Source organism: Caulobacter sp. GW821-FHT11A05 (assembly GCF_058809015.1).
On sequence record NZ_JBXASF010000014.1, the window covers coordinates 56,213 to 112,230 of the forward strand.

At 69.7% G+C, this 56,018-nt stretch carries 51 protein-coding genes and 1 tRNA gene (2 of these 52 running past the window's edge); 33 read left to right on the top strand and 19 right to left on the bottom strand.

What is annotated here, in order from left to right; genetic code table 11:
• Together AC1RSK_RS18490 and AC1RSK_RS18495 are read right to left on the bottom strand one after the other, a co-directional pair.
• A protein-coding gene (locus AC1RSK_RS18490; RefSeq protein WP_492909081.1) for a hypothetical protein crosses the window boundary here: on the bottom strand, positions 1-2,295 show its 5' portion. It extends 186 nt beyond the left edge of the window; 2,295 of the gene's 2,481 nt are visible here — the first part of the coding sequence; it begins with the start codon at positions 2,293-2,295; its stop codon lies off the left edge, out of view.
• A 128-nt stretch (positions 2,296-2,423) separates the two neighbouring features.
• A complete protein-coding gene (locus AC1RSK_RS18495; RefSeq protein ID WP_492909082.1) occupies positions 2,424-4,934 on the bottom strand; it encodes a beta strand repeat-containing protein in 2,511 nt (836 codons plus the stop codon).
• 212 nt (positions 4,935-5,146) lie between these two features.
• On the opposite strand from AC1RSK_RS18495, the gene AC1RSK_RS18500 reads away from it, so the two are divergent.
• The 4 genes from AC1RSK_RS18500 (at position 5,147) to AC1RSK_RS18515 (ending at position 8,637) form a co-directional block, all read left to right on the top strand.
• Positions 5,147-6,226 carry a GNAT family N-acetyltransferase gene (locus tag AC1RSK_RS18500; protein WP_492909083.1) on the top strand — a complete coding sequence of 360 codons (1,080 nt, stop codon included), beginning with the start codon at positions 5,147-5,149 and terminating at the stop codon, positions 6,224-6,226.
• A 92-nt stretch (positions 6,227-6,318) separates the two neighbouring features.
• Positions 6,319-7,521: a threonine ammonia-lyase gene (locus AC1RSK_RS18505; RefSeq protein WP_492909084.1), complete on the top strand. Its 1,203-nt coding sequence runs from the start codon at positions 6,319-6,321 to the stop codon at positions 7,519-7,521.
• 186 nt (positions 7,522-7,707) lie between these two features.
• Positions 7,708-8,202 carry an FKBP-type peptidyl-prolyl cis-trans isomerase gene (locus AC1RSK_RS18510; protein ID WP_492909085.1) on the top strand — a complete coding sequence of 165 codons (495 nt, stop codon included), beginning with the start codon at positions 7,708-7,710 and terminating at the stop codon, positions 8,200-8,202.
• A 6-nt stretch (positions 8,203-8,208) separates the two neighbouring features.
• Complete coding sequence (locus tag AC1RSK_RS18515) at positions 8,209-8,637, top strand: FKBP-type peptidyl-prolyl cis-trans isomerase (protein ID WP_492909086.1); 429 nt, start codon at positions 8,209-8,211, stop codon at positions 8,635-8,637.
• On the opposite strand, the gene purU is transcribed toward AC1RSK_RS18515, so the two are convergent.
• Positions 8,627-9,469: a formyltetrahydrofolate deformylase gene (gene purU, locus AC1RSK_RS18520; protein WP_492909155.1), complete on the bottom strand. Its 843-nt coding sequence runs from the start codon at positions 9,467-9,469 to the stop codon at positions 8,627-8,629. The genes AC1RSK_RS18515 and purU overlap by 11 nt on opposite strands.
• A 108-nt stretch (positions 9,470-9,577) precedes the next feature.
• On the opposite strand from purU, the gene argE reads away from it, so the two are divergent.
• Complete coding sequence (gene argE / locus AC1RSK_RS18525; RefSeq protein WP_492909087.1) at positions 9,578-10,759, top strand: acetylornithine deacetylase; 1,182 nt, start codon at positions 9,578-9,580, stop codon at positions 10,757-10,759.
• A 110-nt stretch (positions 10,760-10,869) separates the two neighbouring features.
• On the opposite strand, the gene AC1RSK_RS18530 is transcribed toward argE, so the two are convergent.
• Entirely contained in the window at positions 10,870-11,673 is an 804-nt protein-coding gene (locus AC1RSK_RS18530) for an undecaprenyl-diphosphate phosphatase (RefSeq protein WP_492909088.1), read from the bottom strand.
• A 259-nt stretch (positions 11,674-11,932) separates the two neighbouring features.
• Between AC1RSK_RS18530 and AC1RSK_RS18535 the strand changes: the two genes are divergently transcribed.
• The 3 genes from AC1RSK_RS18535 to AC1RSK_RS18545 all read left to right on the top strand — a co-directional run bounded on the left by AC1RSK_RS18535 (position 11,933) and on the right by AC1RSK_RS18545 (position 19,238).
• On the top strand, positions 11,933-13,372 hold the full coding sequence (locus tag AC1RSK_RS18535; RefSeq protein ID WP_492909089.1) for an NAD(P)-dependent oxidoreductase: 1,440 nt from the start codon (positions 11,933-11,935) through the stop codon (positions 13,370-13,372).
• 5 nt (positions 13,373-13,377) lie between these two features.
• Entirely contained in the window at positions 13,378-17,916 is a 4,539-nt protein-coding gene (gene gltB / locus AC1RSK_RS18540; RefSeq protein WP_492909090.1) for a glutamate synthase large subunit, read from the top strand.
• A gap of 161 nt (positions 17,917-18,077) precedes the next feature.
• Positions 18,078-19,238 carry an aspartyl/asparaginyl beta-hydroxylase domain-containing protein gene (locus tag AC1RSK_RS18545; protein ID WP_492909091.1) on the top strand — a complete coding sequence of 387 codons (1,161 nt, stop codon included), beginning with the start codon at positions 18,078-18,080 and terminating at the stop codon, positions 19,236-19,238.
• On the opposite strand, the gene AC1RSK_RS18550 is transcribed toward AC1RSK_RS18545, so the two are convergent.
• Positions 19,235-20,383: a citrate synthase gene (locus AC1RSK_RS18550; protein ID WP_492909093.1), complete on the bottom strand. Its 1,149-nt coding sequence runs from the start codon at positions 20,381-20,383 to the stop codon at positions 19,235-19,237. The two genes, AC1RSK_RS18545 and AC1RSK_RS18550, sit on opposite strands and share 4 nt — an antisense overlap.
• 82 nt (positions 20,384-20,465) lie before the next feature.
• Here AC1RSK_RS18550 and AC1RSK_RS18555 point away from each other — a divergent pair, with 82 nt between their 5' ends.
• The 3 genes from AC1RSK_RS18555 to queG all read left to right on the top strand — a co-directional run bounded on the left by AC1RSK_RS18555 (position 20,466) and on the right by queG (position 23,521).
• The gene (locus AC1RSK_RS18555) at positions 20,466-21,551 is read left to right on the top strand and encodes a citrate synthase/methylcitrate synthase (RefSeq protein WP_492909094.1); all 1,086 of its coding nucleotides are present in this window, start codon (positions 20,466-20,468) and stop codon (positions 21,549-21,551) included.
• 128 nt (positions 21,552-21,679) lie between these two features.
• Positions 21,680-22,366, top strand: coding sequence for an FtsZ-binding protein FzlA (gene fzlA / locus AC1RSK_RS18560; protein ID WP_492909095.1), 687 nt, complete (start codon positions 21,680-21,682; stop codon positions 22,364-22,366).
• Positions 22,367-22,396: 30 nt separating this feature from the next.
• Positions 22,397-23,521: a tRNA epoxyqueuosine(34) reductase QueG gene (queG, locus tag AC1RSK_RS18565; protein ID WP_492909096.1), complete on the top strand. Its 1,125-nt coding sequence runs from the start codon at positions 22,397-22,399 to the stop codon at positions 23,519-23,521.
• 139 nt (positions 23,522-23,660) lie between these two features.
• On the opposite strand, the gene AC1RSK_RS18570 is transcribed toward queG, so the two are convergent.
• Positions 23,661-24,620 carry a complex I NDUFA9 subunit family protein gene (locus tag AC1RSK_RS18570; RefSeq protein WP_492909097.1) on the bottom strand — a complete coding sequence of 320 codons (960 nt, stop codon included), beginning with the start codon at positions 24,618-24,620 and terminating at the stop codon, positions 23,661-23,663.
• 133 nt (positions 24,621-24,753) lie between these two features.
• Here AC1RSK_RS18570 and AC1RSK_RS18575 point away from each other — a divergent pair.
• From AC1RSK_RS18575 to lptB, 5 genes are all read left to right on the top strand, one after another.
• Positions 24,754-24,840: transfer RNA gene (locus tag AC1RSK_RS18575), tRNA-Leu, on the top strand.
• Positions 24,841-24,967: 127 nt separating this feature from the next.
• Positions 24,968-25,585, top strand: coding sequence for a ribonuclease D (locus AC1RSK_RS18580; RefSeq protein WP_492909098.1), 618 nt, complete (start codon positions 24,968-24,970; stop codon positions 25,583-25,585).
• 22 nt (positions 25,586-25,607) lie between these two features.
• Positions 25,608-26,216: an LPS export ABC transporter periplasmic protein LptC gene (lptC, locus tag AC1RSK_RS18585; protein WP_492909099.1), complete on the top strand. Its 609-nt coding sequence runs from the start codon at positions 25,608-25,610 to the stop codon at positions 26,214-26,216.
• A gap of 5 nt (positions 26,217-26,221) precedes the next feature.
• A complete protein-coding gene (locus AC1RSK_RS18590) occupies positions 26,222-26,734 on the top strand; it encodes an LptA/OstA family protein (RefSeq protein ID WP_492909100.1) in 513 nt (170 codons plus the stop codon).
• Positions 26,735-26,736: 2 nt separating this feature from the next.
• The gene (gene lptB / locus AC1RSK_RS18595) at positions 26,737-27,507 is read left to right on the top strand and encodes an LPS export ABC transporter ATP-binding protein (RefSeq protein ID WP_492909101.1); all 771 of its coding nucleotides are present in this window, start codon (positions 26,737-26,739) and stop codon (positions 27,505-27,507) included.
• Positions 27,508-27,696: 189 nt separating this feature from the next.
• On the opposite strand, the gene AC1RSK_RS18600 is transcribed toward lptB, so the two are convergent.
• Both AC1RSK_RS18600 and AC1RSK_RS18605 read right to left on the bottom strand, forming a co-directional pair.
• Positions 27,697-28,113, bottom strand: a complete 417-nt coding sequence (locus AC1RSK_RS18600; RefSeq protein WP_492909102.1) for an SWIM zinc finger family protein — start codon at positions 28,111-28,113, stop codon at positions 27,697-27,699.
• A gap of 22 nt (positions 28,114-28,135) precedes the next feature.
• Positions 28,136-28,540 (bottom strand): metallopeptidase family protein, encoded by a 405-nt coding sequence (locus tag AC1RSK_RS18605; protein WP_492909103.1) that lies wholly within the window; start codon positions 28,538-28,540, stop codon positions 28,136-28,138.
• A 159-nt stretch (positions 28,541-28,699) separates the two neighbouring features.
• On the opposite strand from AC1RSK_RS18605, the gene AC1RSK_RS18610 reads away from it, so the two are divergent.
• Positions 28,700-31,018, top strand: a complete 2,319-nt coding sequence (locus AC1RSK_RS18610) for a PAS domain-containing sensor histidine kinase (protein ID WP_492909104.1) — start codon at positions 28,700-28,702, stop codon at positions 31,016-31,018.
• A 199-nt stretch (positions 31,019-31,217) separates the two neighbouring features.
• A complete protein-coding gene (locus AC1RSK_RS18615) occupies positions 31,218-31,661 on the top strand; it encodes an ExbD/TolR family protein (protein ID WP_492909105.1) in 444 nt (147 codons plus the stop codon).
• Positions 31,662-31,828: 167 nt separating this feature from the next.
• Here AC1RSK_RS18615 and AC1RSK_RS18620 read toward each other — a convergent pair whose 3' ends face one another.
• The 3 genes from AC1RSK_RS18620 to AC1RSK_RS18630 all read right to left on the bottom strand — a co-directional run bounded on the left by AC1RSK_RS18620 (position 31,829) and on the right by AC1RSK_RS18630 (position 34,067).
• Entirely contained in the window at positions 31,829-32,149 is a 321-nt protein-coding gene (locus tag AC1RSK_RS18620; protein WP_492909106.1) for a 2Fe-2S iron-sulfur cluster-binding protein, read from the bottom strand.
• A 35-nt stretch (positions 32,150-32,184) separates the two neighbouring features.
• Positions 32,185-33,444, bottom strand: coding sequence for an NAD(P)/FAD-dependent oxidoreductase (locus AC1RSK_RS18625; RefSeq protein ID WP_492909107.1), 1,260 nt, complete (start codon positions 33,442-33,444; stop codon positions 32,185-32,187).
• Between the two features lie 62 nt (positions 33,445-33,506).
• Positions 33,507-34,067 (bottom strand): hypothetical protein, encoded by a 561-nt coding sequence (locus AC1RSK_RS18630; protein ID WP_492909108.1) that lies wholly within the window; start codon positions 34,065-34,067, stop codon positions 33,507-33,509.
• A 205-nt stretch (positions 34,068-34,272) separates the two neighbouring features.
• On the opposite strand from AC1RSK_RS18630, the gene AC1RSK_RS18635 reads away from it, so the two are divergent.
• Positions 34,273-34,554 (top strand): hypothetical protein, encoded by a 282-nt coding sequence (locus tag AC1RSK_RS18635; RefSeq protein WP_492909109.1) that lies wholly within the window; start codon positions 34,273-34,275, stop codon positions 34,552-34,554.
• 8 nt (positions 34,555-34,562) lie between these two features.
• Here AC1RSK_RS18635 and AC1RSK_RS18640 read toward each other — a convergent pair whose 3' ends face one another.
• From AC1RSK_RS18640 to sdhC, 5 genes are read right to left on the bottom strand one after another with little or no spacing between them, the layout of a single operon-like run.
• Entirely contained in the window at positions 34,563-35,345 is a 783-nt protein-coding gene (locus AC1RSK_RS18640) for a succinate dehydrogenase iron-sulfur subunit (protein WP_492909110.1), read from the bottom strand.
• 34 nt (positions 35,346-35,379) lie between these two features.
• Positions 35,380-35,784 (bottom strand): GFA family protein, encoded by a 405-nt coding sequence (locus AC1RSK_RS18645; RefSeq protein ID WP_492909111.1) that lies wholly within the window; start codon positions 35,782-35,784, stop codon positions 35,380-35,382.
• Positions 35,784-37,571 carry a succinate dehydrogenase flavoprotein subunit gene (gene sdhA, locus AC1RSK_RS18650; protein ID WP_492909112.1) on the bottom strand — a complete coding sequence of 596 codons (1,788 nt, stop codon included), beginning with the start codon at positions 37,569-37,571 and terminating at the stop codon, positions 35,784-35,786. Before sdhA ends, AC1RSK_RS18645 begins: the two co-directional genes overlap by 1 nt.
• Positions 37,571-37,963: a succinate dehydrogenase, hydrophobic membrane anchor protein gene (sdhD, locus tag AC1RSK_RS18655; protein ID WP_492909113.1), complete on the bottom strand. Its 393-nt coding sequence runs from the start codon at positions 37,961-37,963 to the stop codon at positions 37,571-37,573. The genes sdhA and sdhD overlap by 1 nt, the downstream gene beginning before the upstream one ends.
• Positions 37,963-38,370 (bottom strand): succinate dehydrogenase, cytochrome b556 subunit, encoded by a 408-nt coding sequence (gene sdhC / locus AC1RSK_RS18660; protein WP_492909114.1) that lies wholly within the window; start codon positions 38,368-38,370, stop codon positions 37,963-37,965. The genes sdhD and sdhC overlap by 1 nt, the downstream gene beginning before the upstream one ends.
• Positions 38,371-38,747: 377 nt before the next feature.
• Here sdhC and AC1RSK_RS18665 point away from each other — a divergent pair, with 377 nt between their 5' ends.
• Positions 38,748-40,811: a calcium-binding protein gene (locus AC1RSK_RS18665; protein ID WP_492909115.1), complete on the top strand. Its 2,064-nt coding sequence runs from the start codon at positions 38,748-38,750 to the stop codon at positions 40,809-40,811.
• A 187-nt stretch (positions 40,812-40,998) separates the two neighbouring features.
• Here AC1RSK_RS18665 and zapE read toward each other — a convergent pair whose 3' ends face one another.
• Together zapE and AC1RSK_RS18675 are read right to left on the bottom strand one after the other, a co-directional pair.
• Entirely contained in the window at positions 40,999-42,117 is a 1,119-nt protein-coding gene (zapE, locus tag AC1RSK_RS18670; RefSeq protein WP_492909116.1) for a cell division protein ZapE, read from the bottom strand.
• A 251-nt stretch (positions 42,118-42,368) separates the two neighbouring features.
• Positions 42,369-43,019 (bottom strand): hypothetical protein, encoded by a 651-nt coding sequence (locus tag AC1RSK_RS18675; protein ID WP_492909117.1) that lies wholly within the window; start codon positions 43,017-43,019, stop codon positions 42,369-42,371.
• A gap of 74 nt (positions 43,020-43,093) precedes the next feature.
• On the opposite strand from AC1RSK_RS18675, the gene rsmI reads away from it, so the two are divergent.
• From rsmI to AC1RSK_RS18710, 7 genes are all read left to right on the top strand, one after another.
• A complete protein-coding gene (gene rsmI / locus AC1RSK_RS18680; protein WP_492909118.1) occupies positions 43,094-43,978 on the top strand; it encodes a 16S rRNA (cytidine(1402)-2'-O)-methyltransferase in 885 nt (294 codons plus the stop codon).
• Positions 43,975-44,352: a YraN family protein gene (locus tag AC1RSK_RS18685; protein WP_492909119.1), complete on the top strand. Its 378-nt coding sequence runs from the start codon at positions 43,975-43,977 to the stop codon at positions 44,350-44,352. The genes rsmI and AC1RSK_RS18685 overlap by 4 nt, the downstream gene beginning before the upstream one ends.
• Before the next feature lie 6 nt (positions 44,353-44,358).
• On the top strand, positions 44,359-45,174 hold the full coding sequence (locus AC1RSK_RS18690) for a SirB1 family protein (RefSeq protein ID WP_492909120.1): 816 nt from the start codon (positions 44,359-44,361) through the stop codon (positions 45,172-45,174).
• Positions 45,175-45,263: 89 nt separating this feature from the next.
• Entirely contained in the window at positions 45,264-46,214 is a 951-nt protein-coding gene (gene gshB, locus AC1RSK_RS18695) for a glutathione synthase (protein ID WP_492909121.1), read from the top strand.
• Positions 46,215-46,305: 91 nt separating this feature from the next.
• Positions 46,306-47,259: a hypothetical protein gene (locus tag AC1RSK_RS18700; RefSeq protein WP_492909122.1), complete on the top strand. Its 954-nt coding sequence runs from the start codon at positions 46,306-46,308 to the stop codon at positions 47,257-47,259.
• Between the two features lie 55 nt (positions 47,260-47,314).
• On the top strand, positions 47,315-47,611 hold the full coding sequence (locus AC1RSK_RS18705) for a hypothetical protein (RefSeq protein WP_492909123.1): 297 nt from the start codon (positions 47,315-47,317) through the stop codon (positions 47,609-47,611).
• Between the two features lie 158 nt (positions 47,612-47,769).
• Complete coding sequence (locus tag AC1RSK_RS18710; protein ID WP_492909124.1) at positions 47,770-49,344, top strand: YifB family Mg chelatase-like AAA ATPase; 1,575 nt, start codon at positions 47,770-47,772, stop codon at positions 49,342-49,344.
• Here the strand turns inward: AC1RSK_RS18710 and AC1RSK_RS18715 are convergent.
• A complete protein-coding gene (locus tag AC1RSK_RS18715) occupies positions 49,341-50,057 on the bottom strand; it encodes an alpha/beta fold hydrolase (protein WP_492909125.1) in 717 nt (238 codons plus the stop codon). The two genes, AC1RSK_RS18710 and AC1RSK_RS18715, sit on opposite strands and share 4 nt — an antisense overlap.
• Positions 50,058-50,481: 424 nt before the next feature.
• Between AC1RSK_RS18715 and AC1RSK_RS18720 the strand changes: the two genes are divergently transcribed.
• The 6 genes from AC1RSK_RS18720 to AC1RSK_RS18745 all read left to right on the top strand — a co-directional run.
• Positions 50,482-51,285 carry an AfsR/SARP family transcriptional regulator gene (locus AC1RSK_RS18720; RefSeq protein ID WP_492909126.1) on the top strand — a complete coding sequence of 268 codons (804 nt, stop codon included), beginning with the start codon at positions 50,482-50,484 and terminating at the stop codon, positions 51,283-51,285.
• A 300-nt stretch (positions 51,286-51,585) separates the two neighbouring features.
• A complete protein-coding gene (locus AC1RSK_RS18725; protein ID WP_492909127.1) occupies positions 51,586-51,843 on the top strand; it encodes a hypothetical protein in 258 nt (85 codons plus the stop codon).
• A 13-nt stretch (positions 51,844-51,856) separates the two neighbouring features.
• Positions 51,857-54,115: a phage tail sheath subtilisin-like domain-containing protein gene (locus AC1RSK_RS18730; RefSeq protein WP_492909128.1), complete on the top strand. Its 2,259-nt coding sequence runs from the start codon at positions 51,857-51,859 to the stop codon at positions 54,113-54,115.
• 30 nt (positions 54,116-54,145) lie between these two features.
• Entirely contained in the window at positions 54,146-54,658 is a 513-nt protein-coding gene (locus AC1RSK_RS18735; protein ID WP_492909129.1) for a phage tail protein, read from the top strand.
• A 19-nt stretch (positions 54,659-54,677) separates the two neighbouring features.
• Positions 54,678-55,466: a hypothetical protein gene (locus AC1RSK_RS18740; protein WP_492909131.1), complete on the top strand. Its 789-nt coding sequence runs from the start codon at positions 54,678-54,680 to the stop codon at positions 55,464-55,466.
• Positions 55,463-56,018: the 5' portion of a hypothetical protein gene (locus tag AC1RSK_RS18745; protein WP_492909132.1), read on the top strand. Its footprint extends 293 nt past the window's final position; only the first 556 of its 849 coding nucleotides appear in the window; it begins with the start codon at positions 55,463-55,465; its stop codon lies beyond the right edge, outside the window. The genes AC1RSK_RS18740 and AC1RSK_RS18745 overlap by 4 nt, the downstream gene beginning before the upstream one ends.

Below are 56,018 nucleotides of genomic sequence, written 5' to 3' on the forward strand. Positions count from 1 at the left end.
GGAGTCGATCGGCGACAGGACGATGTAGTCGCCCTCGGCCGTCGAGAAGTCGTAGACCTGATCGGTTTCCAGCACGGCATTGCCGACGCTTTCCTGGAAGACCACGAAGGCGTCTTCGCCGAGGCCGCCGCGCAGCAGGTCGTTGCCGCGGCCGCCCTGGATGAAATCGTCGCCGTCATTGCCGTTGATGGTGTCGACCCCGGCGGCGCCGAACAGGGTGTTGGAGCCGCTGTTGCCCTGGATGTTGTTGGCCCCGGCGTTGCCGTTGCCATCCAGGTCGCCGCTCCCCTGCAGCTCCAGGCCTTCGACGTTGTCGGCCAGGGTGGTGATGGAGATGAAGGACCGAACGATGTCGAAGCCCTCAAGCGGGTTTTCGTGGACGGCGTCGCCGGTGTTGTCGACGATGTAGACGTCGTTGCCCGTGCCGCCGGTCATGTCGTCGGCGCCCGCCCCGCCGTCGAGGTAGTCGTTGTCGGCCCCGCCGTTGGCCGTGTCGTCGCCGCCGCCGCCATCGAAGCGGTCGAGGCCGACGCCGCCGATCAGGGTGTCGGTCCCGTCGCCGCCGAACAGTTTGTCGGCCCCCGCGCCGCCGGCCATCTCGTCGTCGTCGGCCCCGCCGTCGAGGGTGTCGTTGCCGTTGCCGCCGAAGACGTCGTCGGCCCCGGCCCCGCCCAGCAGGGTGTCGTTGGCGTCGCCGCCGTCGAGGGAGTCGTCGCCGGCCCCGCCATTGAGGATGTCCTTGCCGCCGGCCCCGGTCAGGTCGTCGTCGAAGCCGCCGCCGGTCAGCGTGCCGCCGCCGGGCGCCGCGGTCGCGGTGACCCGGCCGTAGACGACATAGGCCCGGCCGGTGTTGCCGTTGTAGCCGGTGGCGCCGACCAGCAGATCGGCGACGCCGTCGCCATTGAGGTCCCCAAGCGTCACCGCCGCGCCGGCCGCCTCGCCGGCCCCGCCGGTCAGGGTCATGCCGACACCTGCGGTCAGGTCCTCGACGCCCATGGTGGCGGCGAAGCCCGTGCCCCCGAACACCACCCAGGCCGTGCCGGCGTAGTTGGCCCCGCCCGGTCTGGCCCGGAAGCTGCCCAGCACGACGTCGTCGAAGCCGTCGCCGTTGAGATCGCCGCCGCCGCCGACCTCCAGGCCGACCGCGTCGTAGGCCGCCGCGCCGTCGATGCGGAAGCCGTTGTCGCCGTCGAGATCGCCCAGGTCGAAGACCCCGCCGGCGACGCTGGCGGCGCCGAACACCACATAGGCCGCCCCGGTGTAGAAGCCGGCGAACTCGGCCCCCTTGGCCCCGATGACGATGTCGCCGAAACCGTCGCCGTCGACGTCTCCGGCATAGGCCACCGAATAGCCGACCCGGTCATTGGCGGTGTCGGCGTCGATGCGGTAGCCGATGGTCCCGTTGAGGAATCCGACGTTGAGGACGGCCGAGAACGGGTCTTCCGAGCCATAGACGACGTAGGCCGCCCCGCCGTAGGAGAAGGCGCCCGACTGGCTGCTGGCCCCGACGATGACGTCGGCCAGGCCGTCGTCGTTGACGTCGCCGATGGCGACCGAACTGCCCAGCCGGTCGCCGGCGTTGGAGCCGTCGATGCGGAAGCCGTCGCTGCCGTCGAGGTTGGCCAGGTCGATGCCGCCGGGCAGGCCGCCGTCGACACCGAACACCACCCAGGCGCTGCCGGCCTGGGCCGAGTAGGCGTTGCTGAACAGGCTGCCGACCAAGAAGTCGCCGAAGCCGTCGCCGTTGACGTCGCCGCCGGCGGCGACATGGCGGCCCAGCCGGTCGCCCGCCGCCTGGGCATCGATGCCGACACCCTCGGCCGCCGTCATCGCGCCGACGTTGATCACCGCGTTGAAGGCGCTGGTCTTGCCGTAGACGACATAGACGCCGCCGGCGTACGCGCCGGTGTTGGCCAGCCCTGGCGCGCCGATGATCAGATCGTCGATGCCGTCGCCGTTGACATCATCGCCGGCCGCCACGTCGTAGCCGACCAGGACGCCCGCGGAATCACCCTCGATGCGGAAGCCGTTGGTTCCGTCGAGACTGCCAAGCGCGATGTTGGCCGGCAGGCCCTGGGCGTTGCCGAACACGACAAAGACGCCGCCGGTGTTGCCGCCATAGGCCCCGTCGAAGGCCCGGGCCCCGATGATGAAGTCCCCGAAGCCGTCGCCATTGAGGTCGCCGGCCGCGGTCAGCGACCCGCCGGTGAACTCGAAGCTGTATGTGCCGGTGGCGATCGTGCCGAGACCGGCGGGGAAGGCGGCGAGATTTACAGTGGTCGGCAATCCGGGCATGGCGAGGCTCCCCGCGGGCGCGCGGGGCGGTCGATGCAGCCTCGCTGGCGCCCGCGGGGCCGACCGAACAACGTTTTGTTAACCCTGTCGACGACCAGGGCGCTCAAAATGAGTGGGGCCCCGGGCCGCTAGAGCGCCCAGCCGGCGCTGTCGCCGGTGACGTCGCCGTTGATCTTCAACTGGTAGTCGGCCTTGCCGTCGCCGTTCACATCGAGCCGCAGGGTGGTGATCCCGGACGCGAAGCTGAGGGTCATTTCGCCGGCGTTCCTGGTGAAGGTCGCGCCGACGTAGGTGAAGGCGTCATCCGCGCCGCCGGCGATGGCGTCGATGAAGGACAGGTTGATGAGGTCGCCCTCGGCGGTGGAAAAGTCGTAGATCTGGTCGGTCTCGAGCGTCGGGCGGGCGATGCTTTCCTGGAAGATGTAGAAGTCGTCCTGGCCGAGGCCGCCCCGCAGCAGGTCGTTGCCCAGGCCGCCGGCGATGACATCGTCGCCGTCGTTGCCGTTGATGGTGTCGACGCCGGCCTGGCCCTGCAGCAGGTTCTCGCCGCTGTTGCCCTGGATGTTGTTGGCCAGGGCGTTGCCATAGACGCTGTTGTGGCCGCTGCCGGTGAGTTCGGCGCCCTCGATGTTGTCCTGCATGGTCAGTTCGCGGTCGGCGCGGACGATGTCGTAGCCGCCGTCGGCAGCCTCGACGACATCGTCGTAGTCGCTCCAGCCGAGGATGTAGATGTCGTTGCCCAGGCCGCCGGTGAGGGTGTCCTGGCCATCGCCGCCGTCGAGGGTGTCGGCGCCGTCGCCGCCGGTCAGGCTGTCGTTGTCGTCGCCGCCGCTCATGCGGTCGTTACCAAGGCCGCCGACCAGGGTGTCGATGCCGGCCCCGCCGTTCAGCTTGTCGTGGCCCGTACCGCCGTCCAGGGCGTCATCGCCATCGTCGCCGTTCAGCACGTCGCCGCCGTCCCCGCCCAGCAGATCGTCGGCTCCGGCCCCGCCGTTCAGGATGTCGCCCATGGCGCCGCCGTCCAGGACGTCGTCGCCGGCCATGCCGCTGAGCACGTCGTTGCCGTCCAGCCCGACCAGGCTGTCATGCGAGGCCCCGCCGGCCCGGGCCTCGTTCGCCGCCGTGCCGGTGAAGTCGACGCGGCCGTAGACCACATAGCTGGCGCCGGAGTTGATAAGCCCGCCGGCGTCGGCGCTGCCGGCCCCGATGATCAGGTCGTTAACACCGTCGCCATTGACGTCCCCCGCCGAAGCCACCGACCAACCGCTGGAGTCACCCAATGCCACGCCGTTGACCCGGAAGCCGTTGGTTCCGTCCAGGGCGCCCAGGTCCAGGTTGGCCGCGAAGCCGGCGGCGTCGCCGAACACCACATAGCTGGCGCCGGAGCCGGCGCCGTTCGGGTCGGCCTCCGTGGCTCCGATGATCAGGTCGTCGATCCCGTCGCCGTTGACGTCTCCCGCCGAGGCCACCGAGAAGCCGCTCTGGTCGCTCGCCGCCGCGCCGCTGATCCGGAAGCCGTTGGTTCCGTCCAGGGCGCCGAGGTCCAGGCTGGCCGCGAAGCCGGCGGCGCTGCCGAACACCACATAGCTGGCGCCGGTGTTGCCCACCCCGGCGCTCCTGGCCCCGATGATCACGTCGCCCAAGCCATCGCCGTTGACGTCTCCCGCCGAGGCCACCGCGTAGCCGCTGAGGTCGTCTCCCGCCACGCCCTCGATCCGGAAGCCATTGGTCCCGTTCAGGGCGCTGAGGTTGAGATTGGCCGTGAAGGCCCCCACGGTGTCCCGGCCGAACACCACATAGCTGGCGCCGGCGTTGTACATCGCGTTCGGGTCAGCCCCGAAGGCCCCGACGATCAGATCGTCGATGCCGTCGCCGTTGATGTCCCCCGCCGAGCCCACCCAGACGCCACTGCAGTCGTACGCCGCCACGCCGCTGATCCTGAAGCCTGTGGTCCCGTCCAGAGCGCTGAGGTTGAGCTCGCTCGTGAAGCCTGCAGCGTTGCCGAACACGACATAGCTGGCTCCGGCGGTATCCAGCGCGTTCGGGTCGGCGAACCAGGCCCCGATGATCAGGTCGTCGGTCCCGTCTCCGTTGACGTCTCCCGCCGAGGCCATCGACCAGCCGCTGAGGTCGCCTGCCGTCGCGCCGTTGATCCGGAAGCCGTTGGTTCCGTCCAGGGCGCCCAGGTCCAGGTTGGCCGCGAACCCGGCGGCGCTGCCGAACACCACATAGCTGGCGCCGGCGTCGGACTCTGCGTTCGGATCGGCGGACGGGGCCCCGATGATCAGGTCGTCGATGCCATCGCCGTTGATGTCCCCCGCCGAGGCCACCGACAAGCCGCTCTGGTCGCCCGCCGCCGCGCCGCTGATCTGGAAACCGTTGGTTCCGTCCAGGGCGCTCAGGTCGATGTTGGCCGCAAAGCCGGCGGCGCTGCCGAACACCACATAGCTCGCCCCAGAATAGATGCCGTTCGGGTCGGCGAGCGCGGCGCCGATGATCAGGTCGTCGATGCCGTCGCCGTTGACGTCGCCCGCCGAAGCCACCGACCGGCCGCTGTAGTCGCCCGCCGCCTCGCCGCTGATCTTGAAGCCGGTGATCCCGTCGAGGGTGCTGAGATTGATCGAGGCGGCGAAGACCATGGGGACACTCCTGTCGGACGCAGCCCCCTCGGCCCCCCGATTTGAGCCCCCTCAGAACACGGATACGCCGGCTCCGGCAGTGGAATAAATTTGAACGATTTTCCCCGCCTGGGCGAGGCCGAGAGCCGGATTCTCCTGCCGGGCTCTAAACCAAGGCGAAACGGTTGGCGCCTAAGCTTGCAGCCTCAAGCAGTCATCCGAGACCCCGTTCCGTGCAGATCGACGTCGTCCGTCCCGAGGAGCTGACCGCCGCCCAGGTGGAGCGTTGGGCGTCGCTGCAGGCGGCGCAGCCCCACTGGCACAGCCCCTTCCTGTCGCCCTGGTGGGCGCAGGGCGTGGCGCGGGCCCAGGGCGACAAGGCCAACGTCAAGGTCGCCGTGCTGAGCGAGGCCGGCGAGGCCGCCGGCTTCATGGCCGCCAAGGTCGGGGCCATGACCGCCATGCCGGTCGGGGCGCCGATGTGCGACTACCAGGGCATGGTCACGGCGCCGGGCGTGCGCTTCGATCCGGTCCGGCTGGTCGAGGCCTTCGGGGTCGGGCGGCTGGACTTCTCCCATATGCTGGGCTGCCAGGCCGATTTCGCCGGGACCTTCAAGGGCACGCAGCCGAGCTTCGCCATCGACATGCCGGATGGCTATGAGCCCTATGCCCAGGCCCGCCGCGAGGCCGGGGTCGGCATCCTCAAGGACTGCGACAAGAAACGCCGCAAGCTGGAGCGTGAGGCCGGGGCCCCGGTGTTCACCGCCTTCTCGCGGTCGAAGGCCGACTTCGACCAGCTGATGGCCTGGAAGAGCCAGCAGTGGAAGGCGACCGGCCAGACCGACGTGCTGGGAACCGGCTGGACCAGCCGCCTGGTGCGCGACCTTTTCCAGAGCCGCGATCCGGAATACGGCGGCATCCTCTTCACCCTGCATGTCGGCGACAAACTGGCGGCGGCGCAGTTCAACCTGCGGGCCCACGGGACGATCAACAGCTGGCTGATCGGCCACGATCCGGCCTTCGAGCGCTGGAGCCCCGGCATGATCCTGTTCCAGGACATTCTGCGCTGGATGGATGGCACGCCCTACCGGCGGCTGGACCTGGGGGCCGGCGACTACCGCTTCAAGCGGGAGTTCTCGAACGTCATCACCCCGGTCAGCCACGGCTTCGTCGGGGCCGCCTCGCCGGTCGCCCTGGTGCGCCAGGCGGCCTACGCCCTGCGCAGCGCGGCCGAGGCCCTGCCGCTCGGGCCGGTGTCGGAACTGCCGGGCAAGGCCATGCGGCGGCTTGACCTGATCCGCGGTTTGCGGTGAAGCCTCCGGCTTAATCTTTCACTTGGTCGCGTGACAGCCGCCGGAACCGGTATCCACTTCCGGCTGTCACGCTCCCGCACGAAGCCCTGTAAATGACCCTCCACATCGACGACATCCGCGCCGCGGCCGCCCGGCTGGCCGGCCATATCGAGCGCACGCCCTGCCGCTATTCGAAGACCCTGTCGGAGATTACCGGGGCGCAGGTGTGGGTAAAGTTCGAGAACCTGCAGTTCACCGCCGCCTACAAGGAGCGCGGGGCGCTCAACAAGCTGCTGCTGATGAGCGAGGCCGACAAGGCCAAGGGTGTCATCGCCGCCAGCGCCGGCAACCATGCCCAGGGGCTGGCCTATCACGCCACGCGCCTCGGCGTGCCCTCGACCATCGTCATGCCCAAGGGCACGCCCTTCGTGAAGGTCGAGCATACCCGCGCCCACGGGGCCAATGTGGTCATCGAGGGCGAGACCTACGACGACGCCTATGCCCACGCCATGCTGCTGAAGGCCGAGCGCGGCCTGACCTTCGTGCATCCCTTCGACGATTTCGAGGTCATGGCCGGCCAGGGGACCATCGCCCTGGAGATGCTGGAGGACGTGCCGGACCTGGAGGTCCTGCCCGTGCCGATCGGCGGCGGCGGGCTGATCAGCGGCGTCGGGGTGGCGGCCAAGGCGCTGAACCCGGACATCCGCATCATTGGCTGCGAGCCGGCCATGTATCCCAGCTTCACCGCCAAGATGCGCGGCATGAACGGCCAGGCCGGCGGCCAGACCATCGCCGAGGGCATCGCCGTCAAGCAGGTCGGCGAGCTGACCTATTCGGTGACCCGGCCGATGGTCGAGGACGTGCTCTTGCTGGAAGAGCCGTTCATGGAACGGGCCGTGGCCCTCTACTGCAATGTCGAGAAGACGGTGGTCGAGGGGGCCGGAGCGGCGTCGCTGGCGGCGCTGCTGGCCTATCCGGAGCGGTTCCGGGGCAAGAAGTGCGGCCTGATCATCACCGGCGGCAACATCGACACCCGGCTCCTGGCGTCGGTGCTGACCCGCGAGCTGGTGCGGGCCCAGCGGATCATCTCCCTGCGCATCGTCGGCGACGACCGGCCGGGGCTGCTGGCCACCGTGTCCCGCGTGATCGGCGAGATGGGCGGCAACATCATCGAGGTGGCCCACAACCGCCTGGCCCTCGACGTGCCGGCCAAGGGCGCCGAGTTCGACGTCATGATCGAGACCCGCGACGCCCAGCACACCCAGGAGATCATGGACGCCCTGCGCGAGTGTGGGTATCCGCCGCGGGTGGTCTAGGGGCCCACAATCGCTGTCATCCTCCGGCCGTGCGCAGCACGGACCGGGGGACCCAAGGCGGCTCTTGAAAGACTCCCGAGAGTCATAACGCGGACAGTTGGGTCCCCCGGTTCCCGCTTCGCGGGCCCGGAGGATGACAGAGTTTATGAAACCCGCTACTCGCCGCTGACCACAGTGAGACCGCCCATGCGCCTGATCCCCGTCATCCTCGCCGCTGTCGCCGCCCTGTCCCTGGCCGGCTGCGACAACGAGCGGCTGGCCCGCAAGAACGCCGAGGAGGGCGAGACCTTCCTCAAGGAGAACGCCACCAAGCCGGGCGTGCAGGTGCTGGAGGACGGCATCCAGTACATCGTCGTCAGCTCGGGCCCGGTCAGCGGCCTGAAGCCGAAGAAGGGCGACGAGCTGAAGGTCCATTACGAGGGCAAGCTGCTCAACGGCAACGTCTTCGATTCCAGCTTCGAGCGCGGGGCGCCGGCCATCATGCCGCTGCAGAACCTCATCCCGGCCTGGATGGAGGTGATCCCCAAGATGCGGCCGGGCGACGAATGGATCATCTACGTGCCGGCCGAAGAGGGCTACGGCAAGGAAGGCTCGGGCAACATCCCGCCCAACGCCGTGCTGGTCTTCCGCATCAGGCTGCTCGGCGTACTGCCGTCGCGCGGCAACTCGGTGATGGGCTGAGCGGCCATGATCGGTCTCGTCGCCGCCGCCCTTCTGGCCGCCGCCCCGGCGGACGGCTTTCTGGAACGCAACGCCGGCCGCCCGGGCGTGCGGGTGCTGCCCGGCGGCATCCAGTATCGGGTCATCGAGGCGGGCCCCAAGGGGGCGGTCAGGCCGCGTCCGCAGGACAAGGTCACCGTCCACTACGAGGGACGCTTCCTCTCCGGCGGCGTGTTCGACAGCAGTTTCCCGGACGGCAAGCCGGTCACCTTCCCGCTGCGGGGCCTGATCCCCTGCTGGGTCGAGGTGTTGCCGAAGATGCGGGTCGGCGACGAGTGGATGATCTTCTGCCCGTCGGACACGGCCTACGGCCCGGCCGGCGCGGGCGGCGTCATCCCGCCGAACACCACCCTGGCGTTTCGCATCCGTCTGCTGGGCGTGACGCCTAGTCCGTAAACACCACCGTCTTGCGGCCGTTCAGCAGCACCCGGTCCTCCAGGCGCCAGCGCAGGGCCCTGGCCAGGACCCGGCGCTCGATGTCGCGGCCCTTGCGGACCAGGTCCTCGGGGGTGTCGCGGTGGCTGATGCGTTCGACGTCCTGCTCGATGATCGGGCCCTCGTCGAGGTCGCCGGTGACGTAGTGGGCCGAGGCCCCGATCACCTTCACCCCGCGCGCATGGGCCTGGTGATAGGGCTTGGCCCCTTTGAAGCCCGGCAGGAAGCTGTGGTGGATGTTGATGCAGCGGCCCTCCAGCTTGGCGGCCAGGCCATCCGACAGGATCTGCATGTAGCGGGCGAGGACGACGATGTCGGTCCGGGTCTCGCGGATCAGGGCCCAGAGCTGGCTCTCCTGCTCCAGCTTGGTGTCCTTGGTGACCGGCAGGTGGTGGAAGGGCAGGCCCTTCAGGTCGACGTGCGGGAAGGTCTGCGCCGAGTGGTTGGAGACCACCGCCGAGATGTCCATCGGCAGCTCCTCGATGCGCCAGCGGTAGAGGAGGTCGGCCAGGCAGTGGTCGGTCTTCGAGGCCAGGATCATCACCCGGTAGCGCTGGGCCGGGTCGCGCAGGGTCCAGCGCATGGAAAACTCGGCGCCGATGGCGGTGAAGGTGTCGCGCAGATCGTCGGCCGAGGCGCCGTCGGGGTCGAACACCACCCGCATGAAGAAGGCGCCGGTCTCGGCGTCGTCGTACTGCTGGGCGTCGAGGATGTTGCAGTCGCGGCCCGCCAGGAAGGTCGAGACGGCGGCGACGATGCCCCGGCGGTCGGGACAGGCGAGGGTGAGGATCAGGGCGGTCATGTCGGCATGGCGCGTAACGGCCCGGCATAGGCGGCGCAACCCAGTTCCCCTAAAGGCGGCCCGTTCTTCCTTGAGCAAAGGCGCCCTATGTAGGGATCGATGACCGTTTCCCCCGACGTCCTGCACGCCCGCGCCCTCGACATCCTGGCCACCCTGGTCGGTTTCGACACCACCTCGCGCCACTCCAACCTGGCCCTGATCGAATGGGTCGAGGGCTATCTGGCCGATATCGGCGTCGCGTCGCGGCGGGTGAGCAACGCCGACGGCAGCAAGGCCAACCTGATGGCGCGGATCGGGCCGGCGGCGGCCGGCGGGGTGATCCTGTCGGGCCATACCGACGTGGTGCCGGTCGACGGCCAGCCCTGGTCGACCGATCCCTGGGTGCTGACGGAGAAGGACGGCAAGCTCTACGGCCGGGGCAGCGCCGACATGAAGGGGTTCATTGCCCTGGCTCTGGCGGCGGCGCCGGAACTGGCCAAGGCGGACCTGAAGCGGCCGGCCTGGCTGGCCCTGTCCTATGACGAGGAGATCGGCTGTCTCGGCGCCCCGGCGATGATCGAGGCGCTGGCCGCCGAGGAGCCGCCGCCGGCCCTGGCCGTGGTCGGCGAGCCGACCGGTATGGAGGTGGTCGGGGCCCACAAGGGCATCCTCTCGGCCAAGGTCACGGTGACCGGCAAAGAGGCGCATTCCAGCCAGACGCATCTGGGTGTCTCGGCCAACATGGCGGCGCTGAAGCTGATGGGCGAGCTGACGACCCTGGCCGATCGGCTGATCGCGCAGGCGGACCCGGCCTCGCCGTTCGAGCCCAGGCACGCGACCCTGACCATCGGCCTGATCCATGGCGGCACGGCGGTGAACATCCTGGCGCGCAAATGCAGCTTCAGCTTCGACCTGCGCAGCCCGCCGGACCAGGACCCGACGGTGCTGCTCAGCGACTTCTGGGAAAAATGCGCGGCGATGGACGCCGAGCTGAAGGCGCGGTCGGAGGACTGCGGCGTCGAGTGGCAGCTCTACAGCAACGTCCCGCCGCTGGCCTTAGAGCCCGGCGGTCCGGCCGAGGCCCTGGCCCGGCGGCTGGCCGGCGACAACGGACCGCTGCGGGCGGTGTCCTACGCGGCCGAGGCCGGCCAGTTCCAGCGCGGCGGCTTCCCGGTGGTGCTGTGCGGCCCGGGCTGGATCGACCAGGCCCACCAGCCGGACGAATGGATCGAGGTCGCGCAGATGCGGCGCGGGGCGGGGTTCATGGTGCGGTTGGTGGAGGCGTTGTCGGCGGACGAGTGAAACCGCATCCGCCGGCGGAGCATAATCCGGGGACACTATATAGATTTTCGCTGCGCAAGTGGCCGGCGCCAGGTCGAAAATCTATATAGTGTCCCCGGATTATGCGGTGCTCAGGTCAGCGCCAGCAGGCCCAGCCCGACGACCCCCGCCACGATGCGCCACCAGCCGAAGGGGCTGAGGCCGTGTTTGTCGATGAAGCCGAGCATCCATTTGATGACCCCGGCCCCGGAGACGAACGACACCACAAAGCCGATGGCGATCAGCATCAACCCGTCGGGCCGGGCGAAGATCGCTTCTCGGCCGTCCAGGAAGTCGAGGGTGAAGGCGCCGACCATGGTCGGGATGGCCAGGAAGAAGCTGAACTCGGCCGCCGCCCGGCGATCCATGCCCATCAGCACGCCGCCGACGATGGTGGCGCCCGACCGCGAGACGCCCGGGATCATCGACAGGCATTGCAGCAGGCCGACGCCCAAAGCGGTGCGGAAAGGCGTGGCCATGGCGTCGGTGACCTTGGGCGCCGGCCGCCAGCGGTCGAGCAGGATCAGCACCACCCCGCCGACGATCAGCGACCAGCAGACAATCCAGGGGTTGAACAGCACCGCCTTGATGAAGTCGTGCAGCAGCAGGCCCAGGACCACGGCCGGGATGAAGGCGATCAGCACGCTGAGGGCGAAGCGGCGGGCCTCCGGTTTGGTCGGGAGGCCGATGAGCACCGTCCACAGCCGTTGGAAATAGAGGGCGATGACGGCCAGGATGGCGCCCAGCTGGATCATCACCACGAAGGTGTCCCAGAAGCCGGGCTCCAGGCCCAGGGCTCGGCTGGTCAGCAGCAGATGGCCCGTCGAAGAGACCGGAATGAACTCGGTCAGGCCCTCGACGAGGCCGAGAATGATGGCGGACAACCAGTCGGGCATTCAGACGGGCCTCATGACGCGGAAAAGCCTTGTCCCGGCTGGCGTGGATGAAGGCAAGGGGCGGCGCCGAAAATCCTCGGTTCCTGCTTATGGTCTAATTTTAAGACCAATTGTGCCGATTTGGACAGCGTGCGGCGCCGCGTCGCGCGGCATCACCGGATTTTCAGTCCAATAAATAGACCGTCGCATTCTTGTTGCCCAAACGAGTCCCTATGAGCCGTTTCACGCAATTTTCGACCCCGATCGGGGTGGGGACCCTATGGCCGAACGTATGCTGAAGTTCACCGTGATCGACCGCCGCACGCCGGAAAAGCGTGAGGCGTCGGCGCGCGACCGCGATTTCCAGGAAATCTACGCCGACTTCGTCGACGCCAAGGCCAGTGAACAGGCATCGCGCTGCTCGCAATGCGGCGTGCCCTTCTGTCAGACCCACTGCCCGCTGCACAACAACATCCCCGACTGGCTGCGGATGACCGCCGCCGGCCGGCTGCAGGAAGCCTATGAGCTGTCGCAGGCGACCAACGCCATGCCCGAGATCTGCGGCCGCATCTGCCCGCAGGACCGGCTGTGCGAGGGCAATTGCGTGATCGAGCAGTCGGGCCATGGCACCGTCACCATCGGCGCGGTCGAGCGCTATCTGTCCGACAAGGCCTGGGAAGAGGGCTGGGTGCCGCCGCTGGTGGCGGGCCCCGATCGCGGCCAGTCGGTCGGCATCGTCGGGGCCGGCCCGGCCGGGCTGGCGGCGGCCGAGCGGCTGCGCGAGCAGGGCTACCAGGTCACCGTCTATGACCGCTACGACCGTCCCGGCGGCCTGCTGGTCTACGGCATCCCCGGCTTCAAGCTGGAGAAGGATGTCGTCCAGCGCCGCACCGATCGCCTGGCCGACGGTGGCATCGTCTTCAAGCTGAACTTCGAGGTCGGCAGGGACGCCACCCTCGAGGACCTGCGCCGGATGCATGACGCCGTGCTGCTGGCCACCGGCGTCTATGCCGCCAAGGACCTGCCGGTGCCTGGCGCCGGTTCGGCCGGCGTGGTCGCCGCCCTCGACTATCTGACCGCCTCCAACCGCAAGGGCTACGGCGACGCCGTGCCGGCCTTCGACAGCGGCGAACTCGATGCTCAGGGCAAGAGCGTTGTCGTGGTCGGCGGCGGCGACACCGCCATGGACTGCGTGCGCACCGCCATCCGCCAGGGCGCCGAAAGCGTCACCTGCCTCTACCGCCGCGACCGCGAGAATATGCCGGGCTCCCTGCGCGAGGTGGCCAACGCCGAGGAAGAGGGCGTGGTCTTCGAATGGTTGGCCGGCCCTCGCGCCGTCACTGGCGACGCCGGCCAGGCGGTGGGCGTCCGCGCCGCCCGCATGCGGCTGGGCCCCGCCGACGCCTCGGGCCGCCAGTCGCCTGAGCCCATCGAGAACGGCGATTTCGAGATCAAGGCCGACCTGGTGATCAAGGCCCTGGGCTTTGATCCGGAAGACCTGCCGACGACCCTTGGCTCTCCGGACCTGGAGGTCAGCCGGGCCGGAACGGTGAAGATCCATCGCCGGTCCAAGGCGACCAACTTGCCGGGCGTCTATGCCGCCGGCGACATCGCCCGCGGCGCCAGCCTCGTCGTCTGGGCCATCCGCGACGGCTTCGACGCCGCCGCATCGATCCACAAGCAGCTGTCGGCGACGCCGGCGCTGGTCGCCGCGGAGTAGAGACCATGTCCGACGTCCTCGACCTCTACTATCGCAACCGCCAGCTGCTCATCGACGGCCACGCCTACGATCCGTCGATGGAGCGCGACAGCTGCGGCGTCGGCCTGGTCTGCGCCATCGACGGCAAGCCGCGCCGCGAGATCGTCGACCTGGCCATCAAGGCCCTGAAAGCCGTCTGGCACCGGGGCGCCGTCGACGCCGACGGCAAGACCGGCGACGGGGCCGGCATCCTGCTGTCCGTGCCGCAGGCCTTCTTCGAGGAGCAGGTGGCCGGCACCGGCCATGCCCTGCGCCCCGGCCCCATCGCCGTCGGCCAGGTCTTCCTGCCGCGCGTCGACCTCGGCGCCCAGGAGGCGGCCCGGACCATCGTCGAGAGCGAGGCCCTGCGCTTCGGCTTCTACATCTACGGCTGGCGCCAGGTGCCGGTCGACACCTCGGTGATCGGCGAGAAGGCCAACGCCACCCGGCCCGAGATCGAGCAGATCATGCTGTCGCCGCCCCCCGGCCTGGAGGGCGAGGCGCTGGAGCGGGCCCTGTTCCTGGCCCGCAAGCGGATCGAAAAGCGCGTCGCCCAGGCGGCCATCCAGGACTTCTACCTCTGCAGCCTGTCGGCCCGCTCCCTGATCTACAAGGGCATGTTCCTGGCCGAGAGCATCGACGCCTTCTACCCCGACCTGCGCGACGAGCGGTTCGAGGCGGCGGTGGCCATCTTCCACCAGCGCTACTCGACCAACACCTTCCCGCAGTGGCGCCTCGCCCAGCCGTTCCGCATGCTGGCCCACAATGGTGAGATCAACACCATCAAGGGCAACATCAACTGGATGAAGAGTCACGAGATCCGCATGGCCGCCCAGGCCTTCGGAGACTTCGGCGACGACATCAAGCCGGTGGTGCAGCCGGGCGGATCGGACAGCGCCGCGCTCGACAACACCTTCGAGGTGCTGGTCCGGGCCGGCCGCGACGCGCCGATGGCCAAGGCCCTGCTGGTGCCGGAAGCCTGGAACGCCAAGTCCGACGAGCAGATGAAGCCGGAGCACAAGGCGCTCTATTCCTACTGCAACGCCGTCATGGAGCCCTGGGACGGCCCCGCCGCCCTGTGCGCCACCGATGGCCGCTGGGTCGTCGCCGGTAAGGACCGCAACGGCCTGCGCCCGCTGCGGGCGGCGCTGACCGACGACGGCCTGCTGATCGTCGGCTCGGAAGCGGGCATGTGCGGCGTGCCGGACGAGCGGATCAGCCGCAAGCTGACCATCCACCCCGGCCGGATGATCGCCGTCGACCTCTCCGAAGGCCGGATGTTCGGCGAGGAGGAGATCGTCGACGAGCTGGCCATGCGCCATCCCTACAAGGACTGGCTGGGCAACATGGTCGATCTGGAAAAGGAGATCGGCCCCGGGCCCGAGCCGCGCAAATGCGGCCGCGAGGAGCTGACCCGGCGGCAGACGGCGGCCGGCTTCACGCTTGAGGACCTGGAGATGGTCCTCGCCCCCATGGTCGAGGAGGCCAAGGAGGCGGTCGGCTCGATGGGCGACGACGCGCCGCTGGCCGTGCTCAGCGACAAGTACCGGCCGCTCAGCCACTTCTTCCGCCAGAACTTCAGCCAGGTGACCAACCCGCCGATCGATCCCTTGCGGGAGACCGGCGTCATGAGCCTGAAGACCCGGTTCAAGAACCTCGGCAACATCCTGGCCCAGGACGAGGCCCAGACCGACGTCTATGTGCTGGAAAGCCCGGTGCTGACCACCGGGATGTATGTCCGCATCCTCGACTACATCGCCGGCAAGAACCTCAGCGTCATCGACTGCACCATGCCGCTGCCGGCCCCCGAGGCGCGGGCCGGCGATGCGCTGCGGGCCAACCTCGACCGCATCAAGGCCGAGGCCGAAGACGCCGCCCTGCGCGGCTGCTCGACCATCGTCCTGACCGACACCGAGAGCGGGCCCACGCGCGTCGGCCTGCCGATGATCCTGGCCACGGCCGGGGTGCATGCCCACCTGGTGGCCAAGGGGCTGCGGTCCTACGTCTCGATCATCGTCCGCTCGGCCGAGTGCATGGACACCCACTACTTCGCCGTGCTGGTCGGGGTGGGGGCGACGGCGGTCAACGCCTGGCTGGCCCAGGAGAGCTTCCAGGACCGGCTGGAACGCGGCCTGACCGGCGAGCTCAGCCTTCGCGACGTCTGCATCAACTTCAAGACGGCCATCGAGCAGGGCCTGCTGAAGATCATCTCCAAGATGGGCATCGCGGTCATCTCCAGCTACCGCGGCGGCTACAACTTCGAGGCCATGGGCCTGTCGCGCTCGCTGGCGGCGGAGTTCTTCCCAGGCATGCCGTCGCGCATCAGCGGCATCGGCCTGGCCGGCATCGAGGCCAAGACGGTCGACATCCACCGCCGCGCCTGGGAGCCGGGGGCCATCGCCCTGCCGGTTGGCGGCTTCTACAAGGCCCGGCGTTCGGGTGAGGCGCACGCCTTCGAGGCCCGCCTCATCCATACGCTTCAGGCCGCCTGCGATTCCGGCGACTACGAGGCCTACAAGCGCTGGTCGGCCGGCCTGCACCGCCAGAAGGCCAGCCAGCCGCGCCACCTGCTCGACTTCCGCAAGGGGCGCACCCCCGTCGAGCTGGAGGAGGTCGAAAGCGTCAACGAGATCCGCAAGCGCTTCCTGACCCCCGGCATGAGCCTGGGGGCGCTGGGCCCCGAGGCCCACGGGGCGCTGAACATCGCCATGAACCGCATCGGGGCCAAGTCGGTGTCGGGCGAGGGCGGCGAGGACCGGGCCCGCTACCGGCCGCTGCCCAACGGCGACAACCCCAACAGCGCCGTCAAGCAGATCGCCTCGGGCCGCTTCGGGGTCACCGCCGAGTACCTGAACGAATGCCGCGAGATCGAGATCAAGGTCGCCCAGGGCGCCAAGCCCGGCGAGGGCGGCCAGCTGCCCGGCTTCAAGGTCACCGAGATGATCGCCCGGCTGCGCCACGCGACGCCGGGGGTGATGCTGATCAGCCCGCCGCCGCACCACGACATCTATTCGATCGAGGACCTGGCCCAGCTCATCTATGACCTCAAGCAGATCAACCCCGACGCCCGGGTGACGGTGAAGCTGGTCTCGATGACCGGCATCGGCGCCATCGCGGCCGGGGTGGCCAAAGCAAAAGCGGATGTCATCCTGATCGCCGGCAATGTCGGCGGCACGGGGGCCTCGCCCCAGACCTCGATCAAGTACGCCGGCTCGCCCTGGGAACTGGGGCTTTCCGAAGCCAACCAGGTGCTGACGCTCAACAACCTGCGCCACCATGTGACCCTGCGCACCGACGGCGGCCTGCGAACGGGGCGCGACATCGTCATGGCCGCCATGCTGGGGGCCGAGGAGTTCGGCATCGGCACGGCGTCCCTGGTGGCCATGGGCTGCATCATGGTGCGCCAGTGCCATAGCAACACCTGCCCGGTCGGGGTCTGCACCCAGGACGAGGCCCTGCGCGCCAAGTTCACCGGCACGCCGGAAAAGGTCATCAACCTCTTCACCTTCATCGCCGAGGAAGTTCGCGAAATCCTCAGCGACCTGGGCTTCCGCTCCCTGCTGGAGGTGGTCGGCCGCACCGACCTGCTGACCCAGGTCAGCCGGGGCGGCGAGCACCTCGACGACCTCGACCTCAACCCCCTGCTGGTCCGCGCCGATCCGGGCGCCAACCCGCCCTATTCAACGGTCAACGGCCGCAACGCCGTGCCCGACACCCTCGACGCCCAGATCGTCCGCGACGCCGCCCCCCTGCTGCAGCGCGGCGAGAAGATGCAGCTGACCTACACGGTGCGGAACACCGCCCGGGCCATCGGCTCGCGCATCTCCAGCCACATCGTCCGCAAGTTCGGCATGAGCGCCCTGCCCGCCGGCCACCTGACTGTCGAGCTGAAGGGCTCGGCCGGCCAGAGCCTGGGGGCCTTCGCGGTGCGCGGCCTGCGCATCGTCCTGACCGGCGAGGCCAACGACTACGTCGGCAAGGGCCTGTCGGGCGCCACCATCGTCATCAAGCCTTCGCGCCACCTGGTGGCGCCGGAGACCAACGTCATCCTCGGCAACACCGTCCTCTACGGCGCGACCAGCGGCAAGCTGTTCGCGGCCGGCCAGGCCGGCGAGCGGTTCGCGGTGCGCAACTCGGGAGCCACGGCGGTGGTCGAGGGCGTCGGCTCCAACGGTTGCGAGTACATGACTGGCGGCACGGCGGTGATCCTCGGGCCCGTGGGCGAGAACTTCGGGGCCGGCATGACCGGGGGCATGGCCTTCGTGCTCGACCTGGCGGGCCGCTTCCTCGGCACGGTCAATCCCGACAGCGTCGTCGTCCAGCGGCTGGCCTCGGCCCATTGGGAAGAGGTGCTGAAGAAGCTGGTCCGCGAACACGCCCATGAGACCGGTTCGGCCTTCGCCGAGGGCCTGCTGCGCGATTGGGAACGCACCCGGGGCCTGTTCTGGCAGGTCTGCCCGAAGGAGATGCTCGGCCGGCTGGACCATGCCCTGGAGGCGGAAGAAGCGGTGCACGAGCGCGCCTGACCGCCGTTCGGCAGAGGGGAGTTCGTTGAGCGCGTTCAATTCGTTGAGCGATGTTCCGCGACATCCTGTCGCACCATTACCGATTTGTCATCTTCCCGGTCGCACCCCGCCGGGCGGCCCGCTAACCCTTGGGAATGGTAGCGGGCGTTCAGGATACTGCGATGGCGTCGGCGGGGGCCGATCTGGTCAGTCAGGCGATGGCCGCCTTGCAGCGGCGTGATGCCGCGCAGGCGCTGTCGCTGCTCAACCAGGCGCGCGATCAGTCCCCGGACGATCTCGAAATCCTCATGAGCATCGCCCTGGCCCAGCGGGTCAGCGGCGACCTGCGGGCGGCGATCGCCAGCCTCGACCGGGTGCTGATCGCCGATCCCTACCACTTCATGGCCCTGCTCTCGAAGGCGGCCCTGGTCGAACAGCTGTCGGGACCCAAGGCGGCCGCGCCGATCTACAAGAACGTGCTGAAGATCGCCCCGCCGGCCGATCGGCTGCCGCCGGGCGTCGCCGCGCCGATGGCCCGGGCCCGGGCGGTGGTCGAGCAGCAGACCGACCGCCTGGCCCAGCATCTGGACGCCCGGGTCGCCGAGGTGCGCGGCCGGCACGGCAATCAGAGCCTGGGGCGTTTCGACGAGGCGCTGCAGATCCTGTCGGGGCGCAAGCGGGCCTATGTCTCCGAGCCGATCGACTTCCACTACCCGCGGCTGCCGGCGGTGCCCTTCTTCGACCGCTCCCACTTCCCCTGGTTCCCGGAGCTGGAGGCGGCGAGCGAGATGATCCGCGGCGAGCTGGAAGGCGCGCTCACCGCCGCCGACGCCGACTTCGCCCCCTACATCGACTATCCGGCCGGCGCCCCGGTCAACCAGTGGGCGGAACTCAACAAGTCCCGCCGCTGGCGGTCGCTGTGGCTGTGGAAGGACGGGACGCGGCAGGAGGGCGCCTGCCAGCAGTGCCCGAAGACCGCCGAGCTGCTGTCGCGCCTGCCGATGTGCGACCAGCCGGGGTTCGCGCCGACGGCGCTGTTCTCGGCGCTTGAGGCCAGGACCCACATTCCGGCCCACACCGGCTCGACCAACGCCCGGCTGCTGGTCCACCTGCCGCTGATCCTGCCGGGCCCGGCGCGGTTCCGGGTCGGCAACGACATCCGCGAATGGCGGATGGGCGAGGCCTGGGCCTTCGACGACACCATCGAGCATGAGGCCTGGAACGACGCCGACAAGCTGCGGGTGATCCTGATCTTCGACATCTGGAACCCACTGCTCAGCGAGGCCGAGCGGGAGCTGGTCTCGGCGATGATGCTGGCGCGGCAGGACTTCTACGCCAGCTAGACCCCCACCGCCGGCCCGACATACCGCGCCCGCGGCCGGATGAGCCGGCCGCCCGAGCCTTCCTCGACCGCATGGGCGATCCAGCCGGCCGAGCGGGCGACGGCGAACAGTAGGAACGGCGCGTCCTGCGGAAGCCTAAGGGCCTCGGCCATGGCCACCAGGGCGAAGTCGATGTTGGCGCGTTCGCCCGTGCCCGATTCCACCGCGTCCAGCAGGGCGGCGAGGTCCTCCGTGGGCGGGCAGGCGGCCAGGAGGGCCTCCGCGCGCGGGTCGCCCTCCGGATAGAGCGGGTGGCCGAAGCCGGGGGTGGGCGCGGCGCGGGCCAGGCGGCCGGCGACCGTGGCGGCCGGGCCGATGCGGCGCGATTCCTCGACCAGGTTCCAGACCCGGGCCGCCATGCCACCGTGCAGCGGGCCGGAGAGGGCGCACAGGCCCGCCAGCGCCGCCGCCGACAGGCCCGCGCCCGTCGAGGCGGCGACCCTCGCCGCGAAGGTCGAGGCGTTGAGCTCATGGTCGGCCAGCAGCACCAGAGCCCGGCGGATGGCGTCAGCCGCCGAGGGCTGGCCCCAGGCGGCGGCCAGGCGCTCGTGGGCCGGCCCGGTCCCCAGCCCGCCGCAAACCGCGTCGGCGACCAGGTCGAGCAGGCCCGCCCCCTCCAGCGCCAGGGCCAGCGGCGCGCGGCCCCTGGCCGGCGGCTCGGCGGCGGCGCGGGCGGCCAGGGCCGCGAACAGCCGGGCGCGGCCGTCGGGTAGCAAGGGCGGCGCGGTGCGCTCCAGGGTCTTCAGCACCGCGCCATGGCCACCGCGCAGCAGCCTGGCCACGGCCTCTAGCGTCTGCGTCTCGGCCAACTGGGCGGCGTCGCGGCCGCGGTACCAGAGGCGGCCGCCCGAGATGGTGGTGATGGCGCTGGCCAGCACCGGCTCGCCCCAGGCGATGGCGCTCTGGGCGACGGCCGAGGCCTTGCGGCCCCGCGCCCGGCGATCGGTCAGGGCTCCGATGTCGGCGGCGCGATAGAGGCTGCGGCGCGGATCGCCCGGATCGGGCCGGGCGTCGACCCGGCCGCGGCTGACATAGGCGTAGAGGGTCTGAGACCGCACGCCGAGGCGCTGCAGGGCGGTTTCGCGGTCGATCCAGTCGGTTGACATTGATTATATTGATCAAGATTGACGTTGATCAACATTGGGCCGATTTCGACCGCAGAACAAGTTGAAACAAGGGGATCAACACATGTCCGACGGTCTCGAAGACGTCGTCGCCGCCCGCACCGTGCTGTCCGATGTCGACGGCAAGGCCGGCCGCCTGGTCATCCGCGGCTGGACCCTGGACCAGCTGGCCGGGACCACCCGCTACGAGGAGGTCGTGCGGCTGCTGTTCGACGGCTTCTATGACGACCTGCCCGACGACCTGACCGCCGCCCTCGGCCGCGCTCGTGTCGAGGTGTTCAACGAGGTGCAGGCGGTCGACGACGGCCTGCTGGCCCTGGGTCCCGTCGAGGCCATGCGGGCCCTGACCGCCCGGCTGGCCGATGGCGACGACCTGGCCACGGCCCTGCGGCTGATCGCGGCCCCGGCCGTCTTCACCCCCGCCATCGTGCGGCTGCAGGCCGGCGACGCGCCTGTCGCCCCTGACCCGGCGCTGGGCCACGCCGCCGACATCCTGCGCATGCTGCACGGCAAGACGCCGCCGGCCGGCCATCCCGAGGCGCTGGACGCCTATCTGGTCACCGTCTGCGACCACGGCCTCAACGCCTCGACCTTTGCGGCGAGGGTGGTGGCCTCGACCCGGGCCGGCCTGACCAGCGCCGTGCTGGCCGGCATCTCAGCCCTCAAGGGCCCGCTGCACGGCGGCGCACCGGGGCCGGTGATCGAGATGCTCGACGCCATCGGCAAGCCGGAGAACGCCCGGCCCTGGATCGAGGCGGCCCTGGAGCGGGGCGAGCGGCTGATGGGCTTCGGCCACCGGGTCTACCGGGTGCGCGACCCCCGGGCCGATGCGCTGAAAGGGGCGGTGCGGCGCCTGGCCGAGGAGAGCAATCGCCTGCCCGGCCGGCTGGCCTTCGCCGAGGCGGTTGAGACGGCGGCCCTGGCCATCCTCAAGGAACATCGGCCCAACCGGCCGCTGGACGTCAATGTCGAGTTCTTCACCGCCCTGCTGCTGGAGGCCCTGGCCTTCCCGCCGGCCACCTTCACCGGCGTCTTCGCCATGGGCCGCACGGCCGGCTGGCTGGCCCATGCGCGGGAACAGCTGGCGGGCGGACGGCTGATCCGGCCACAGTCGGAATATGTCGGCCCCACGCCGCGTATCGCGGCGTGATTCAAGGAAAGAGGGGCCCCGCATCGCGGCGTAAGCCGCGAAAAGGATTGGGGATCGCGGCGTAGTAAACGACGCGTTAATCCGAATGGGCGCAATGCGGGGACAACTGGCTTAAGTTGTCCCCCTCGATGAGCGTCGAACGCACCCTCTACCACTTCCCCCTCGACCCGGCCTCGCGCCAGGTGCGGCTGGCGCTGGGCGAAAAGCGCCTGGCGTTCAGCGACCAGGTGGTGCGGTACTGGGAAGGGCCGCAGGAGCTGTTCGCCCTCAATCCCTCCGGCGTGCCGCCGGTGCTGGTCGAGGTCTCGGGGGGTGTTCGCGTCGTGGTCTGCGAGGCCCGCGCCATCCTGGAGCATCTGGAAGAGGCCTATCCCGAGCCGCCGCTGCTCGGCCGCGACGCCGCCGAGCGGGCCGAGGCCCGGCGCATCGTCCAATGGTTCGACCGCAAGTTCGACTTCGAGGTGGCTGGCCTGCTGCTGCACGAGAAGATGGAAAAGCGCCTGCTGGGCCTGGGCGCCCCGGCCCTGGCCAACCTGCGGGCCGGCCGTGATGGCCTCAAGGTTCACCTGCAGTATCTCGAAAGCCTGCTGCGCGAACGCGACTGGCTGGCCGGCAAGCGGGTGTCGCTGGCCGACTTCGCCGCCGCCGCCTACCTGTCGGTGATCGACTATTTCGGCGACGTGCCCTGGCGCGATTTCCCGGCCGCCCAGACCTGGTACATGAAGCTGAAGTCGCGGCCCTGCTTCCGGCCGCTGCTGGCCGACCGCTGGCCGGGCCTCGCCCCCGCCGCCCACTACGACGACCTGGACTTCTGACCCGGCGCTCGCCGGAGTATGGAGACGGCCGTGACCGCCGCCCCTCCCTTCAAACCGACCCAGGCGCCCGTGGAGGCCATCCGCGCCCGCGCCGCCTGGCTGGGCTTCGACGCCTGCGGCATCGCCTCGGCGGCCGATCCCTGGCCGGCGGGCGCGCGGCTGGAACAGTTCGTCGAGGCGGGCCGGCATGGCGACATGGCCTGGATGCAGGAGACCTTGGACCGGCGGGTGCATCCGACGGCGATGTGGCCGCAGGCGAAGAGCGCCGTGGTCGTGGGCCTGTCCTATGGCCCCGATAGCAATCCACTGGAGGGTCTGGCGCGGCGCTCGAACGGGCTGATCAGCGCCTATGCCCGGGGCGACGACTACCACGCCCTGATCAAGGGCCGCCTGAAGAACCTCGGCGGCTGGATCAAGGCCAAGTACGGCGGCGAGGTGAAGGTGTTCATCGACACCGCCCCTCTGATGGAAAAGCCGCTGGCTCAGCGGGCGGGCCTGGGCTGGCAGGGCAAGCACACCAACCTCGTCTCGCGCGAGCTGGGCAGTTGGCTGTTCCTCGGCTCGGTGCTGACCAGCCTGGAGCTGCCGGCCGACGCGGCCAGCGAGGACGCCTGCGGGACCTGCCGCGCCTGCCTCGACATCTGCCCGACCAACGCCTTCCCGGCGCCGTTCCAGCTCGACGCCCGGCGCTGCATCTCCTACCTGACCATCGAGCATGAGGGGCCGGTCGAGGCGGCCCTGCGGCCGGCGCTGGGCAACCGCATCTACGGCTGCGACGACTGCCTGGCGGTCTGTCCGTGGAACAAGTTCGCCGTCGAAGCGCGCGAAGTGGGGCTGCAGGCGCGGGCCGAGCTTGAGGAGCCGGCGTTGGCGGACTTGGCGCGACTCGACGAGGCGGGGTTCCGGCGGCTGTTCCGCAAGAGCGCGGTGACGCGGATCGGGCGCGACCGGCTGGTCAGGAATGTGCTGTACGCGGCGGGGAACAGCGGCGACCTGGCGCTGGTTCCGGAGGTCGAGGCGCTGTTGGGGGATGCCAACCCGGTGGTGCGCGGGGCGGCGGTCTGGGCATTGAGGCGGCTCGTACCGGAGCGATCGGAGGCGTTGCGGGGGGCGGTTGTGGAGAGCGATCCGTCCGTGCTGGCCGAATGGGCCTGACCTCCCTCCCCTTTATGGGGAGGGACGACGGCGAAGCCGTCCGGGTGGGGAAGTCGGATGCAGCGCGCTTCGTCACGCGAGTACCCCACCCTGCGAGGCTTCGCCTCGCTGTCCCTCCCCATAAAGGGGAGGGAGGGTGCTAGTACGCCCCCTCAGGCGTCGCCGCGTACTGGCCGCCTTTGCGGTAGCGGTAGAGGTAGGCTGGGACGACCGCCTCGATGGACTTGGGCGTGATGCCGAAGGCGGCGAGGCCGTCCCCGGTGGTCACCACATTGTCCGTCCGCAGCAGTTCCACCTGATCGCTGGTGATCGGCGGCGCGATGACCATGCCGGCGAGGTCGCCGGCCATGCCCAGCAGTCCGGCGATCGGGAACGGCACCGGCGCCAGGATGCGCCTGCGGCCGGTCTCGGTGCAGACGAAGGCCATCAGCGACTTGAAGTCATAGACGGCCGGACCGCCCAGCTCGACGGTCTGGCCGGCGAAGGCGTCGCTCGCGGCGGCCTGGGCGATGGCGGCGGCGAGGTCGCCGACGTAGATCGGCTGGAACTTCGTATGGCCGCCGCCGATCAGCGGCAGGGCCGGGCTCAGCGCCGCCATCAGGCCGAAGCGGTTGAAGAAGTGATCCTCCGGCCCGAACACGATCGAGGGGCGGACGATGACGGCGCCCGGGAAGACCTCGCGCGCGGCGGCCTCGCCCTCGGCCTTGGAGCGGGCGTACTTGGCCTCGCCGTTGGCATCGGCGCCGATGGCCGAGACCTGCACCAGGCGTTTGGCGCCGGCCAGGGCGGCGGCCTCGGCGATGTTGCGGGCCCCCATGCCGTGGATGGCCAGGAACCGCTGGCGGCCGCTCTCGCGCATGATGCCGACCAGATTGATGACCGCCTCGGCGCCATCGACGGCGCGGGCGATGGAGGCCTTGTCGCGGATGTTGGCCTGGACCACCTCGATCTGGCCGACGTCGCCCAGCATCCGCAGGCGATAGCCGCGTCCCGGCTGGCGGGCGGCGGCGCGGACCCGCAGGCCCTTCTTGGCCAGGGCGCGAACCACCTGCCGGCCGATGAAACCGGTGCCGCCGAAAACCGTGACCAGACCTTGCATGGCGTCGCCTATCTCTTGAACTGCGGCGGGCTTAGACGACGGCGAGGATATTCGCAATCTCGGCCATTGACCGCACCGAAAGCCTGCCGTAATGAGCGCGCCTTCGCGGCGATCCCACAAGGATCGATGGCGGGCCCAGGTGGCGGAATTGGTAGACGCGCTGGCTTCAGGTGCCAGTGACTTAACGGTCGTGGAGGTTCGAGTCCTCTCCTGGGCACCACCCCTTCTCTCTTAAACTCGCAGGCGCCGGCCTTTATGGTATGACGCGCCTCACGATGCATTAGAGCCTGTCGGGGCGGCGGAACCGCATACACTTCCGCCTGACAGGCTCCCCGAGAGAGAACCACTTGGCCAATCACCTTCACATCGGCGACCTGCCCGCCGGCCTGTTCGCCGGCGCCACAAGCCTCGCCATCGATTCCGAGACCCTGGGTCTGCGCTTCCGGCGCGATCCCCTGTGCCTGGTGCAGATATCGGCCGGCGACGGCGACGCCCATATGGTCCAGCTGAACCGCGAGACCTACGACGCCCCCAACCTCAAGGCCCTGCTGACCGATCCGTCGGTGGTCAAGATCTTCCACTTCGGCCGCTTCGACATCGCCATGTTCGAGCTGCACCTGGGCGTCGTCACCACCCCGGTGTGGTGCACCAAGATCGCATCCAAGCTGGCCCGCACCTACACCGACCGCCACGGCCTCAAGGACGTGGTCAAGGAGACGGTCGGGGTCGACCTCTCCAAGGCCCAGCAGTCGAGCGACTGGGGCGCCGCCACCCTGACCCCCGAACAGCTGGCCTACGCCGCCAGCGACGTCCTCTACCTGCACGCCGCCAAGGCCAAGCTGGAGATGATGCTGGCCCGCGAGGGCCGCACCGCCCTGGCCCAGGCCTGTTTCGACTTCCTGCCCGCCCGCTCGACCCTCGACCTGGCCGGCTGGGAAGAGACCGACATCTTCGCTCACAGCTGAATCGTCCCTATCTAGGACCCTGATGACCGCCGCCGCCGCCACCATCCCCCACAACCGCCTCGAGGCCTGGCAGCGCCGCTCGGCCGTCATCCGCGTGCTGCGCTGGTTGCTGCCGGCCCTGATGGGGGCGCTGGTCATCGCCCTGGCCGGCTATTTCACCCTCAGCTCCATCCGCGCCGGCGCGCAGAAGCCCAAGATCACCGCCACCGAGATCAAGCTGGTCGGGGCCCGCTTCATGGGCCGTATGGCCGACGGCCGCAGCTTCCTGATCGGGGCCGGCTCGGCGGCGCGCAGCGATGCGGTGATGGAACAGGTGGTGCTGACCGATCCGGTGCTGACCCTCGGCGGCGAGACCGGCGCCCCGTCGCGGATGACCGCCAGGCGCGGCGTCTATGACGAGAAGACCCGAATCCTGCGTCTCAGCGGCGACGTGCGCATCGATAACGGGCAAGGCCAACGTGTCGCCACGAACGACAGCATAATCGACACCCGGACGGGGAAGATCAGCGGCCAACAGGGTTTTGTCGGCGATGGCCCGCTTGGCCAGGTTAAGGCAAACTCCTATGACGTGGATCGTGATACCGGTCGGGTGACCATGAAGGGCCGGGTCCGGGCCCGGATCGAGAAATAAGGCAGATGATGCGCAAGCTGACGATGATGGCGGCCGGGACGGTCGCGCTGGCTCTGGCGGGAACCGCCCAGGCGCAGATCGCGCCGCGCTCCAACGCGCCCGTGGATATCGCCGCCGACCAGTCCGACTTCCTGACTCAGGAATGCCGTTCGATCTGGAAGGGCGATGTCGAGGCCCTGCAGGCCCGCACCCGGCTGCGCGCCCAGACCCTGAACGTCTATGCGGTCAAGAAGGGCGACGAATGCGGCGAGACCGATCGCCTGGTGGCCGAAGGGAACGTCTACTACGTCGAGCTGGACCGCACGATCCGCGCCGACACCGCCGTCTACACCGCCCGCGGCGAGACCATCACCCTGACCGGCAATGTCGTGGTCGTGCAGGGCAAGAGCGTCGCCCGGGCCGAGAAGGTGGTCATCAACCTGCAGACCGGTCAGTCGCAGATGTTCGCCGGCTCCAAGGGTCGCGGCAGCAAGAACCGCGTGCGCGGCGTCTTCTACCCGACCGGAAACCCCGGCTGAGCATGAAGGACGCCCCCCAGCCGCTGGGCCAGGCGACAGGCGCCGGCCTCGTCGTCGAGAGCATCGGCAAGCGCTTCGGTGATCGCCAGGTCGTCAAGAACGTCTCCCTGCGCCTGGCGCGGGGCGAGGTGGCCGGCCTGCTGGGCCCCAACGGGGCCGGCAAGACCACCTGCTTCTACATGGTCACCGGCCTGATCCCGGTCGACCACGGCCGCATCCTGCTCGACGGGGCCGACATCAGCGCCCTGCCGATGTACCAGCGCGCCCGGCTGGGCGTCGGCTACCTGCCGCAGGAGGCCTCGATCTTCCGCGGGCTGACGGTCGAGCAGAACGTCATGGCGGTGGTCGAGATGCGCCTGCCCGACCGCGATCAGGCGGTCCGCACCACCACCGAACTGCTGGAAGAGCTGCGCATCGAGCATCTGCGCGCCGCCCCGGCCATTTCGCTGTCGGGCGGTGAGCGCCGGCGGGTGGAAATCGCCCGGGCCCTGGCCTCGGAGCCGGCCTTCATGCTGCTCGACGAGCCCTTCGCCGGCATCGACCCCCTGGCCATCGCCGACATTCGCGAGGTCATCGGCTACCTGAAGGGCCGCGGCATCGGCATCCTGATCACCGACCACAACGTCCGCGAAACCCTCGACATCATCGACCGCGCCTCGATCATCCACGCCGGCGAAGTGCTGTTCGAAGGCTCGCCGCAGGAGATCATCGACGATCCGGAAGTGCGGCGGGTGTACCTGGGCGAACGGTTCGGGCAGCCGGTGAACGTTTAGGGTTGGGCGGAGCAGACGTCGCGCGCTCCCTCCCCTTTATGGGGAGGGTGTCACGCGTAGCGTGACGGGTGGGGAAGTCGGATGAAGGGCGCTAATCGCGAAGGTTGGCGCCCTTTCACTTGAGTTCCCCACCCTGCGAGGCTTCGCCTCGCTGTCCCTCCCCATAAAGGGGAGGGAGGGGCTAACCCGCTACCCCTCCAACTCCTTCAACAACGCCGGATCCCGCCGCGCCCGCAGCGCCAGGTCATCCGCGTCGTCGCGCCCCTCCATGTCCAGCATGTCCCGCAGGCGCGGAATCCGCTGCGCCGCCTCCTTCAGGTCCACGTCGTCGACCGCGTTGGCCTTCAGCGCCGTCGCCACGATGTGCTTGCAGATCAGCCTGGAGTCCTCGAAGTCCGGACAACCACAGACCGCGTCCCGCCCGTCGGCCGCCTTCATCTCGACCACATAGGCGATGCCCCGCTCGCCCATCACATGGGCCAGCACCCCGCCGGGACCATAGTCGACCAGCTCCACCCAGCCATGGCCGAAGTAGTTCTCGCCGCGCATCACCCGGGCCTCGGGGACGCCGTCGGTCAGGGCGGGGATATCGAACAGCTGGCTCATCGGGCGAATCTAGCCGATTCGTTCACCCTTCGTCCTCGACCCGGTGCATGTCGTCGTCCGACAGGCCGAAATGATGCCCGATCTCATGCACCAGCACATGGGTGATCAGCTCGCCCAGAGTCACATCCCCCCGCTCCGCCCACTCGTCGAGGATCGGCCGGCGGTAGAGGAAGATGCGCGGCGGCAGCGGGCTGGGGTCGAACACCGAGCGCTCGGTCAGGTCGACGCCGTGGTAGAGGCCGGTCAGTTCGAAGACGTCCTCGATGCCCAGCGCCGCCAGGGTTTCGTCGTCAGCATAGTCGTCGATGCGGACCACCGCTTCCTTGGCCAGCCGGCGGAACGGCTCGGGCAAGCCGTCGAAGGCGGCCTGCGCCAGCACGGCGAAATCATCCAGCGAGGGAGCGGCGGCGTTGGTCCAGGCGTTCATCCGTCTGATATGGCTGCTGCGCCCGTCAGGCGGAAGTGTTTGCGGTTCCGCCGCCCGGACGGGCGCAGCAAACCAAGGCGCGTCCATTCGCCAGCGGCCTCTTCGCCCGAAGCAGGTTACAGGCGTAGGGTTAACGGTGATTCGAGGGGCAAACTTCCATTGGGTCCATCCGACCTGATCCTCGCGGCGGCGACCGGTTCGGTCAGTCTGGCGATCTGCGCGACCCTGTGGGCGGTGGCTCAGCGCAGGGCCGGTGACGCGCGCGCCAAAAGCCTCGAAGCCCAGATCGACCAGCTGACCGCCGGCGCCCAGGCCGCCCGCGCCTCGGCCGAGGCCTTCGACTGCGCCCTGGTGGTGGTCGACGACGGCGTCGCCCGGCTGGCCTCGGGTGAAGAGGCGCTGGCCGCCTGCGCCGCCGCCTTCGACCTGGAGGACGACGATCCACAGGCCCTGATGGAGGCGATGATCGGCGCCGACACCGATCACGCGCGCCGCCTGCGCGCCCTGACCGAAAAGGGCGAGGCCTGCGCCTTCGAGGCCCGCGGGCCGTTCGGGGCCGTCTCGGTCGAGGGCCGCGCCGCCGGGGCCCAGGCCTGGTTGCGGCTGACCGCCCTGGCCGCCGGCGAGGCCGCCCTGCCGACCGCCGCCCGGCTGGCGTCGTTCCTCGACGGGATGGGCGAGCCGGCCTGGATCGCCGCCGCCGACGGCTCCGTGCAATGGGCCAACAAGCTGTGGCTGGAGGCGGTCGCCGCCGAGGACCTGGCCGACGCCGTCACCCGCAAGCTCAGCCTCGATCCCGAGGCCGACGCCCTGGCCCGCGAGGCGGCCGAGAGCGGCGAGCGGCGCGAGACCGTCAAGCGCATCACCATCGGCGGCCGTCGGCGGGCTCTCAAGATTCGCGCCGCCCCGCTGGAAGGCGGCGATGTCGCCATGTCGGCCCGCGACCTGACCGAGTCCGAGGATATCCGCGAGGCCCTCAAGCGCCACGTCGCCGCCCACGACGAGACGCTGAACCACATCGCCGAGGCCGTCGCCATCTTCAGCCGCGACCGCCGCCTGGCCTTCCACAACGCCGCCTTCGCCCAGCTGTGGGCCCTGGAGCCGGCCTGGCTGGCCGAGAACCCGACCCACGGCGAGATCCTCGACCGCCTGCGTCAGCGCCGCCGCCTGCCCGAGACCGCCGACTACGCCGGCTGGAAGGCCGGCGAGCTGGCCCGCTACGAGTCGCTGAAAGCCCAGCCCGACGACCTGTGGAGCCTGCCCGACGGCCGCACCCTGCGCGTCGTGCACCAGCCCCACCCGCTGGGCGGGGTGCTGCTGCTGTTCAGCGACATCACCGACGAGCTGAAACTGAAGTCCCGCTACAACGCCTTCATCCAGGTGCAGCAGGCGACGCTCGACAAGCTCAACGACGCTGTCGCCGTGTTCGGGGCCGACGGCCTGATGCGGCTGCACAACGACGCCTTCGCCCAGTTCTGGAACATCCCGGCCGCCGACCTGGAGGGGGCTATCGATTTCGAGGGCGTCGTCGAGCGCTGCCTGCCACGCCTGCACGACCAGCAGTTCTGGACCGAGCTGAAGGGCCGCATCGCCGACCCCGATCCCAAGGCCCGGGCTCCGGCCTCCGGCGAGGCCCGCACCAGCGACGGCCGCATCGTCGCCTGGCAGTCGCGGCCGCTGCCCGACGGCGCCACCCTGATCGCCTTCGCCGACGTCACCGACACCCGCCGCCTGGAAAGCGCCCTGGCCGACCGCGAGAACGCCCTGGCCGAGGCCGAGCGGCTGAAGCGCGAGTTCGTCGGCAACGTCTCCTACGAACTGCGCACCCCGCTCACCACCATCATCGGCTATTCGGAACTGCTGGAGCGGATGGGCGACGCCCTGCCCGAGCGGGCCCGGGGCCATCTGGCCGCCGTGCGCACCGCAGGCGCCCAGCTGGGCCGCTCGATCGACGACGTGCTCGACATCGCCGCCATCGATTCGGGCGAGATCGCCCTGGAAGTGGCCGACGTGCGGGTCTGCGAACTCCTCAACGAGACGGCCGAACGCTGGAGCCGCCACGCCGAGGCCGGCCAGATCGAGCTGGTCGTCGACTGCGAGGACGAGGTGGGCCTGATCCGCGGCGACCCCAAGCGCTTCGCCCAGGTCCTCGACCACCTGGTCGAAAACGGCATCCGCCAGACCCCGCCGCAGGGCAAGGTCACCCTGACCGCCCGCCGGGCGCTCGGCGAAGTGCGGCTCAGCGTCGCCGACACCGGCCGGGGCATCCCCTTCCATGTCCAGGCTCACATATTCGACCGTTTCGTCGGCCGCGATCGGGGCGGTCCGGGCCTGGGCCTGGCGCTGGTCAAGTCGCTGGTCGAGCTGCATGGCGGCTGGGTGGCCCTGGAGAGCGAGCCCGGGGCCGGGGCGGTGTTCACCTGCCACCTGCCGGAAGCGGCGCACATCGAGACCGGTCAGCGGGAGCTGGGGCTCTAAACACCCCTCCGCTGTCATCCTCCGGGGCCGCGAAGCGGCAACCGGGGGACCCATCTGTCCGCGTGAAATCCGCCTGGAGTCTTTCTGGAGCCGCGATGGGGCCCCCGGTCCGCGGCGCGGCCGGAGGATGAAAGCAGATTGCGGTTTACAAGATTAAAATATTACGCTCTTAATCTCACATCGATGGGAGGAAGAGCTCATGGCCGCCAAACTCGCTACCGCCGGCGCCGGTCGTTTCTCGATCAGTCAGAACGCCGACATCAACGTCACGCCGTTCGTGGACGTCATGCTGGTGCTGCTGATCATCTTCATGGTCGCCGCCCCGATGGCGACGGTGTCGATCCCGGTCGACCTGCCCGTCGCCAACCCGCCGAAGACCGCCCAGCCGCCGAGGCTGACCATCGTGTCCTTGCAGAAGGGCGGCGGCGTCTACATCGGCGACACCCTGACCAGCCTGGCCGCCCTGCCGTCGGCCTTGCCGGCTTCGATGAAGGCCAATGGCATCCCTGGCCTGCCGCAGGCGCAACGCATCGTCGTCCGGGCGGACGCAGAGGTGAAGTACGACCAGTTCATGGGGGTGGTGAACGCCCTGCAGGACGGCGGCTTCCATAAGATCGACCTGATGGCCGAAGACATCCAATAGAGACCCGAGGCGGAAGACCGGGTCCCTCGCAGCCGCGGGGGGATGGGGGCTCACGGCGCCGGCAAGCGTACCCGGCCGGCGTCGTGGGCCCCTGTCGATCGCACAGCGAAACGGGGACACATTGAAATCGAAGATTTCAATGTGTCCCCTCTGACTTTCGCGCGTCTCTAGTGCTGGCTTTCCGGCATCCGCACGACCAGGCCGTCGAGGTCGTCGCTGACCTTGATCTGGCAGGACAGGCGGCTGTTGTCCTCGACGTTTTCGGCGAAGTCGAGCATCGACTCCTCCATGGCCGACTTCTCGCCGGTCTTCCCTTGCCAGGCGGCGTCGACATAGACGTGGCAGGTGGCGCAGGCGCAGGCCCCGCCGCAGTCGGCGTCGATGCCGGGGACGTTGTTCTTGATCGCCCCTTCCATGACGGACATGCCGTTCTTCACCTCGATGGTGTGTTCGGTGCCGTCATGCTCGACGTAGGTGATCTTGGCCATACGCTCCCCTTGGACCTTCTTCTTGGCGCGCCTTTTTAGGCCGCGACCTCTTTCATGGAAACCGTTACGTCCGCAAGCTTATCAATGATCACCGGCGTGCGGTTTTCGATCAACTTTCGGCCCATCATGAACTCCGGCGGGGCATTGACCGCCTCGACGGCCCGCACCAGGTCGCCCTGTAGGTGGAAGACGGCGAACTTCGCCGTGGCCGGATCGCCGCGCAACAGCACCTGGTCGGCGTCGAACGGGATGCCGGCGATCTGCAGCTTGAGGTCATACTGGTCCGACCAGAACCACGGCACCTCGGGATGCGGCCCGGCCCGGCCGGTGATGGCGCTGGCGACCTGCTTGGCCTGCTCCAGGGCGTTGGGCACGCTTTCCAGGCGGAACATGCGGTCGTAGTGGGGCAGGGGCCGGTGGGTGACGTCGCCGACGGCGAACACATGCGGATCGGCCGTGCGGGCCTCCAGGTCGACCACGACGCCGTTGACGCAGTCGAGGCCGGCGGCCCGGGCCATCTCGTCGTTGGGGATGGCCCCGACCCCGACGATGACGGCGTCGCAGGGCAGGACGCGGCCGTCGGACAGCTTGACGCCGGTGACCTGGCCGCCCCCTCCCTCCAGGCTTGCGCCTTCGAAGGCCTCGACCCCGGCCGACAGCTCGAAGGTCACGCCGCGGGCTTCATGATAGTCGGTGAAGAAGGTCGACAGCGCCTCGCAGGCCACCCGGGCCAGCACCCGGGGCTCGCGCTCCAGGATGACGGCATCAGCGTCCAGCGCCCGGGCCGAGGCGGCCACCTCCAGCCCGACATAGCCGCCGCCGACGATGGCCAGCCGCTTACCGGGACCCAGCGCGGCCTTCAGGGCCTCGGCGTCCGCCGCCGTGCGCAGGGCCATGACGCCCTTCAGCTCCGCCCCGGGGATGGGCAGCATCCGCGCCCGCGCCCCGCTAGCTATTACCAAATAGTCGTAGTCGAGGGTCGCGCCGTTGGAGAGGGTGACCTGTTTGGCGCCCCGGTTCAGGGCCACGGCGGTCGCGCCGAGGATCAGCCGGCAGTCGTTCTCCTCGTACCATTCGGCCGGTTTCAGGCTCAGGGACTCGGCGTCGGCCTCGCCCTTCAGCCAGGCCTTGCTGAGCGGCGGGCGCTGGTAGGGGACCAGCGGCTCGTCGCCGACCAGCACGATGGGGCCGGTATGGCCATACTGGCGCAGGAACGCCGCCGCTGAGCCGCCGGCATGGCCGGCCCCGACGATCACCACCCTGGAGTCCAGATCGGCCAAGCGGCCCTCCCTCATTCGTTGTCGCTAAAAATGACGCCAGCGTCACCTTTGTGCAAGCGGCTTCATCCCGCCAAGCCTTATCCGGGATACGACATCCAGAACCAGCCATAGAACAGCAACCATCCTGACGTGAAGGCAGCCAACAGGATTCTTCGGTCCAGGCGCCTCCCGATCGCCTGGCCGATGAGGGCGAACACCGCCGCCACGAACAGGAAACGCGGCAGCCGCACCGGCAGGGCGGCCGGCGCGAAGGCGGCCAACGGCGCGCCGCTGCGGGGCGCCAGCAGGGCATAGACCTTGTAGGGCGTGCTGGTCAGCGGCCCCTTGAGGGCGGCGACGAGCCAGCCGTTGGCGTCGATGTCGGCCTGGGCGTCGGCGATCATCGTCTCGGAGATGGCCGGCACGGCGGCCACGGCCCGGTGAGCGCCTGTGGGATCGCCTGCGCTCCAGAGGAAGATGATGGCCCCGCCGACGACCGCGCCGAGGGCGGCGAACAGGCTGGCCCAGGCTCCGGCCTTGAAGCCCCGGGTCATGGCCAGGTAGCTGATCAGCAGGTCGGGAACGACGAAGAACAGGGTCGCCTCGGCCACGCCCCACAGAAAAGCCAGGATGTGCGGAGTCTCTCGGCGCCGGATCATTGCCAGAGCTTATCCGGACTGGGCCAAAGGGACAGGTTCCCCTTCACCCGACCACCCCGACGAAAGTCGGGGCCCAGATGGCAGGTTGTTGAAGGGCCGGCTCTGATTTGAGCAAGCGACCAAGCTGCGTGGACACTGGGCCCCGACTTTCGTCGGGGTGATCGGTGTGAGAGAATCGGCCGCTCCGGAAGAAAGGCTTGGTCAGGTGGAGAGCATCAGCATCGAGTGGATCGGCGGCAACTGTCCCGTCCAGGCGGAGGGGCGGGTCGGCTCCAAGCGGTTCTATTTCCGGTCGCGGCACGACCATTGGCGCGTCGATATCGGCGACGATCCGCATCCCAAGCCGGAGTGGTCGCATGAGGAAGAGTACGACAAGCCCGTCGACGCCGGATGGATGCCGCAAGACGAAGCCCGCGCGCTGATCCTTCGCGAATGTCAACGCTATCTGGCCGGCGAGCCACCGGGCGGTTGTGCCCCGTGGCCCTGAAGGCGAACCTAGACCACCCGCTCGGCCAGCATCTTCTTGATCTCGGCGATGGCCTTGGCCGGGTTCAGGCCCTTGGGGCAGACCTGGGCGCAGTTCATGATGGTGTGGCAGCGGTAGAGCTTGAAGGGGTCTTCCAGGGCGTCCAGGCGCTCGCCGGTGGCCTCGTCGCGGCTGTCGATCAGCCAGCGGTAGGCGTGCAGCAGGGTCGCCGGGCCGAGGTACTTCTCGCCGTTCCACCAGTAGCTGGGGCAGCTGGTCGTGCAGCAGGCGCAGAGGATGCACTCGTAGAGGCCGTCCAACTTCTCGCGGTCCTCCGGAGCCTGGCGCCATTCCTTCTGCGGCATCGGCGTCTCGGTCTGCAGCCAGGGCTCGATCGAGGCGTACTGGGCGTAGAACATGGTCAGGTCGGGGACCAGGTCCTTGACCACGGGCAGGCTGGGCAGCGGGGCGATGGTGATCTGGGCCCCGGGAACCTCTTCCCAGCCGTGGGTGCAGGCCAGGGTGTTGCGGCCGCCGATGTTCATCGAGCAGGACCCGCAGACGCCTTCGCGGCAGGAGCGGCGGAAGGTCAGGGTCGGGTCGATGTTGTTCTTGATGTGGATCAGCACGTCGAGAAGCATGGGCCCGCAGGCGTCGACGTCGACGTCATAGGTGTCCCAGCGCGGGTTCTCCAGGCCTTCCGGGTCGTACCGGTAGATCTTGAAGGTCTTGGTCCGCTTGGCGCCGGACGGGGCGGCGAAGTGGCGGCCCTTGCCGACGCGGCTGTTCTTGGGAAGCGTGAGCTGGACCATCAGGCGGGATCCTTGGAGCAGGCGATAAGGGTCATCAGCGGCCGTCCGCTCGCGTGCGGGGGAAGCTGGTCAGGCTGGGCAGGTCGTCCATCCAGCGCACGCGGCTGGCGGTGTAGGTCTGATCCTTCGGCGGGCAGGCGTCGGGATCGTCCAGGCTGGAGGTCGAGACATCGACCTCGCCGGCCCGTTTGGTGCTCTGGAAGAGGATGTGCGTGCCGCATTGCGGGCAGAAGCTGCGCACCCCGTCTTCCGATGACTCGAACTTGGTCGGCTTGCCCTCGGTGAACTTGAAGTCGCGCGGGCGCACGGTGAACCAGGCCACGGCCGGAGCCCCGGTCGTGCCCCGGCACATGGCGCAATGGCACAGGGTCTCGTCGAACGGGGTCCCGGAGGCCTCGTAACGCAGATGGCCGCAGAAGCAGCCGCCGGTAAGGGCCATCAGTACACACGCGCTTTCGGGGGAATATAGGCGATCTCGTTGGTCAGGGTGTAGCTGTGCACCGGGCGGAAATCGAAGCGCACCGCGCCGGTGGCGTCATCGAACCAGGCCAGGGTGTGCTTCATCCAGTCGCCGTCGTTGCGGTCCGGATAGTCCTCGCGGGCGTGGGCCCCGCGGCTTTCGGGACGGTTCAGCGCCCCGCCGACGGTGACGGCCGCCTGGCCGACCAGATTGTCGAACTCCAGCGTCTCCATCAGGTCGCTGTTCCAGACCAGGCCGCGGTCGGTGGTCTTGATGTCGCCGCGGCTGGCCAGGACCTTGGCGATGCGGGCGACGCCGGTCTCCAGGGTCTCGCCGGTGCGGAAGACGGCGGCGTCTTCCTGCATGGCCCGCTGCATGTCGAGGCGCAGAGAGGCGGTCGGGGTCGAGCCGTTGGCGTTGCGGAAGCGGTCCAGGCGCGCCAGGTGGCCGTCGGTGAAGGCGTCCTTCATCTCCGGCTGGGTGGCCCCGGCCTTGACCGTCTCGGCGCAACGCAGGCCGACGGCGCGGCCGAACACCACCAGATCGATCAGGCTGTTGGACCCCAGGCGGTTGGCGCCGTGCACCGAGACGCAGGCCGCCTCGCCGACGGCCATCAGGCCGGGCACCGGGGTGTCGGCGTTGCCTTCCTTCAGGGTCAGGACCTCGCCGTGGTAGTTCGTCGGGATGCCGCCCATGTTGTAGTGGACGGTCGGCAGCACCGGGATCGGCGCCTTGGTGACGTCGACGCCGGCGAACACCTTGGCGGTCTCGGAAATCCCGGGCAGGCGCTCGGCCAGGATGGCCGGGTCCAGGTGATCCAGGTGCAGGAAGATATGGTCCTTGTTCGGACCCACGCCGCGCCCTTCGCGGACCTCGATGGTCATGGCCCGGCTGACCATGTCGCGCGGGGCCAGGTCCTTCACGGTCGGCGCATAGCGCTCCATGAAGCGCTCGCCCTCGGAATTGGTCAGGTAGCCGCCTTCGCCGCGGGCGCCTTCGGTGATCAGGCAGCCGGCCCCGTAGATGCCGGTCGGGTGGAACTGCACGAACTCCATGTCCTGCAGCGGCAGGCCGGCGCGCAGCACCATGGCGTTGCCGTCGCCGGTGCAGGTGTGGGCGCTGGTGGCGTTGAGGTAGGCGCGGCCGTAGCCGCCGGTGGCCAGAATGACTTTCTGCGCCTGGAAGCGGTGCAGGGTGCCGTCGTCCAGCTTCCAGGCGGTGACGCCCCGGCAGACGCCCTCGTCCATGATCAGGTCGAGGGCGAAGTACTCGATGAAGAACTCGACGTTCTTGCGCAGGCTCTGGCCATACATGGTGTGCAGCATGGCGTGGCCAGTGCGGTCGGCGGCGGCGCAGGTCCGCTGGATCGGGGCCTCGCCGTAGTTCTTGGTCATGCCGCCGAAGGCGCGCTGGTAGATCTTGCCTTCCTCGGTGCGGCTGAAGGGGACGCCCCAGTGCTCCAGCTCGTAGACGGCGGCCGGGGCGTTGCGGGTCAGGTATTCGATGGCGTCCTGGTCGCCCAGCCAGTCCGACCCCTTGACGGTGTCGTACATGTGCCAGCGCCAGTTATCCTCGCCCATGTTGCCGAGTGAGGCGGAGATGCCGCCCTGGGCCGCCACCGTGTGGCTGCGGGTCGGGAAGACCTTGGTGACGCAGGCGGTCTTCAGGCCGGCCTCGGCGCAGCCCAGCGCCGCCCGCAGGCCGGAGCCGCCGGCCCCGACCACGACGACATCGTAGGTATGGTCGATGAACTGGTAGGTCGCCATCAGAGGGCCCCTCCGAACGCGATCTTGAGAATGGCGAAGATGGCCAGGCCGCTGGCCAGGACGCAGACGAACAGGTTGGCCAGCAGCGCCGCCGAGCGGGCGAAGACGGTCTCCAGGTAGTCCTCGATGACGACGCGCAGGCCCGAATGCATGTGGTAGGCGCCGACGGCGAAGGTCAGCACCAGCAGCAGGGCGTTGAGCGGCCTGGCGATCCACAACATGGCCAGGTCGCGGCCCAGCGGGGCCAGGTGGATGGCGGCGTAGACCGCCCACAGGGTCAGCGGGACCAGGGCGATCGAGCTGACCCGTTCGGAGACCCAGTGGCCGGCCCCGTGGTGGGCGGCGCCGTGGCCGCGGGCGCGGGAGAGGGGGGTGCGGAACTTGCCGGCCATTACAGAACTCCCGTCATGGCGGCGATGACCCAGACGGCGATGGCGGCGACGACTCCGAAGATGATCACCGCCCAGCTGCTGGCGTCCGAGGTCTTGATGTCGAAGCCCTTGCCGGCGTCCCACACCAGGTGCCGGATGCCGCAGGCCAGATGGTAGAAGGCCGAGACGGTGATCAGGAACAGGGCCAGCCGGCCGATGGCGCTGCCCATCAGGTTCATGAAGGTCCCGTAGGCCTCCGGTCCGGCCGCCAGGCAGACCGCCCAGGCCGCGCCGATCAGGAAGGCGCCGTAGAGACCCACCCCCGTCACGCGGTTGAGGATCGAGGTCAGCATGGTCACATGCCAGCGCCAGACCTGCAGGTGCGGCGAGCGCGGACGTTCGCGAACGCCCCGATTGGCTTCAGTCATGGGGATTCCGGAGTGGCGGGTCTTGAGACACGGAGGTTCGTTTAATCCCCAAGGCGCGGGTGTCAACGGCGGGGCGGTTGTTGCGAAACGCTCGCGGAAAGCCTCCCGTTAGGGGACGTCGGGGCGTCTGGCGGTATTTCCGGCGCGTCCGGTCAGGTCAAACGAGGTCCTGATCGGTCAATCGACCCGGTTCGAGGGACTTCGTAGTTAATTTTCTAGCGTCAGGCGGCTTTCGGCGAGGTCTTCGCTTCGCGCGCTAAAATCGTTCAAATTTATTCCACTGCCGGAGCCCTTCGGAGTGTGAGCAATACCCCAGCCTTAAGTTTTGATTAAGCGTCCCCAAACTGGGGTGACGCCCAAAAACAGGGGCTAACATCGTGAATACGATCGTCGATACCGGCATCACCGGCTCAGAGAGCATCCCGAACGGCGACGTCGTCGTCCAGAAGGTGCCGCAGAACGACGCCTTCACCGTCGCCGAGAACGCCGGCTTCGTGGGCAACGTGCGAGCCGACAACGGCTCGGGCGCCGATTCCCCGCTGCTGGCCATCACCGAGGTCAACGGCCAGGCCGCCGCCGTCGGGGTGAAGATCCTGCTGCCGTCCGGCGCCTACCTGACCCTGCAGGCCAACGGCACCTTCCAGTACCTGACCAACGGGGCCTTCAATTCCCTGGGCGGCGCCGGATCCGGCGCCCAGAACCTGACCGCCACCGACAGCTTCACCTACACCGTCACCGGCGGCGCCACCGCCACCGCCACCATCACCATAAACGGCGTCGATGGCCAGGGCGATGTCCTGCAGGGCTCGGCCCTTGCTGACATCCTGAGCGCCGGCATCGGCAGCGACACCGTCAACGGCCTGACCGGCAACGACAGCATCGACGGCGGTGACGGCAACGACATCCTCAACGGCGGAGCCGGCGACGACACCATCCTCGGCGGCGAGGGCATCGACCGCCTGAACGGCGGCAGCGGCGCCGACGTCATGACCGGCGGCAAGGGCAACGACACCTACGTCGTCGATGACGCCGGCGACGTGGTCATCGAAGGGGCCGCCAGCGGCACGGATACCGTCGAGGCCAGCATCAGCTACCTGATGGGCGCCAACATCGAGACCCTGGTGCTGACCGGCGTCGCCGACATCAGCGGCATCGGCAACGCCTCCGCCAACCACATGACCGGCAACGCCGGGGCCAATGTGCTCAGCGCCGGGGCCGGTAACGACGTCGCCTACGGCCAGGGCGGCGACGACACCATCGCCGGCGGCGCTGGCGTCGACACCCTGTTCGGCGGCACGGGCAGCGACATCATCGACGGCGGCGACGGCGGCGACAAACTGTACGGCGAGGTCGGCGCCGACACCCTGATCGGCGGCCGCGACGCCGACTACATGGACGGCGGCTCGGGCGATGACGTCATCAACGCCGGCGGCGGCAACGACAACCTGATCGGCGGCCAGGGCAAGGACAGCCTGCGCGGCGGGGCCGGCAACGACGTCTACTACGTCGACAACCTGCTCGATCAGGTGTTCGAACTGGCCGGCGAGGGCGACGACCTCGTCCATTCGACCGTCAGCTTCGTCCTCAGCGGCAACGTCGAGGTGCTGCAGCTTGACGGCGCGGCGGCGATCAACGGCACCGGCGACGCCAGCTACAACCGCATCTACGGCAACGTCGCCTCCAACATCCTGGACGGCGGGGCCGGGGCTGACCTGATGGTCGGCGGCCAGGGCGCCGACGTCTACGTCGTCGACGATGCGGGCGACCAGACCGTCGAACTGACCGGCGAGGGCTCGGACACCGTCCGCGCCAGCCTGAACTGGACGCTGGGCGCCAACATCGAGAGCCTCGTCCTCACCGGGACGGCGGCCAACGGGACCGGCAACGCCGAAGGCAACAACCTGACCGGCAATGAGAGCGGCAACGTCCTCATGGGCCTGGACGGCAACGACAAGCTGGTCGGCAACGGCGGCGAAGACCGCCTGGTCGGCGGGGCCGGCAGCGACAACATCAACGGCGGCACGGGCAACGACCTCATCGAGGGCGGGGCCGGCAACAATGTGCTGACCGGCGGCAGCGGCGCCGACCGCTTCATGATCGGCGCCGACTCGGTGCGCCTGTCGGCCTCCAGCGCCCTGGCCCTGCAGACCGACCAGATCACCGACTTCTCGGCGGCTAACGGCGACCGCATCGACCTCTCGTCGATCGACGCCGACAGCGCCGTGGCCGGCGACCAGGCCTTCGCCTTCGTCTCCAGCTTCGGCTTCCACGCCGGCGAGGCGATGCTGACCTACGATCTGGCCAACAACCAGACCCTGGTCCGCCTCGACATCGATGGCGACGGCAAGGCCGACTACCAGCTGCGGGTCGACGGCGACGCCACCGGCGCGCCGGTGCTGACCGGGGCCTCGGCCCCGTCGGACGGTGGCTGGCTGCTCTAGGCCTGACCCAAAAATAGGCGTTAAAAATTCCACTGCCCGGGCCGAAAGGCCCGTGGCAAGGGAGCGCCCTTCATCGGCTCAGGTCCGCTCGGGGGGAGCGGCAGGCAGCGCGGGGGGAAGCGGCGGATCGGGGGGACCTGATCCGCCGCGACTATTTTGGGCTCCTGTCTGGGGAGCCGTTGGGGGCCTAGTCCCGGTCCTGCTCCAGCCAATCGGCCGACTGCATCTCTTCCAGCCGCGACACCGTGCGCTCGAACTCAAAGGCGCCCTCGCCCTCGGGATAGAGGTCGCGCGGGGCGACCTCGGCCAGGGTCACCAGCCGCACCTTCGCCTCGTAGAGGGCGTCGACCAGGGTGTTGAACCGCCGGGCGGCCGAGCGCCGGGCCGGGGTCAGGCGCGGCACGTCCTCCAGGAAGACGGTGTGGAAGCGGCCGGCGATGGCCAGGTAGTCGTTGGGGCCCAGCGCCGTGTCGCAGAGGCTGGCGAAGCTGGCCCGGACCAGGCCGCCGCTGGCCCGCGGCAGGTGAACCTTGCGGCCCAGCACTTCCAGGCTCGCGCCGGTCTCCGGCTGGCCGTCCAGCATGTCGGCCCACAGGGCGTCGAAGGCGCGCTCATTGTCGGGGTCGAGCGGGGAAAGCCAGACGCGGGCGCTTTTCAGCCGGTCGAGGCGGAAGTCGGTCGGGCCTTTGACGGCCACCACCTCCATGCGGCTCTTCAGCATGTCGATGAAGGGCAGGAAGAGCTGGCGGTTGAGGCCGTCCTTGTAGAGGTCGTCCGGCGGCCGGTTGGAGGTGGCGACCAGGGTCACCCCGTGCTCGAACAGGGCCTCGAACAGCCGCCCCAGGATCATCGCATCGGCGATGTCGGTGACCTGCAGCTCGTCGAAGCACAGCAGCCGGGCCTGGCCGGCGATCAGTTCGGCGGTCGGGACGATGGGGTCGTCGCCTTTGGACTGGCCGAATCGGGCCTTGCGGGCGGCGGCGTCGCCCTTGCGCCAGGCGTCGATATGGCCGTGCACCTCGCCCATGAAGCCGTGGAAGTGGGTGCGACGCTTGCGGGTGACCGGGGCGCTGTCGAAGAACAGGTCCATCAGCATCGACTTGCCGCGCCCGACCGGACCCCACAGATAGACGCCCTTCTGGCTCTTGGGCTTGCGGCCGAACAGCGAGAAGCCGGGCTCGCCGGCCTGGTCGAGGTCGGCCTCCAGCCGGGACAGCGCCGCAACGGCCCGCTCCTGGGCCGCGTCCGGCTGGATGTCGCCCGCCTTGAGGCGGTCGCGATAGGCGGTGCGGACGGAGGACGGCATTGGTGTGGGGGTTAGCGCGGGCGGGCGGCGGCGGCAATTGTTGAAACGGAACAGTCGCCCGCCTGCCTCCGTGGTTCCGGCGGACGCCAAGATTAGTTGCTCCCCCTCTCGGGGGAGCTGGCAGCCGCGCAGCGGCTGACTGAGGGGGTCACCGCAGACGTTCGCGGGCGCGCTGACCTGACCGCCGGTGGGGACCCCCTCCACCACGCGCGTATCCGCGCGCGGTCCCCCTCCCCCGATGGGGGAGGAACTTAGTCCTTGGCCCCCAGGTCCTTGCGGACGAACCGATACGTCCGCACATCCTCGCAGGCGCAGGCCTTCATCGCACCGTCCTTGGTCCACCAGATGATGGTCGGATACTTCACCCCCGCCTCGCCGACCTGGACGCCATTCGCCGCCAGCAACGGCTTCAGGTCCGCCACCGCCTTGCGGCCGACCTCGACGACGGCGGTGCGCGCCATGTCGCCATCGGCGGGATGCAGGCCGGGCGCGGTCCAGGCTTCCACGGCCGTGCTGTTCCATTGTTCCCACAGGGGCCAGCTGCGGTTGATCCACAGCTCGGCGACGGTGGTGCGCTCCACGGGCGTCGACTTCTCCACCCCGCCGACATCGGCGCGGGCGATGGCGATGACGCGGGTGTCGACCCCGGCCGCCTGCAGCTTGGGCAGCTCCTCGGCGACATAGCGGATGCAGTCGGGGCAGCTGCGGAAGACGACGATGTAGGCCTTAGGGCCGCCGAGACCGGGCGAGACATAGCCGCTGCCCTCAAGGATCTTGACGATCTCGGCCTGGTTCTTCGTCACCGTCGCCGGACGCCAGCGAGCGTCGAACCACCACCAGGCGAAGACGGCCGCCAGGGCCAGCACGACGATCACGACCAGCCAGAAGATGAACTTGCCCAACGGCGCGGCTCCTTGCGCGGATCAGAGGAGTCTCTATCCCTTGCCCTTCAACGCGCGGCAAGCCGCCTCGCCCCATGCCGGGAGCCCCCTTGGCCGAACGTCCGCCCCCGCCGCCCCTGTCGCAGGCCACGCTGGCGCCCGGCCTCTATCTGGTGGCGACGCCGATCGGCAATCTGCGCGACATCACCCTGCGGGCGCTGGACGTGCTGAACGCCTGCGACGTGGTGCTGGCCGAGGACACCCGGGTCACCGCCAAGCTGCTCAACGCCTATGGCCTGTCGAAGAAGCTGCTGCGCTATGACGAGCATTCGGCGGCCCAGGCCGGCCCGAAGATCCTGCGGATGCTGGAGGACGGCGCCCGCATCGCCCAGTGCAGCGACGCCGGCACCCCGATGGTCAGCGATCCGGGCTCGCGGCTGGCCATCGAGGCCATCGCGGCGGGCCATGCGGTCTTCCCCATTCCCGGCGCCTCGGCCCCGCTGGCGGCCCTGACCCTGGCCGGCCTGCCGACCGACCGCTTCATGTTCGTCGGCTTCGCTCCGCCCAAGAGCGCGGCGCGGCGCACCTTCCTGGGCGAGCTGAGCAACATCCGCTCGACCCTGATCTTCTTCGAGAGCGGCCCGCGCCTTGCCGCCTCCTTAGGTGACATGGCCGCCGTGCTCGGCGATCGCCCGGCCGCCGTCTGCCGCGAGCTGACCAAGCTGCACGAGACCTGCGTGCGCGGCCGCCTTTCCGAACTGGCCGCCGATCCCAAGCTCGACGACCCCAAGGGCGAGATCGTCGTCGTCGTCGGGCCCGGCGAGGATGAGGTCGCCACCGAGGCTGACGCCGATGCGGCGCTCGCTGAGGCCCTGACCCGTCTGCCGCCCGGCGAGGCCGCTTCCGAGGTGGCCAAGGCGCTGGGGGTCAATCGCCGGGAGCTTTATCGCAAGGCGCTGGCCATGAAGGATACCCGGTGAGTCAGGTCCGCAGCGCCCGGGGTGGGGCGGCGCGCCTTTCCGGCCGCCGGGCCGAGATCTGGGCGGCGCTGGCCCTGATGCTGCGTGGCTACCGCATCCTCGGCTTTCGCCTGAAGACGCCGCAGGGCGAGATCGACCTCCTGGCCCTGAAGGGCCGCACCCTGGCCGTGGTCGAGGTCAAGAGCCGCACCACCCCGGAAGCGGCCCTGGAGGCGGTGCGTATCGAACAGCGCGAGCGGCTCCGCCGGGCCGGCGTCCAGCTGGCGGCGAACCGACCGGCCCTGAAAGGCGTTACGGTGCGGCTTGACCTGATCGCCCTGTCTCCGGGCAAATGGCCGCGTCATATTCCCGACGCGTGGCCAGATGGCTATTAGAGGCTCATGACCCGGCAGGATGCGGAACAGCTGTTGGCCCAGGCAGGCGAGGCGCCCGACGACGCCTTCCCCCTGTTCGACGCCGCCCTGGCCTGCGCCGTGCACGAGGATCCCGACCGCGACACCGGCCCGGCCATGGAACTGGGCCGCGAGGCCGTCGAGAAACTGGCCGCCCGTCTCGACAAGGAAAGCCCCGAGGAGGCCATCGCCGAGGCCATGGCCGGCGACCTGCGGCTTGAGGGCGATGTGATCACCTACGACAGCCCGGCCAACGCCGACCTGATCCACATGGTCGAGCGCCGCAAGGGCCTGCCGGTCATGCTGGGGGTGGTCTACATCCACGCCGCCCGGGGCTGCAAACTGCAGGTCCACGGCGTCGACTTCCCCGGCCACTTCCTGCTGCGCATCGAGACCCGCGAGGGGCCGATGGCGCTCGACCCGTTCAGCGAGGGCCGCATCGTGCTGCCGTCGGAGCTGTCGCGGCGGGCCCTGCGGGCCGGCCTGACCCCCGACGTGGCCAGCCGGCTGGAGGCGCTGATGGCCCCGGTCAGCGACCGCGCCGTCCTCATCCGCCTGCAGAACAACATCTTCGCCCGCGCCCAGCAGCGGGCCGACTGGCCGGCCGCCGAACGCTCGGCCCTGCGCCGCGCCCTGCTGAACCCGCAAGACCACCGCCCCTGGCTCGACGTGGCCAGAGCCCGCGAAGGGCAGGGCGCCCTGGCCGGGGCCCTGGAGGCGCTGGGCCGCGCGACGATCCTCGACGGCGGCGCGGCGGTCTCGGCCCGGGCGGCGCGCGAGCGGGTGCGTATGCAGCTGAACTGACGCGGCCATCAGGCAAAACCGCCGCCGCGCCCCTTCCAAACCCTCCGCCCGCCCCTCAAGTTAGCGGACGTCACTTCGTTGGAGCTCCCATGACCTTGCGCGTCGCCGTCCAGATGGACCCGGTCCACGGGATCAACATCGATACCGACACCAGCTTCCTGATGATGGAGAACGCCCAGGCGCGCGGCCACAAGCTCTGGGTCTACACCCCCGACAAGCTCTCCCTGGAAGAGGGCAGGGTGCTGGCCCGGGCCATCCCGGTCACCATCCGGCGCGAGAAGGGCAACCATGTCACCGCCGGCGAGCCGGTGCTGCTCGACCTCGGAGCCGAGATCGACGTGGTGCTGATGCGCCAGGATCCGCCCTTCGACATGGCCTACATCACCGCCACCCACTTCCTCGACGCCATCCATCCCCGCACCCTGGTCGTCAACAACCCGACCGAGGTGCGCAACGCCCCGGAAAAGCTCTACGTCACCACCTTCCCGGGCGTGCAGCCGCCGACCCTGATCACCAGCGACGCCGAGGCCATCCACGACTTCCAGGCCCGCCACGGCGACATCGTGCTGAAACCCCTCTACGGCGGCGGCGGCTCGGGTGTGGTGCGGCTGAAGAAGGACGATCCCAACCTCGACGCCCTGCTCGAACTGCACGCCCTGATCGGCCGCGAGCAGGTCATCGCCCAGAAGTTCATCCCGGCCGTCAGCAAGGGCGACAAGCGCATCCTGCTGGTCGACGGCCAGCCGGTCGGGGCCATCAACCGGGTGCCGGCCGATGGCCAGGTGCGCTCCAACCTGGCCCGCGGCGGCCGGGCTGAGGCGGTCGAGCTGACGAAACGCGACCTGGAACTCTGCGCCATCATCGGTCCGGACCTGAAGAAGCGCGGCCTGCTGTTCGTCGGCATCGACGTCATCGGCGACTACCTGACCGAGATCAACGTCACCTCCCCGACCGGCGCCCAGCAGCTGAAGCGGTTCGGCGGGCCGGACGTGACCGAGGTGATGTGGGACCGCATCGAGGCGATTCGCGCCGGCGCCTGAACCGCCGCGCCGGGTGTTTTCTCCTCCAGGTTGCATTATGTCGATATCTTGTTAAGGTTCACGCCTCGGCAAACAGCCTTTGGGGGCGGACATGCGTGGCTTGGCAATCGCGGGACTTGCGACGGCGATCGTGATCGGGGTGACCGGGTTCGGAACAGTCCGCAGCACGGTGCTTGGCCAGGACGCCGAGCATGAGCGCATCACCCGTCAGGGAATGAGCACGGGTGGTCCCCTGCTCGGGCCCTGGACCCTGTCGGAGCTGGCCGGCGAGAACGGCACCTGGGGCGCGGTGGGCGCGCCGGACAATCCGGCCAGGGGCCTGATGTCCTCGATGGAGAACCACTGCGACGGCGCTGACTGGTTCGACGAGAAGGACTATCCGCAGAGCCGGCAGGACGCCCAGAAGAAGCTCGAGGCCTGCCGGGGCTACATCTTCGCGCGGCTGCATGACGCGGTGCGGGACGCGGGCCCCCTGGTCGAGAAGAACCCGGGCGGGCAGTGGGTTGTGCGGGCCGACCAGATGACGAGCAAGCCCAACGACTGCAGCTACCTGGGCTTCAAGGGCCGGGCCAAATGCAACGTGCTGGAGGACATGGGCCTGGCGCTGCACGCTTCGCAGGACTTCTATTCCCACTCCAACTGGGTGGATCAGTCCGATCCTGGCCGCAAGGTGGCGCGAGACAATCCGCCTGGCCTGAACAACCCGGTCCGCGCCCCCTGGCTTGACCCGCGCAAGCCGGGCGAGGCGTTTCCCAGCGGCCTGATCAGCGGCTGCTACGACGGTTTCCCGGAGTTCAGCCACTGCAACTACGGCTTCTGGAACTGGTCGCGGGTCAAGCACGACTACCTGAACAAGGACGGCAGCGGAAAGACCCGGGCCAAGATCAAGGACAACTTCAGCCGCGCCTTCAACGTCGCGGCCACGGACACCTACGACAAGTGGATGTGGATGGAGAGCGAGATCATGCGGACCTATCCAGGCGCCCAGGGCTCGCAGATCATCTGCGCCCTGCGCCGGGACTCGGCCTCCAGCTGCGGCGTCTGAGAAAATGCGACGGGCGTGAACCGGGGTGAAACCACGCCCGCGCCAGACTGGAGGCATGACCGTCACGCCGCCCGTCACCATCGATCTGGCCTTCATGCTGGCCATGGCCGCCCTGCTGGCCATCGCGCCGGCGCTGGTCGCCTGCTGGCTGGGCCGGCGGCTGGTGGTTCCGGTGGTGCTCAGCTACGCCTTCGCCATGGCCGGGGTGGTGCTGGTGACCAAGACGGCGTTTCCGGCCTTCTGTGGCGTCATCGTCTGGCTGGGCGGGTCCGTCTGGGTGGCGATGACCGAGAAGCGCAAGCGCGAGGATCGCGGCCGGGTCTACGAGAGCCCGACCCGCTACCTCGATTGACACCGCTGTCTTCCGATCTGAGCTTATGACAGCTAGATGACTGTTTGTGCTCAGCTTCCCGTCTGGTTCTATATTTGTTCTTGATTTGAGCCGCCGCTCGTGCTGGTCTTGTGGATAAGTAGCATAAGTTCAAGCACTTAAGCGCGGGCGGGGGGAACATGGTCGCCAAGGTCGTCACCGTCGCCTTCCAGGGGGTCGAAGCCCGGCGCGTTGACGTCGAGGTGCAGCTGACCGGCGGCGAACCCCACATCGTCATCGTCGGCCTGGGCGATAAGGCGGTGGCCGAGAGCCGGGAGCGGGTGCGGGGCGCCTTTACCGGACTTGGGCTGTCGATGCCCGGACAGCGGATCATCATCAATCTGGCGCCCGCCGACCTGCCCAAGGAGGGCAGCCACTACGACCTGCCCATTGCCCTGGCGATGATGGGGGCGATGGGGATCATCCCTCAGGATTCGCTCAACGGCTGGGCGGCGATCGGCGAGATGTCGCTGGATGGGACCATAGCGCCGGTGGCCGGGGCTCTGCCGGCCGCCATCGCCGTCGGGGCCATGGACCTGGGCCTGATCTGTCCGGAAGCCTGCGGCCCGGAGGCCGCCTGGGCCGGTGAAACGCGCATCCTGGCGCCGCGCTCGCTGATCGGGCTGATCAACCATTTTCGCGGCACCCAGATCATGGCCGCGCCGCGCCCCGGCGAGGTCATCCAGTCCACGGGCGGTCCCGATCTGCGCGACGTGCGCGGCCAGGAGCAGGCCAAGCGGGCGCTGGAGATCGCCGCCGCCGGTGGTCACAACCTCTGCTTCGTCGGGCCGCCCGGCTCGGGCAAGTCGATGCTGGCCCAGCGGCTGCCGGGCCTGTTGCCGCCGTTGACGGCTTCGGAACTGCTGGAGACCAGCATGGTCCATTCGGTGGCTGGCCTGATCGCCAAGGGGACGCTGACCCGCGACAGGCCGTTCCGCAGCCCCCACCACAGCGCCAGCATGGCGGCCCTGACCGGCGGCGGCATCAAGGCCAAACCCGGTGAAGTGAGCCTGGCGCACAACGGCGTGCTGTTCCTCGACGAGCTGCCCGAGTTCGGCGTCCAGGCGCTCGACAGCCTGCGCCAGCCCCTGGAAACCGGCGAGGTGATGGTCGCCCGGGCCAACTTCCACATCCGCTATCCGGCCCGGGTGCAGCTGGTCGCGGCCATGAACCCCTGCCGCTGTGGGCATGGCGGGGCCGGCAAGGGCGCCTGCGGCAAGGCTCCGCGTTGCCAGCGCGATTACCAGGGCCGGGTATCGGGGCCGCTGATGGACCGCATCGACCTGGCCGTCGACGTGCCGCCGGTCACCGCCGCCGACCTGGCCCTGCCGCCGCCGGCCGAGGGCACGGCGCAGGCCGCCGCCCGGGTCGCCGCCGCCCGCGCCCTGCAGGCGGCCCGCGCCGCGCAGGCCGGCGAAGGCGCCCCGGCGCTCAATTCCCGCGCCGACGGCGACTTCCTCGAAAAGGCCCTGGCCCTCGATGACGCCGCCCGCACCCTGATGTCCCGCGCCGCCGAGGCCGGCCGGCTGACCGCCCGCGGCTGGACCCGCACCCTGCGCCTGGCCCGCACCATCGCCGACCTCGACCAGGCCGAGGGCGTGCGCCGCATCCACGTCGCCGAGGCGCTGATCTACCGCCGCACCGGGCCCGGGACGGAGGAGGGCGTGGCGGCTCCGTCCAGCTTTGGGGCCGGTTTCGGCCGGATGCCGATCTAGACCCCCGCAATCGCCTCAAGCGCGGCGGCGAGACGATCGGGGGCCGAGAAGAAGGGGGAGTGATCGGTCTCCAGGGTGATCACCGGGTCACAGGGCAGGGCCGCCTGCATGGCGCGCTGCAGCGCCAGGGGGACGGCAAGGTCCTCGGTGCATTCGATGTAGGCGCGGCGGACGGCGCCGAAGCGCGCCTCGCTGAGGCTGAGCGGCGTGCTGAACACCACCATCGGCTCGGGGGTCAGCTGGTCGGCGGCGCGGGCGGCCCAGTCGGCCGGGGTGGTGTTGTAGAAGGTCGGGGCCACGAGCTCGCGCGGGATCACGCTCGTGCCGTCCGGCCGCATCTCCATCTGGTTCTCGCTTCCCTCGAGAAGCGGCGCGAGGACGGTCATCATGCTGGCTCCGTCGGGGATCAGCATGGCGGCCAGGTAGGCGAGGCATCGGATCTTCTCGGGAACCCGCTCGGCGACCTCGCTGATGACGACGCCGCCGCGGCTGTGGCCCACCAGAACGACGGGCTCGGCCTGGGCCCGGACGAGGTCCGCGACCTGGTCGGCCCAGCGGGCCAGGCTGACCTGGGCGAGGGGCGTCCTGTCCGGTCCCATGCCCAGGAGGTCAGGCGCGATCACCCGATGCCCGCGCGCCTCCAGGATCGGCGCGAGCCGCTCCCAGCACCAGCCGGCGTGCCAGGCGCCGGACACCAGGATGAAGGTGGCCATGGTCTTTCCCCCTCGTCTTTTTGCGCAACCTAGCGGACGGCCGGGCGGATCACGAGGGCCTTGGAGGGCCGAGGCCGCGGCAGGTTGGTGGGGACGCGGCGGGACCTCGCGCGGTGTTGATCGGGTCCCCATCGACAGAACGTGAGTCTCCGACTTGAGTCGCTATGCACAATGTGGGATGGTTTGAGGCATAGAACTTTCGGGGGCGATGGCAGTACTTGCCGCGTCACGTAGTTTATATGCCGTTAGCTCTATTCGCGTTCCGAACCGGGACGCGGCCCGAGTATTGTTCGGGATTCGGCTCCCCGTGGGCCGTCGGTGTCCGGCAGCAGCGAAGGCGTAACTATTGGTCAACACGACCGTAGAGATACAACTTCTGGGAGGTGTCGCGATTCACCGCGACGCCAAGCCGTATCGACTGCCGTTGTCGGGCGTCACCCTGGAGGTGATGGCCTATCTGCTCTGTCAGGGCCGGGAGGTGCGGCGGGAGACGCTGGCCGGGCAGTTCTGGGAGGACGCCGAGCCGGGCCGGGCCCGCGCCGCCCTCAACACCGCCCTGTGGCGGATCAACAAGCAGGCGGGTCAGCCGCTGGGACTGGACCTGGTCTCGACCGGCGAGACGGTGGTGCTGGGCCTGGGCGAGGCGGGCCTGGATATCCGCGAGCTGGAGGCGGCGGTGCGGGCGGCGGTGCGCGAGGGCGAGCCGGCCGGCGACCTGGGGCCGGCGCTGCGGGCGCGGCTGATCACGGCGGTCGAGGGCTATGGCGGGCCGTTTCTGGGCGGGGCCGGCGGGGCCTGGGCGGTGGTGCAGCGGGAGCGGCTGTTCAATCTGTACCTGCGGGCCATCGGCCTGTTGATGTACGACTGCGGCCTGCGGCGGCGGTACGAGGACGCCCTGGACTACGGCCGCCGCCTGCTGGCCGCCGATCCGTTCCACGAGCAGGCCCAGTGCCAGGTGATGTGGCTGTACGTGCTGAGCGGCCAGCGGGTGCGGGCGCTGATGCAGTACCGCGACTACGAGGCGCTGCTGCGGCGGGAGATGGCCATCCGGCCGATGCCGGAGACCTGCGCCCTGTTCGAACTGATCCGCGCCGACCTGCCCGCCGCCGAGGGGCTGGACGCGGCGGCGGCGGCCGGGCGGCGGTCCGGCGACCTGGTCGGGCGGCTGATGAGCGTCATCGCCGACTCCCGGGCCGGCTTCTACCAGGCCCACCAACCCGGGGCCTGATCCGTCCCTCCCCGAATTGGGGAGGGCAGGCGGGCGTTGCCCGCCGGGTGGGGAAGTCGGCCACGGCTTCATAAGCCGACCGTCCTTCCGCAACGATCCAACCCACTTCCCCACCCGACGCGCGCACCGCGCGTCTGCCCTCCGCATTCGGGCAGGGCGGTGATGGTGCTGTGATCGTCCGGTGATGAGCTGGCGAGACCCGCGTCTGCCCACCGAAGAGTCCTCGTCCATCCCCGAGCGCCCGCCGCGACCATCGGCCGACAAGCGAGCCGGCCAGAGGGCGGGCCTAGCCTGTTCGTAATGAGCGACGCGCACCTGGTCAGACCCGACGGCGCCTTCGAGCGCCACGTCTTCGTCCTTCGGGCGAGACGGACGGCCGCGCCCGGCCAGTCGGCCGAGGAACCGGCGTCGCCCCTGCGGGTCGAGCTCGACTGCCCAGGCGAGGCGGACACCCGCCGGTTCGTCGGCATCGATCCTGTCCTCACCTACCTGCGAGGCCGGCTGACGGCCATCGCCGAGCACGGCGGCGCGCCGCCTTCCCCCACACGCGCGATCTGACGGAGACCTGCCGATGTACCAGCATCCTGGCGTCTATGTGGAGTACCTGCCCAGCGGCCTGCTGGCCATCGAGGCGGCCTCGACCTCCGTGGCCGCCTTCGTCGGCCCGGTGAAGCGCGGCCGGCTGAACCAGCCGGTGTTCGTCACCTCGCCCAGCCTCTTCGCCCAGCAGTTCGGGGTGCTCGACGACGGCCGCTCTGGCGTCCGCGACCTGGGCGCCGCGCCGGATGCCTTCGGGCTGGCGGTCAACGCCTTCTTCAACAACGGCGGCTCCAAGGCCTATATCGTGCCGGTCGGCGGGGCCGGCGGCCGGTCGGCGATCGGCGCCCTGGGCGTGCCCGACAACCCCGCCGACGGCTTCTACTTCACGGCCAAGTCGGACGGCGAGTGGGCCAACGGCCTGGAGGTCCGGTTCCGCCAGACCGACCCCAGCGATCCGAGCCTGGGCTACATCCTGGCGCTCGGCCTGACGGTCGAGGGCCGGTTCAAGGCGCTGGAGCAGTTCACCGACCTGCGCCTGGACCCCAATGACGGCCGCTACCTGCCCAGCCGGGTCAGCGCCCAGTCGCAGCTCGTCTCGGTCAGTCAGCTGGCGATCGCCGCCGCCGGGGCGGGACAGACGGCGGCCCTGCTGAGCGCGCCGCTGGCGGCTCTCGACCCGACGACCATCGCCACCGGCCTCACTCTGTCGGTGGTGGTTTCCGGCGCGCCGGCGGTGGTCGTCACCTTCGACGGAACGGCCACGACCCTCGAGGACCTGGCCGAGGCCATCCAGACCCAGGTGCGCACCGGCGCCACGGCGGGTACGCCCAGAGCCGGCTTCCTGGCCCAGGTGACCCGCGACCGGCGGTTGCTGCTGATCGCCGGGGCCCCGTTCACCGGCACGTCGGTGGTCACCGCCACCGCCGGCACGGCGCGCCTGGCGCTCGGCCTCGATCCGACCGTGCTGGACGGCGCCGACCTGGCCTCGACCGTGATCGTCGGGGCCGACATCGCCGGCCTGACCCTGGCGGTCACTTCCGGGGCGGCGACGCGGACCATCACCTTCGCGGCGACCACGACCAGCCTCGGCGCCGCCGCCACCCTGATCACCGATGCCTTCGCCCGGGCCGCCATCCCGCCCGAAACGGGCGTCGCCCTGCCGACCTTCGCGGCCACCGTGTCGGGGACCCGGCTGGTGATGTCGGTCTCCGACGGCGCCGGCTCCCGGGCCATAAGCGTCACGCCGGCGGCCGGCGACGCCAGCGCCCTGCTCGGGCTGACGGCCACCAGTACGGCCCGGCGGCCCTCGACCCTGAGCTATCCGGCCGCCTTCGACACCGTCACCCGCACGGCATCGACCTCGCTGATCGGCGGCGTCGACGCCGGGGCGCCGGCCAATACAGACTACACCGCGGCCTTCGAGGTCCTGCGCGATTTCCGGGACGTCAGCATCGTCCTGCTGCCGGGCAAGACCTGGATCAAGGGCGGCGACAACGGGGCCATCGACGCGGCCATCACCCACGCCGAATACATGGGCAACCGCATGGTCATCGTCGATCCGCCCAACCCGCGGGTCAGCGACGAGCTGACCTCGCCCAAGGCCTTCCTCGACCTGGGGGCGCCCAACTCCTCGTTCACCGCCCTCTACTATCCGTGGCTGACGGTGGCCAACCCGTTCCACGATCCCGATACGGCGGCCAACAAGCCCAAGGTCTTCGACCTGCCGCCCTCGGCCTTCGCCGCCGGCCTCTGGGCCCGTATCGACGGCTCGCGCGGGGTGTGGAAGGCCCCGGCCGGGCTGGAGGCGACGGTGCGCGGAGCCCAGGGCGCCAACATCGTCATCGGCAACGAGTACCAGGACAACCTCAACGAATGGGGCGTCAACTGCATCCGCTCCATCCAGGGCCCGGCGGTGCTGTGGGGCGCCCGCACCCTGGCCGCCAAGGCCAAGCCGGAGTTCCGCTACATCCCGATCCGGCGGACCGAGAGCATGATCGGGGAAAGTCTCTATCGAGCCCTGCAGAGCGTGGTCTTCGAGCCCAATGACCACAAGCTGTGGGCCTCGTTGCGGGCCAGTTCCAACGACTTCATGGACGGGCTGTTCCGGGCCGGCGCCTTCCAGGGCGAGAAGGCGTCGGAGGCCTTCTTCGTTCGCTGCGGCCTGAACGCGACCATGACCCAGGGCGACATCGACGCCGGCATCGTCCGGCTGGTGGTCGGTTTCGCCCCGCTCAAGCCCGCCGAGTTCGTCGTCGTCCAGATCCAGCAGATCGTCGGCCGCAGCGCCTGACCGGTCGTCGCTCCAAGGAGATCCTGACCCATGCCAGCCCCCATGTTCCCGGGTAGCTCGACCACCCACGATCCCTACCGGACCTTCAAGTTCCAGGTGGTGATCGGCGGCAAGACCGTGGCCGCCGCCTCCAAGCTCAGCGCCCTGAAATCCACCCGCGAGGTGGTCAAATGGCGGTCCGCCGGCGATCCCTCGCAGCAGCGGGTGATTCCAGGCGGCACCTCCTACGAGGCGGTGACCCTCGAACAGGGCCTCAGCCACGATCCCGTCTTCGAGGAGTGGGCCAACGCGGTGAACAACGCCGCCGAAGGCGACGCCGGCATGTCGCTCCTGCACTACCGCAAGACCGTGCAGATCCACGTCCTGAACCTGCAGGGCGTGCCGGCCCTGACCTACAGCCTCAAGCGCGCCTGGGTGTCGGAGTTCCAGGCCCTGCCGGAGCTGGACGCCAACAGCATGAACACCATCGCCATCCAGTCGATCACCATCCAGCACGAGGGCTTCGTCCGCGATCCCGGCACCGCCGAGCCGACAGAAACCTGATCGCCCGGCGGCCTGACCCATGCGTGCGGCGCAGACCTTCCCCCAAGCCTTTCCGCCGTATCGCCTGCGGGCGATCACCGGCGAGATCGAGCTGGCCATCGCCCAGGCGGCGGCGTCCGGCCGGCCAAGGGCGCGGCGGGTGACCCAGGTGCTGGCCACGGCCTTCGAGGAGGTCGGCGGGGCGGCGGTGAACGCCGACCTGGTCCGGTCGCTGGCCAGCGGTTCGCGGACCTGGCTGCTGCAGCAGCTGGCCAGCGCCTTCCGCAAGGCCGACGACTGGTTCGAGGGCCGCTGCCGGTCCTGCGACGCCGCCTACGACATGGGGGTCGACATCGCCGCCCTGCCGGTGAAGGCCCCGGAGGGCTCCTTCCCCGAGGTGACGGTGAAGACCTCGGCCGGGCGGCGCCGCTTCGAGTCGCCCAATGGCTTCCATGAGGAGGCGGTGGCCGGCGGAGACGGCGGCGATCCGCGCGGCCGGCTGATCGCCCTGGCCTGCCTGGACGGCGCGGCTGACTGGACGGCGACGGACCTGGTGCGGATCGAGGCGGCCCTTGAGGCCGGTGCGCCGGAGGTCGCCGAGGAAGCGGCCAGCGCCTGCCCGGCCTGCGGCGAGGCGACCACGGCGCGGATTGATCCTTTTGCCTTCGCCTTTCCGCGCGAGAGCGACCTCGTCGGCGAGATCCATCGGATGGCCAGCGTCTACCACTGGCGCGAGGCCGACATCCTGGCGCTGCCCTCACCGCGACGGCGGCGCTATCTCGACCTGATCGATCTGGAGCGGCGCGGGGCCCGGGGGCGGCCGCAATGAGCTTCCTGACCCGCCTGGCCAGCCGGGCCGCCGAGACGGCGGCTGATCCCTCGGCCCTGATGGCCAAGGACCGGCTGCTGCCGCGCCGCTTCCTCGGCCAGCGCGAGGTCGATCCCGAGGCGGAGGAGGCGGAAGAGGCCGCTCAGCCGGCCCGTCGCCAGGCGACTGGTGGCGGGCTGGCCCGCGAGATCACCACCGAGGGCACGAGTTGGGCCGAGGAGGATCAGGAGACGGCGACCACCGAGGGAACGCCCGCCCGCCGCGCCCCCGCCGCGCCTTCGCCGACCCTGATGCAGCCAGAGCGGACCCTGGGCGCGGGCGAGCCGCCGCCGGAGGAGGAGACGCCCAAGCCCGAAGCGGCCGCCGGCATCAAGCCGCCCAATCCGGCCCGGGCGCTGCATCGCCGCGCGGCCGACCCCGGGCCGGCCGCTCCGGCGGCGGTCCCGGCCGGCCCCGGCGCCCTGGCCGGCACGCAAGCCGGTGGACGGCCCGGCGAGGCGGCGCAGCAGGCGCCGTTCGCCGCCCTCGACACTGGCGGGATGGACTTTGGCG

Bases quoted from the DNA above. Each gene is read 5' to 3' on its own strand.
- AC1RSK_RS18495 (WP_492909082.1), bottom strand. From the start codon at position 4,934: ATGGTCTTCGCCGCCTCGATCAATCTCAGCACCCTCGACGGGATCACC.
- AC1RSK_RS18505 (WP_492909084.1), top strand. From the start codon at position 6,319: ATGACCCTCCACATCGACGACATCCGCGCCGCGGCCGCCCGGCTGGCC.
- AC1RSK_RS18510 (WP_492909085.1), top strand. From the start codon at position 7,708: ATGCGCCTGATCCCCGTCATCCTCGCCGCTGTCGCCGCCCTGTCCCTG.
- AC1RSK_RS18515 (WP_492909086.1), top strand. From the start codon at position 8,209: ATGATCGGTCTCGTCGCCGCCGCCCTTCTGGCCGCCGCCCCGGCGGAC.
- argE (WP_492909087.1), top strand. From the start codon at position 9,578: ATGACCGTTTCCCCCGACGTCCTGCACGCCCGCGCCCTCGACATCCTG.
- AC1RSK_RS18530 (WP_492909088.1), bottom strand. From the start codon at position 11,673: ATGCCCGACTGGTTGTCCGCCATCATTCTCGGCCTCGTCGAGGGCCTG.
- AC1RSK_RS18535 (WP_492909089.1), top strand. From the start codon at position 11,933: ATGGCCGAACGTATGCTGAAGTTCACCGTGATCGACCGCCGCACGCCG.
- gltB (WP_492909090.1), top strand. From the start codon at position 13,378: ATGTCCGACGTCCTCGACCTCTACTATCGCAACCGCCAGCTGCTCATC.
- AC1RSK_RS18545 (WP_492909091.1), top strand. From the start codon at position 18,078: ATGGCGTCGGCGGGGGCCGATCTGGTCAGTCAGGCGATGGCCGCCTTG.
- AC1RSK_RS18550 (WP_492909093.1), bottom strand. From the start codon at position 20,383: ATGTCAACCGACTGGATCGACCGCGAAACCGCCCTGCAGCGCCTCGGC.
- AC1RSK_RS18555 (WP_492909094.1), top strand. From the start codon at position 20,466: ATGTCCGACGGTCTCGAAGACGTCGTCGCCGCCCGCACCGTGCTGTCC.
- fzlA (WP_492909095.1), top strand. From the start codon at position 21,680: ATGAGCGTCGAACGCACCCTCTACCACTTCCCCCTCGACCCGGCCTCG.
- AC1RSK_RS18570 (WP_492909097.1), bottom strand. From the start codon at position 24,620: ATGCAAGGTCTGGTCACGGTTTTCGGCGGCACCGGTTTCATCGGCCGG.
- lptC (WP_492909099.1), top strand. From the start codon at position 25,608: ATGACCGCCGCCGCCGCCACCATCCCCCACAACCGCCTCGAGGCCTGG.
- AC1RSK_RS18590 (WP_492909100.1), top strand. From the start codon at position 26,222: ATGATGCGCAAGCTGACGATGATGGCGGCCGGGACGGTCGCGCTGGCT.
- lptB (WP_492909101.1), top strand. From the start codon at position 26,737: ATGAAGGACGCCCCCCAGCCGCTGGGCCAGGCGACAGGCGCCGGCCTC.
- AC1RSK_RS18600 (WP_492909102.1), bottom strand. From the start codon at position 28,113: ATGAGCCAGCTGTTCGATATCCCCGCCCTGACCGACGGCGTCCCCGAG.
- AC1RSK_RS18605 (WP_492909103.1), bottom strand. From the start codon at position 28,540: ATGAACGCCTGGACCAACGCCGCCGCTCCCTCGCTGGATGATTTCGCC.
- AC1RSK_RS18615 (WP_492909105.1), top strand. From the start codon at position 31,218: ATGGCCGCCAAACTCGCTACCGCCGGCGCCGGTCGTTTCTCGATCAGT.
- AC1RSK_RS18620 (WP_492909106.1), bottom strand. From the start codon at position 32,149: ATGGCCAAGATCACCTACGTCGAGCATGACGGCACCGAACACACCATC.
- AC1RSK_RS18625 (WP_492909107.1), bottom strand. From the start codon at position 33,444: ATGAGGGAGGGCCGCTTGGCCGATCTGGACTCCAGGGTGGTGATCGTC.
- AC1RSK_RS18630 (WP_492909108.1), bottom strand. From the start codon at position 34,067: ATGATCCGGCGCCGAGAGACTCCGCACATCCTGGCTTTTCTGTGGGGC.
- AC1RSK_RS18640 (WP_492909110.1), bottom strand. From the start codon at position 35,345: ATGGTCCAGCTCACGCTTCCCAAGAACAGCCGCGTCGGCAAGGGCCGC.
- AC1RSK_RS18645 (WP_492909111.1), bottom strand. From the start codon at position 35,784: ATGGCCCTTACCGGCGGCTGCTTCTGCGGCCATCTGCGTTACGAGGCC.
- sdhA (WP_492909112.1), bottom strand. From the start codon at position 37,571: ATGGCGACCTACCAGTTCATCGACCATACCTACGATGTCGTCGTGGTC.
- sdhD (WP_492909113.1), bottom strand. From the start codon at position 37,963: ATGGCCGGCAAGTTCCGCACCCCCCTCTCCCGCGCCCGCGGCCACGGC.
- sdhC (WP_492909114.1), bottom strand. From the start codon at position 38,370: ATGACTGAAGCCAATCGGGGCGTTCGCGAACGTCCGCGCTCGCCGCAC.
- zapE (WP_492909116.1), bottom strand. From the start codon at position 42,117: ATGCCGTCCTCCGTCCGCACCGCCTATCGCGACCGCCTCAAGGCGGGC.
- rsmI (WP_492909118.1), top strand. From the start codon at position 43,094: ATGCCGGGAGCCCCCTTGGCCGAACGTCCGCCCCCGCCGCCCCTGTCG.
- AC1RSK_RS18690 (WP_492909120.1), top strand. From the start codon at position 44,359: ATGACCCGGCAGGATGCGGAACAGCTGTTGGCCCAGGCAGGCGAGGCG.
- gshB (WP_492909121.1), top strand. From the start codon at position 45,264: ATGACCTTGCGCGTCGCCGTCCAGATGGACCCGGTCCACGGGATCAAC.
- AC1RSK_RS18700 (WP_492909122.1), top strand. From the start codon at position 46,306: ATGCGTGGCTTGGCAATCGCGGGACTTGCGACGGCGATCGTGATCGGG.
- AC1RSK_RS18705 (WP_492909123.1), top strand. From the start codon at position 47,315: ATGACCGTCACGCCGCCCGTCACCATCGATCTGGCCTTCATGCTGGCC.
- AC1RSK_RS18710 (WP_492909124.1), top strand. From the start codon at position 47,770: ATGGTCGCCAAGGTCGTCACCGTCGCCTTCCAGGGGGTCGAAGCCCGG.
- AC1RSK_RS18715 (WP_492909125.1), bottom strand. From the start codon at position 50,057: ATGGCCACCTTCATCCTGGTGTCCGGCGCCTGGCACGCCGGCTGGTGC.
- AC1RSK_RS18725 (WP_492909127.1), top strand. From the start codon at position 51,586: ATGAGCGACGCGCACCTGGTCAGACCCGACGGCGCCTTCGAGCGCCAC.
- AC1RSK_RS18730 (WP_492909128.1), top strand. From the start codon at position 51,857: ATGTACCAGCATCCTGGCGTCTATGTGGAGTACCTGCCCAGCGGCCTG.
- AC1RSK_RS18735 (WP_492909129.1), top strand. From the start codon at position 54,146: ATGCCAGCCCCCATGTTCCCGGGTAGCTCGACCACCCACGATCCCTAC.
- AC1RSK_RS18740 (WP_492909131.1), top strand. From the start codon at position 54,678: ATGCGTGCGGCGCAGACCTTCCCCCAAGCCTTTCCGCCGTATCGCCTG.